48 protein-coding genes, 1 tRNA gene, 1 other RNA gene and 2 pseudogenes (1 of these 52 only partly in view) are annotated in these 50,564 nt (G+C 75.4%); 25 read left to right on the plus strand and 27 right to left on the minus strand.

Translation table 11 applies throughout. From position 1 onward, the window contains the following. Positions 1–536, plus strand: the 3' portion of a protein-coding gene (locus tag CCE01nite_RS02870; protein ID WP_034634713.1) for a Type 1 glutamine amidotransferase-like domain-containing protein. Its footprint begins 127 nt before the window's first position; 536 of the gene's 663 nt are visible here — the last part of the coding sequence; its start codon lies beyond the left edge, outside the window; the stop codon is at positions 534–536. 76 nt (positions 537–612) lie between these two features. Here the strand turns inward: CCE01nite_RS02870 and CCE01nite_RS02875 are convergent, their stop codons facing one another. The 3 genes from CCE01nite_RS02875 to ffs all read right to left on the minus strand — a co-directional run bounded on the left by CCE01nite_RS02875 (position 613) and on the right by ffs (position 6,874). Beyond that, a complete protein-coding gene (locus CCE01nite_RS02875) occupies positions 613–3,171 on the minus strand; it encodes a DNA polymerase III subunit gamma and tau (RefSeq protein WP_141371951.1) in 2,559 nt (852 codons plus the stop codon). A gap of 117 nt (positions 3,172–3,288) precedes the next feature. Then, entirely contained in the window at positions 3,289–6,558 is a 3,270-nt protein-coding gene (locus CCE01nite_RS02880) for a hypothetical protein (RefSeq protein ID WP_141371952.1), read from the minus strand. Positions 6,559–6,777: 219 nt separating this feature from the next. Then, an RNA gene (ffs, locus tag CCE01nite_RS02885) (signal recognition particle sRNA small type) lies at positions 6,778–6,874 on the minus strand. Between the two features lie 93 nt (positions 6,875–6,967). Here ffs and CCE01nite_RS02890 point away from each other — a divergent pair. Continuing rightward, positions 6,968–8,077, plus strand: a complete 1,110-nt coding sequence (locus CCE01nite_RS02890) for an FAD:protein FMN transferase (RefSeq protein WP_052104166.1) — start codon at positions 6,968–6,970, stop codon at positions 8,075–8,077. Between the two features lie 21 nt (positions 8,078–8,098). Here CCE01nite_RS02890 and CCE01nite_RS02895 read toward each other — a convergent pair whose 3' ends face one another. From CCE01nite_RS02895 to CCE01nite_RS02905, 3 genes are all read right to left on the minus strand, one after another. Continuing rightward, a complete protein-coding gene (locus tag CCE01nite_RS02895) occupies positions 8,099–9,619 on the minus strand; it encodes a DUF4232 domain-containing protein (protein WP_034630272.1) in 1,521 nt (506 codons plus the stop codon). Between the two features lie 97 nt (positions 9,620–9,716). Next, positions 9,717–10,433, minus strand: coding sequence for a class I SAM-dependent methyltransferase (locus tag CCE01nite_RS02900; RefSeq protein ID WP_084142706.1), 717 nt, complete (start codon positions 10,431–10,433; stop codon positions 9,717–9,719). Continuing rightward, the gene (locus CCE01nite_RS02905) at positions 10,430–11,491 is read right to left on the minus strand and encodes an NAD(P)/FAD-dependent oxidoreductase (RefSeq protein ID WP_052104167.1); all 1,062 of its coding nucleotides are present in this window, start codon (positions 11,489–11,491) and stop codon (positions 10,430–10,432) included. The genes CCE01nite_RS02900 and CCE01nite_RS02905 overlap by 4 nt, the downstream gene beginning before the upstream one ends. A gap of 65 nt (positions 11,492–11,556) precedes the next feature. Between CCE01nite_RS02905 and CCE01nite_RS02910 the strand changes: the two genes are divergently transcribed. The 3 genes from CCE01nite_RS02910 to CCE01nite_RS02920 all read left to right on the plus strand — a co-directional run bounded on the left by CCE01nite_RS02910 (position 11,557) and on the right by CCE01nite_RS02920 (position 12,767). Next, a complete protein-coding gene (locus CCE01nite_RS02910) occupies positions 11,557–12,174 on the plus strand; it encodes a helix-turn-helix domain-containing protein (RefSeq protein WP_034630274.1) in 618 nt (205 codons plus the stop codon). Positions 12,175–12,218: 44 nt separating this feature from the next. Further along, a tRNA-Ser gene (locus CCE01nite_RS02915) sits at positions 12,219–12,303 on the plus strand. Between the two features lie 242 nt (positions 12,304–12,545). Then, positions 12,546–12,767, plus strand: a complete 222-nt coding sequence (locus CCE01nite_RS02920) for a hypothetical protein (protein WP_034630278.1) — start codon at positions 12,546–12,548, stop codon at positions 12,765–12,767. A 184-nt stretch (positions 12,768–12,951) separates the two neighbouring features. On the opposite strand, the gene CCE01nite_RS02925 is transcribed toward CCE01nite_RS02920, so the two are convergent. Beyond that, positions 12,952–13,587 carry a hypothetical protein gene (locus CCE01nite_RS02925; RefSeq protein ID WP_141371953.1) on the minus strand — a complete coding sequence of 212 codons (636 nt, stop codon included), beginning with the start codon at positions 13,585–13,587 and terminating at the stop codon, positions 12,952–12,954. Between the two features lie 65 nt (positions 13,588–13,652). Beyond that, the gene (locus CCE01nite_RS02930) at positions 13,653–14,381 is read right to left on the minus strand and encodes a DUF5626 family protein (protein WP_141371954.1); all 729 of its coding nucleotides are present in this window, start codon (positions 14,379–14,381) and stop codon (positions 13,653–13,655) included. 132 nt (positions 14,382–14,513) lie between these two features. Between CCE01nite_RS02930 and CCE01nite_RS02935 the strand changes: the two genes are divergently transcribed. After that, positions 14,514–15,074, plus strand: a complete 561-nt coding sequence (locus tag CCE01nite_RS02935; RefSeq protein ID WP_034630287.1) for a hypothetical protein — start codon at positions 14,514–14,516, stop codon at positions 15,072–15,074. A 387-nt stretch (positions 15,075–15,461) separates the two neighbouring features. Here the strand turns inward: CCE01nite_RS02935 and CCE01nite_RS02940 are convergent. After that, a pseudogene (locus tag CCE01nite_RS02940) lies at positions 15,462–15,884 on the minus strand (tyrosine-type recombinase/integrase); the annotation flags it as partial. Positions 15,885–16,183: 299 nt separating this feature from the next. Between CCE01nite_RS02940 and CCE01nite_RS02945 the strand changes: the two are divergent. Next, a complete protein-coding gene (locus tag CCE01nite_RS02945; protein ID WP_034630290.1) occupies positions 16,184–16,582 on the plus strand; it encodes a hypothetical protein in 399 nt (132 codons plus the stop codon). Between the two features lie 566 nt (positions 16,583–17,148). Here CCE01nite_RS02945 and CCE01nite_RS21155 read toward each other — a convergent pair. Next, entirely contained in the window at positions 17,149–17,637 is a 489-nt protein-coding gene (locus CCE01nite_RS21155) for an NUDIX domain-containing protein (protein WP_052104169.1), read from the minus strand. A gap of 72 nt (positions 17,638–17,709) precedes the next feature. On the opposite strand from CCE01nite_RS21155, the gene CCE01nite_RS21160 reads away from it, so the two are divergent. Next, positions 17,710–18,177, plus strand: coding sequence for a hypothetical protein (locus tag CCE01nite_RS21160; protein ID WP_034630294.1), 468 nt, complete (start codon positions 17,710–17,712; stop codon positions 18,175–18,177). A 483-nt stretch (positions 18,178–18,660) separates the two neighbouring features. Continuing rightward, complete coding sequence (locus CCE01nite_RS02955; protein WP_141371955.1) at positions 18,661–19,113, plus strand: hypothetical protein; 453 nt, start codon at positions 18,661–18,663, stop codon at positions 19,111–19,113. A 60-nt stretch (positions 19,114–19,173) separates the two neighbouring features. Here the strand turns inward: CCE01nite_RS02955 and CCE01nite_RS02960 are convergent, their stop codons facing one another. Continuing rightward, the gene (locus CCE01nite_RS02960) at positions 19,174–19,542 is read right to left on the minus strand and encodes a DUF2750 domain-containing protein (RefSeq protein ID WP_034630304.1); all 369 of its coding nucleotides are present in this window, start codon (positions 19,540–19,542) and stop codon (positions 19,174–19,176) included. 336 nt (positions 19,543–19,878) lie between these two features. Between CCE01nite_RS02960 and CCE01nite_RS02965 the strand changes: the two genes are divergently transcribed. Beyond that, positions 19,879–21,096, plus strand: coding sequence for a low temperature requirement protein A (locus CCE01nite_RS02965; protein WP_052104170.1), 1,218 nt, complete (start codon positions 19,879–19,881; stop codon positions 21,094–21,096). 55 nt (positions 21,097–21,151) lie between these two features. After that, on the plus strand, positions 21,152–21,760 hold the full coding sequence (locus tag CCE01nite_RS02970) for a GNAT family N-acetyltransferase (protein WP_084142709.1): 609 nt from the start codon (positions 21,152–21,154) through the stop codon (positions 21,758–21,760). Here CCE01nite_RS02970 and CCE01nite_RS02975 read toward each other — a convergent pair. Then, on the minus strand, positions 21,668–23,119 hold the full coding sequence (locus CCE01nite_RS02975; protein WP_211254553.1) for an alpha/beta hydrolase family protein: 1,452 nt from the start codon (positions 23,117–23,119) through the stop codon (positions 21,668–21,670). The two genes, CCE01nite_RS02970 and CCE01nite_RS02975, sit on opposite strands and share 93 nt — an antisense overlap. Positions 23,120–23,557: 438 nt before the next feature. On the opposite strand from CCE01nite_RS02975, the pseudogene CCE01nite_RS22575 reads away from it, so the two are divergent. Further along, positions 23,558–23,662 (plus strand): annotated as a pseudogene (locus CCE01nite_RS22575) (IS5-like element ISMra2 family transposase); the annotation flags it as partial. A gap of 16 nt (positions 23,663–23,678) precedes the next feature. On the opposite strand, the gene CCE01nite_RS02980 reads toward CCE01nite_RS22575, so the two are convergent. Then, positions 23,679–24,743, minus strand: coding sequence for a hypothetical protein (locus CCE01nite_RS02980; protein ID WP_141371956.1), 1,065 nt, complete (start codon positions 24,741–24,743; stop codon positions 23,679–23,681). A 470-nt stretch (positions 24,744–25,213) separates the two neighbouring features. Between CCE01nite_RS02980 and CCE01nite_RS02990 the strand changes: the two genes are divergently transcribed. From CCE01nite_RS02990 to CCE01nite_RS03005, 4 genes are all read left to right on the plus strand, one after another. After that, the gene (locus CCE01nite_RS02990; RefSeq protein WP_034630316.1) at positions 25,214–25,567 is read left to right on the plus strand and encodes an ArsR/SmtB family transcription factor; all 354 of its coding nucleotides are present in this window, start codon (positions 25,214–25,216) and stop codon (positions 25,565–25,567) included. Further along, the gene (locus CCE01nite_RS02995; RefSeq protein WP_211254554.1) at positions 25,564–25,857 is read left to right on the plus strand and encodes a hypothetical protein; all 294 of its coding nucleotides are present in this window, start codon (positions 25,564–25,566) and stop codon (positions 25,855–25,857) included. Before CCE01nite_RS02990 ends, CCE01nite_RS02995 begins: the two co-directional genes overlap by 4 nt. Beyond that, positions 25,857–26,864 (plus strand): NAD(P)-dependent alcohol dehydrogenase, encoded by a 1,008-nt coding sequence (locus CCE01nite_RS03000; RefSeq protein WP_211254555.1) that lies wholly within the window; start codon positions 25,857–25,859, stop codon positions 26,862–26,864. Before CCE01nite_RS02995 ends, CCE01nite_RS03000 begins: the two co-directional genes overlap by 1 nt. 97 nt (positions 26,865–26,961) lie before the next feature. Then, entirely contained in the window at positions 26,962–27,423 is a 462-nt protein-coding gene (locus CCE01nite_RS03005) for a ScoMcrA-related endonuclease (RefSeq protein ID WP_034630321.1), read from the plus strand. A 90-nt stretch (positions 27,424–27,513) separates the two neighbouring features. Here the strand turns inward: CCE01nite_RS03005 and CCE01nite_RS03010 are convergent, their stop codons facing one another. From CCE01nite_RS03010 to CCE01nite_RS03035, 6 genes are all read right to left on the minus strand, one after another. Further along, complete coding sequence (locus CCE01nite_RS03010) at positions 27,514–28,338, minus strand: ABC transporter permease (protein WP_034630324.1); 825 nt, start codon at positions 28,336–28,338, stop codon at positions 27,514–27,516. Continuing rightward, complete coding sequence (locus CCE01nite_RS03015) at positions 28,335–29,369, minus strand: ATP-binding cassette domain-containing protein (protein WP_141371958.1); 1,035 nt, start codon at positions 29,367–29,369, stop codon at positions 28,335–28,337. Before CCE01nite_RS03015 ends, CCE01nite_RS03010 begins: the two co-directional genes overlap by 4 nt. 173 nt (positions 29,370–29,542) lie before the next feature. Beyond that, positions 29,543–30,250 carry a PadR family transcriptional regulator gene (locus CCE01nite_RS03020; RefSeq protein ID WP_034634497.1) on the minus strand — a complete coding sequence of 236 codons (708 nt, stop codon included), beginning with the start codon at positions 30,248–30,250 and terminating at the stop codon, positions 29,543–29,545. A 75-nt stretch (positions 30,251–30,325) separates the two neighbouring features. Beyond that, on the minus strand, positions 30,326–31,114 hold the full coding sequence (locus tag CCE01nite_RS03025) for a DUF4386 domain-containing protein (RefSeq protein ID WP_084142936.1): 789 nt from the start codon (positions 31,112–31,114) through the stop codon (positions 30,326–30,328). 236 nt (positions 31,115–31,350) lie between these two features. Next, the gene (locus CCE01nite_RS03030) at positions 31,351–31,602 is read right to left on the minus strand and encodes a helix-turn-helix transcriptional regulator (protein WP_034634499.1); all 252 of its coding nucleotides are present in this window, start codon (positions 31,600–31,602) and stop codon (positions 31,351–31,353) included. Beyond that, on the minus strand, positions 31,602–32,078 hold the full coding sequence (locus CCE01nite_RS03035) for a hypothetical protein (protein ID WP_246056297.1): 477 nt from the start codon (positions 32,076–32,078) through the stop codon (positions 31,602–31,604). The genes CCE01nite_RS03030 and CCE01nite_RS03035 overlap by 1 nt, the downstream gene beginning before the upstream one ends. Positions 32,079–32,131: 53 nt before the next feature. On the opposite strand from CCE01nite_RS03035, the gene CCE01nite_RS03040 reads away from it, so the two are divergent. Beyond that, positions 32,132–32,890 (plus strand): class I SAM-dependent methyltransferase, encoded by a 759-nt coding sequence (locus CCE01nite_RS03040; RefSeq protein WP_034634501.1) that lies wholly within the window; start codon positions 32,132–32,134, stop codon positions 32,888–32,890. Positions 32,891–32,991: 101 nt separating this feature from the next. On the opposite strand, the gene CCE01nite_RS03045 is transcribed toward CCE01nite_RS03040, so the two are convergent. Both CCE01nite_RS03045 and CCE01nite_RS03050 read right to left on the minus strand, forming a co-directional pair. Beyond that, the gene (locus CCE01nite_RS03045) at positions 32,992–33,462 is read right to left on the minus strand and encodes a luciferase domain-containing protein (RefSeq protein WP_246056298.1); all 471 of its coding nucleotides are present in this window, start codon (positions 33,460–33,462) and stop codon (positions 32,992–32,994) included. Positions 33,463–33,689: 227 nt separating this feature from the next. Then, the gene (locus tag CCE01nite_RS03050) at positions 33,690–37,130 is read right to left on the minus strand and encodes a 1,3-beta-D-glucan phosphorylase, GH149 family (RefSeq protein WP_034634502.1); all 3,441 of its coding nucleotides are present in this window, start codon (positions 37,128–37,130) and stop codon (positions 33,690–33,692) included. 309 nt (positions 37,131–37,439) lie between these two features. On the opposite strand from CCE01nite_RS03050, the gene CCE01nite_RS03055 reads away from it, so the two are divergent. Continuing rightward, the gene (locus CCE01nite_RS03055) at positions 37,440–38,741 is read left to right on the plus strand and encodes a glycoside hydrolase family 16 protein (RefSeq protein WP_211254601.1); all 1,302 of its coding nucleotides are present in this window, start codon (positions 37,440–37,442) and stop codon (positions 38,739–38,741) included. Positions 38,742–38,900: 159 nt separating this feature from the next. Beyond that, positions 38,901–39,452: a GNAT family N-acetyltransferase gene (locus CCE01nite_RS03060; RefSeq protein ID WP_246056299.1), complete on the plus strand. Its 552-nt coding sequence runs from the start codon at positions 38,901–38,903 to the stop codon at positions 39,450–39,452. Positions 39,453–39,479: 27 nt separating this feature from the next. Here the strand turns inward: CCE01nite_RS03060 and CCE01nite_RS03065 are convergent, their stop codons facing one another. Both CCE01nite_RS03065 and CCE01nite_RS03070 read right to left on the minus strand, forming a co-directional pair. Beyond that, positions 39,480–39,854, minus strand: a complete 375-nt coding sequence (locus CCE01nite_RS03065) for a VOC family protein (RefSeq protein ID WP_034634504.1) — start codon at positions 39,852–39,854, stop codon at positions 39,480–39,482. Between the two features lie 58 nt (positions 39,855–39,912). Next, positions 39,913–41,034, minus strand: coding sequence for a hypothetical protein (locus tag CCE01nite_RS03070; protein WP_141371959.1), 1,122 nt, complete (start codon positions 41,032–41,034; stop codon positions 39,913–39,915). 426 nt (positions 41,035–41,460) lie between these two features. Between CCE01nite_RS03070 and CCE01nite_RS03075 the strand changes: the two genes are divergently transcribed. Together CCE01nite_RS03075 and CCE01nite_RS03080 are read left to right on the plus strand one after the other, a co-directional pair. After that, positions 41,461–42,261, plus strand: coding sequence for an SGNH/GDSL hydrolase family protein (locus tag CCE01nite_RS03075; RefSeq protein WP_084142862.1), 801 nt, complete (start codon positions 41,461–41,463; stop codon positions 42,259–42,261). Between the two features lie 124 nt (positions 42,262–42,385). Then, positions 42,386–43,543 carry an HAF repeat-containing protein gene (locus CCE01nite_RS03080; RefSeq protein ID WP_034633159.1) on the plus strand — a complete coding sequence of 386 codons (1,158 nt, stop codon included), beginning with the start codon at positions 42,386–42,388 and terminating at the stop codon, positions 43,541–43,543. Between the two features lie 124 nt (positions 43,544–43,667). Here CCE01nite_RS03080 and CCE01nite_RS03085 read toward each other — a convergent pair whose 3' ends face one another. Together CCE01nite_RS03085 and CCE01nite_RS03090 are read right to left on the minus strand one after the other, a co-directional pair. Continuing rightward, positions 43,668–45,023, minus strand: coding sequence for an FtsX-like permease family protein (locus tag CCE01nite_RS03085; protein ID WP_052104339.1), 1,356 nt, complete (start codon positions 45,021–45,023; stop codon positions 43,668–43,670). Beyond that, complete coding sequence (locus tag CCE01nite_RS03090; protein WP_084142860.1) at positions 45,020–45,808, minus strand: ABC transporter ATP-binding protein; 789 nt, start codon at positions 45,806–45,808, stop codon at positions 45,020–45,022. The genes CCE01nite_RS03085 and CCE01nite_RS03090 overlap by 4 nt, the downstream gene beginning before the upstream one ends. A gap of 208 nt (positions 45,809–46,016) precedes the next feature. On the opposite strand from CCE01nite_RS03090, the gene CCE01nite_RS03095 reads away from it, so the two are divergent. Further along, positions 46,017–46,526, plus strand: a complete 510-nt coding sequence (locus CCE01nite_RS03095) for an ASCH domain-containing protein (protein ID WP_034633153.1) — start codon at positions 46,017–46,019, stop codon at positions 46,524–46,526. A 16-nt stretch (positions 46,527–46,542) separates the two neighbouring features. Here the strand turns inward: CCE01nite_RS03095 and CCE01nite_RS03100 are convergent, their stop codons facing one another. Together CCE01nite_RS03100 and CCE01nite_RS03105 are read right to left on the minus strand one after the other, a co-directional pair. Next, positions 46,543–47,598 carry a tripartite tricarboxylate transporter substrate binding protein gene (locus tag CCE01nite_RS03100; protein WP_034633150.1) on the minus strand — a complete coding sequence of 352 codons (1,056 nt, stop codon included), beginning with the start codon at positions 47,596–47,598 and terminating at the stop codon, positions 46,543–46,545. 92 nt (positions 47,599–47,690) lie between these two features. Continuing rightward, on the minus strand, positions 47,691–48,209 hold the full coding sequence (locus CCE01nite_RS03105) for a GNAT family N-acetyltransferase (protein ID WP_052104338.1): 519 nt from the start codon (positions 48,207–48,209) through the stop codon (positions 47,691–47,693). A 139-nt stretch (positions 48,210–48,348) separates the two neighbouring features. Between CCE01nite_RS03105 and CCE01nite_RS03110 the strand changes: the two genes are divergently transcribed. The 3 genes from CCE01nite_RS03110 to CCE01nite_RS03120 all read left to right on the plus strand — a co-directional run. Next, a complete protein-coding gene (locus CCE01nite_RS03110; protein ID WP_034633149.1) occupies positions 48,349–49,173 on the plus strand; it encodes a DUF4397 domain-containing protein in 825 nt (274 codons plus the stop codon). Between the two features lie 212 nt (positions 49,174–49,385). Next, on the plus strand, positions 49,386–50,072 hold the full coding sequence (locus CCE01nite_RS03115) for a class F sortase (RefSeq protein WP_052104337.1): 687 nt from the start codon (positions 49,386–49,388) through the stop codon (positions 50,070–50,072). Further along, positions 50,069–50,564, plus strand: a 496-nt coding sequence (locus tag CCE01nite_RS03120; RefSeq protein WP_246056300.1) for an RNA polymerase sigma factor, incomplete at its 3' end; no start/stop codon positions are given. The genes CCE01nite_RS03115 and CCE01nite_RS03120, both read left to right, overlap by 4 nt.

Genomic DNA, 50,564 nt, shown 5'->3' on the forward strand with positions numbered 1-50,564 from the left:
CGCTGTGCGGGCCCGGCTCCGTCCGCGGGTTAATCGCCGCCGAGCGCGACTTCCGGCACCTGTCCGGGCTCGGGTGGGCGTCGCTCGGGGTCCTCGAGCTCACGGCGCTGCCGACGATCGGTGCCGAGCGGTGGGTGCCGTGGGTCCGTGCGGCCGACGTGCTCCTCGTCGACGGCGGCGACGCGACGTACCTGTGCCACTGGGTGCGGGAGTCGGGCCTGGCCGAGCTGCTCCCGTCGCTGCAGGACACGGTCTGGGTCGGCGTGAGCGCCGGAAGCATGGTGCTGACGCCGCGGATCGGGGACTACTTCGTCGAGTGGGCCTCCGCACCGGACGACCGCACCCTCGGCGTCGTGGACTTCTCGATCTTCCCGCACCTCGACGCGTTCCCGGGGAACACCCTGGCTCACGCCGAGCGGTGGGCCGCCGACGTCGGGGTCCCGTCCTACGCGATCGACGAGCAGACGGCCATCCAGGTGGTCGACGGCTCGGTCGAGGTGATCTCGGAGGGCCGGTGGACGACGTTCGGGGTGTGACCGCGGCGCTGCCGGTTCGCGCGGTGACCTGTTGCCGGGCAGCGTCCCGACGCCGGGCCCACCGTCTGCGCCCGCGTCAGCCCATCGGGTCGTCGGTCTGCTCGTCGATGATCGTGCCGCCGAGAAGCTGCGCGACGAGCGGCGCGCCCGTGAGCCCCGACGTCGCGAGGTCGGGGTCGTCGGGCGACGGGAAGTCCTCGACGGGGGCGTTGCGCGTCGCGCCGCGGCTCGCGGCGTAGGCGCGCTCGGCGGCGACGCGGGCCGTGACGGGGGGCTCCGCGGGCCCGCCGGGGGCCGCACCGCCGGGGCCGCGGGCACCTGCGCCGGGGCGCGCGCTCGGGGTCGAGCCGCTCGGGCGTGCCGGGGGCGCGTCGTCGTACGGGTCGTCCGCCGGCGGGATCGGGATGCCCGCGTAGGGGTCGCCGTCGGCGAGGTCGTGCGGCGGCTCGGGAACCCCCGGGTCGTCGTCGTACGGCGCGGGTCCACCGACTGCGGGGCGCCGGCCGGCCGGCGACGCCGGCGGGGCGGCCGGTACCGGGGCCGGGGTTGCCGGGCGCGCGGGGGTGTCCCACGACGCGGCGGCCTCCGCTGCGGACATCGTCGGACCCCGGCCGGGTCCGCCCGCACCCGCCGAGGCCGTCGCGCCACCGGGCCCGGAGCCGCCCGGAGCACCGGCGGCCCCCGCGCCCGCGCCGCCGGCCGCGCCGGGCTCGTGCAGCACGGGTTCGACCCGCACGTCGAAGCCGAGGGTCTCGCGCACGGCGCGCTGCACCATCTCGGCGTGCTGGCCGCCGCGGAACGCGGTCGCGATGCCCGGGGCGGTGAACGCGAGGCGCAGCATCGACGCGTCGAGGTCGGCGACCTGCGCGTTCTGGCTCACGAGCACCCAGGTGGCCTTCTTGAGGCGGTTGAGGGTGTCGAGCACCTCGGGCCACCGGCGGCGCAGCATCTCGGTGTCCTGCCCGGCACCGGCCGCGGCGGGCGGCGGGGCGGCGACTGCCGGGCCCTCGACGGCTGCGCCGGCACCCCGGTCGAGGGTCGGCGCCGCAGGGGCGGGGGTCGGGCGGTCCGCAGCCGGACGCTCCGGAGCCGCGGTGGTCGCCCGCTCCGGCGCGGCGGCGGTCGGACGCTCCGGCGCGGCGGACGGTGTCGGGGCGGGTCGGGCGTCGGGGACCTCGCGGGAGGTCGACTGCTCGGGCTCGACGGCGTCGTCGGGCTCCGGGGCCGGCGGCGCGGCCGGCTCGGGCTGACGCGCCGACCGCTGCGGGTCGGCCGTGGTCGGGGGCACCGGCGCGGGCGGAACGGCGGGCACCGCGTCCGCCGGGGCGGCAGGAGCCGGGGAGGCGACGACAGCGGGGGCGAGCGGCGGCGGGGTGAGCGACGGCGGGGAGAGCGTCGGGGCGACGGGAGCCGAGGTGCTCGCACCGGCGAGGGCCGGCACCGCGGGAGCGGCGGCCGCGGACCCCGCGCCCCCGGCCGGCAGCCCCCGCTCGAGGCGGTCGAGCCGCGCGCCGAGGCCGGACAGCGAGTCGTCGACGGCCGGGAGCAGCAGGCGCGCCATGAGCAGCTCGAGGTGCAGGCGGGGCGACGTCGCCCCCGTCATCTCGCTGAGCGCCGCGTTCGCGAGGTCCGCGGAGCGGGAGAGCTCCGCGGCGCCGAGGTGCGCCGCCTGGGCGCGCATGCGGGCGAGCTGGTCGGACGGGAGGTCACGCAGCGCGGCACCGGCGGCCTCGCCCGACGCCGCGATGACGATGAGGTCGCGCAGGCGCTCGAGCAGGTCCTCGACGAAGCGGCGCGGCTCGTGGCCGGTCGAGATGACGCGCTCGACGACCCGGAACGCGCTCGCGCCGTCGCGTGCGGCGACGGCGTCGACGAGGTCGTCGAGCAGCGACGCGTGCGTGTACCCGAGGAGCGCGACGGCGCCCTCGTAGTCGATCCCGCCGGGCCCGGACCCGGCGACGAGCTGGTCGAGCACCGAGAGCGTGTCGCGCGCCGACCCCGCACCCGCGCGCACGACGAGCGGGAGCACGCCCGCGCCGACCGTGACGCCCTCGGTCGCGCACAGCTGCTCGAGGTACGTCACGAGCACGTCCGGCGGGATGAGCCGGAACGGGTAGTGGTGGGTGCGCGAGCGGATCGTGCCGATGACCTTGTCCGGCTCGGTCGTCGCGAAGATGAACTTGATGTGCGGCGGGGGCTCCTCGACGATCTTGAGCAGCGCGTTGAAGCCCTGCGGGGAGACCATGTGGGCCTCGTCGAGGATGAAGATCTTGTAGCGGTCGCGCGCGGGGGCGAACGTCGCCCGCTCGCGGAGGTCGCGCGCGTCGTCGACGCCGCCGTGGCTCGCCGCGTCGATCTCGACGACGTCGAGGCTCCCCGGGCCGCCGCGGGCCAGCTCGACGCACGACTCGCACACGCCGCACGGGGTGTCGGTCGGGCCCTCGGCGCAGTTCAGGCAGCGCGCGAGGATGCGCGCGGACGTCGTCTTGCCGCACCCGCGCGGCCCCGAGAACAGGTACGCGTGGTTGACCTGGCCGGTGCGCAGCGCCTGCCGGAGCGGCGCCGTGACGTGGTCCTGCCCGACGACCTCCGCGAACGTCTCGGGCCGGTAGCGGCGGTACAGCGCAGTCGTCACAGACGAACCTTAGACGCCGACGCCGACACCCGGGAGCCGCCTCCGGGCTCCCCGACCCGCCCGGCGGCGGCGGCCGGGTGACGGCCCTGGTCGGGGGCCGACGACGGCGCCGCCGGCTCAGGGCGCGGGGACGGCGAAGGTCCCGGGGGGCGTCGCGGTCGCCGGGGCGGTCGTCGCCTCGGCCGCCGGCGCAGTCGTCGCACCGGTCGGCTCGGCCGACACCGCGGTGCCCGTCGCGCCGGTCGCGTCGGCCGGCGGTGCGGTCGTCGTCGCACCCGTCGCCTCGGCCGGCGCCGGAGACACCGTCCCGTTCGTCGCCGCGGGCGCAACGGTCGTCGCCGCGGCCGACCCGGTCGCCTCGCCCTCCCCTGTCGCCTCGCCCGCCCCCGCCGAGGCCGTCGTCGTCGTCGCACCGCCGGCCGCCGGCACGCAGCGCGTGCACCCGTCGACGGCACCGCCCGACGGCAGCACGCCCACGAGGTGCCGGCGCGCCCGGACGTACTCGCACGCTCCGGGGTAGTCGGAGTGCCCGTGCACCGGCGGGTAGGCGGCGCGCTCCTCGTCGAGCAGGTAGTCGAGCGGGTCGCGGCACTCGATGTCGTGACCGCGCAGCGCGGAGGCGAGGCTCGACCCGATGGGGTCGGTGTCGCGCCACAGGTTGAGCCAGCGCCCGCCGAGCGCGGCGTCGAGCACGCGGAGCTGCTCGGGGCCGCCGACCCTGTGCCGCGCGGCCCGCGCCCCGGTGCCGTCGTCGTCCGGCGCGGCGACAGGCACGAGCTCCGCGCCGCTGAAGTACTGCGGGAAGAGCGGCTGGTAGAGGCGTCCGAGCGGGCTGCCGTGCGTGAGCAGCGCGACGCGGGCGAGCGTGCCCTGCCCCGCGGGGAAGCCCTCCGCGGCGTCGAGCGTCCGCAGCTGCGCGACGACGGCCGCCGCGAGCACCGAGCCCTGCGAGTGCCCCGAGAGCAGGACGCGCGGGCGGGTGGCCGGCTCGCGTGCGAGGAACCGGGTGCGCGCGACGATCTGCGGGACGGCGCGCTCGGTGTAGCTCGGCGGCGCGAACGGGTGCCCGCCGCGCGGCCAGAACGAGAGGACGTCCCACGCGACGCCCACGCGCCGGCGCACCACGGGCGAGCGCCAGCCCGCGACGACGAGCCCGATCACGCCCACGGCCAGCGCGGTGAGCGCCCACGAGCCGGCCGCGCTCAGCCCGCTGCCGACGGCGACGGGCCACGTGACGTCCGTCGTCGCGGCGTCGGACGCGACCTCGGGGCCGGGGGCGGGGCGTCCGCGCATGAGGCTCGCGAGCGGCTCGATGCTCGACGTGAGCGCGGCGACGGCGATGAGGACGCCGAGGATGCTCGCGCAGCCGAGACCGTCGAGGATCCACCGGGCCTGCACGAGCCGCTGGAGCCGCCGGGCGCGCACGATGCGCCGGATCCGGAAGTCGTCGCGCCACGTCCGGTAGGCGGCCGGGCGGTCCGCGGGCGGGAGCGCGTGGTGGTGCACGAACGTCTCGACCACGCCGACGACGTCCCGCGCCGGGACCCGGGAAACCAGCACGAACGCGACCACGCCCGTGAGGACCGCGAGCACGACGACGACCGCGAACCCGCCCGACGCCCACGTGAGGAGCGCCGGGACGGCGAGCGCGCCCTCGTCCGGGTCCGTCGGGGTCAGCAGCGCGCGGATCCGCAGCGTGAGCCCGGCCGCGTAGACGTACGCGAGCAGGACGCCGCTCGCCGCGACGACCCACGGCGCGAGCCCGAGGAAGGCCGGGAGCTGGGACTCGGGGCGGGAGGTCAGCGGCGCGGCGCGGCGCTCGGCACGGCGCTGCGCCCGGGACCTGCGCCCCACGACGCCGTCGCGCAGCCGTGCGGCGAGCGTGCGCCGCGGACGGCCGGGCTGCGGCTCGGCGTCGTCAGCGGAGCGGGTGCCGGTGCGGGCGCGGTCGCGGCTCAGCGCCCGCAGCGCACGCGCGGTCCGGACCGGGTGCCGCACGGTCGACCGGGCGGTCAGGAGCCGCCGGACCCGGCGCGGCACGAGCCGGCCCAGCACCCACCCCACCGCCCGGTCGACGGCGTGGTCGATCCGCGACCAGCTCACCTGCACGCCGCCGAGCACGAGCAGCCCCGCGACCTGGACCCACACGACGACCGCGAGCACACCGCCGAGCCCGGGGATCGGCCCTGTCACGTCCTCCGCGAGCCCGTCGACGGTCCGCGCGAACGACGCCGCCGCGAGCCCGACGCCCGCGAGCGCGAGCAGCTGCAGCACGGTCGCGACCGCCCCCTGGCGCCGGAGCGGGCGCTCGGTCCACGCGACCCACCGCGTCGGGAGCGCGACGAGCAGACCGCCTGCGACGATCACGAGCGCGAGGCACACCGTCGCGGCCCACCACAGGGCGGAGTCCGCGCCGCCGCGCAGCACCGCGGCGCCGACCTGCTCGCGCACGGCCCACACGAGCAGCACCCCGACCGACGCCCACCCGACGCTCAGGTGCACGCACCGCAGGCGCTGCACCATCGGCTCGGCGTGCCACATGAGCGGCGAGAACAGGCTCGGCTGCTGCTCGGCGAGGGGCTGCGTCGGCTCGGGCGGCGCGCCCGTGCCGGTGCGGGGGACCGCGCCCGCGCCTGTCGTCGCCCCCGTACCGGACGCCGCGCCGGGAGTCGCACGCGTGCCCGACGCCGCGCCCGTGCGGGACGCCGCGCCCACACCCGCACCCGCAGTCCCGGTGGCGGACGCCGCCCCCGCCGTCGCACCCGTGTCCGACGCCGCGACCGGCGCCGTCAGGTCGGACGGCGAGGCCGCCTCGTAGCGCAGGCTCACGCGGTGCGAGAGCCACGCGATCGCTGCGAGGACGACGACGGGCACGGCCGACGCGGCGGCGACCCGCGCGCCGCGCGACCACCCCTCGGCGAACGCGAGACGGTCGCTGACGACGGCGCACGCGACCCGCCCGCACTGCCAGCCCACGAGGTCCATCGCGAGGAGCGCGGCCGCGAGCGTCACGACGACGGTCACGGTGAGACCGAGCAGCCGCACGCACCCGCGCGACGCGGCGGCCCTGATCCGGGCGGCCCGCGGCCGCGAGCTGGTCTCCGTGAACGACCGGCTCGTCCACATCGCGAGGTTGACCAGCGCGAACGGCAGCATGACGACCCAGGCGGCCTGCGCGGCCAGCCCGGACGTGAGCCGCCCCCAGCTCACCGCCTCCAGCACCCCGTCCCCGGGCAGCTCGCGGGCGGCCGGCTCGGCGGCGCGCACGAAGCGCACGAGCTCGTCACCCGCGACGTCCTCGACCTGCGTGGTCCCGAGCATGTCCTCGGGTGTCGTCCCGGACACCCCGTGGATGCGGAGCTCGACGTAGGACGGGCGAACCGGCATGTCCTCAACCCCTCGGTCGAGCGGCCGGTCCCGCCACGGCGCCTCGTTGCGCACGCGCGGCCGGTCGCGCACAGAGGCAGAGCCGCTTGCGGGCCGCCTGATACGCGCGGGCAGCTACGGGGTTCGCGTCGACGCGCCGGTCCGGGCTCGTGCGCGTCCGCGGCGGGTCACCGCTCTGCGGCGGGGAACCCACGACCGGGCGCCGGGCGCCGCCGGGCATGCAAGGACCCCCCGCACACCCGCCAGAGCTCACCTGCCCTTGCTGCCTTCCGGCCCTGGGGGGGTTCAGCGAGATGACGCCGCACGAGGGGTCGACGACAAGCCTAACGCAGTCGTCGGACCACCGATCCCCAGGTTCCTCCCAGGTTCGCGCCAGGCTCGTCCCAGGATGTCCGGGAAACGTCGAGGGATGACGACGACGACGAGCCGGACCGCCTCCCGCGCCCCTGCGAACGTGGGCCGCTCGCGCCTGACGCTCGTCGCCGCACCGGGCCGCTCGGCGCCGCGGGACGACGAACGTGCCCGACCGCGGGAGCGGAACGCCCTCGCCGGGGTGGCGGCCGGCCCGCTCGGTGCGACCACCGGCAGGCTCGCCGGACCTGCCGAGCGTCCCGGCGTCGACGCCCCCCGCGCCCACCGCGACGACGCCGGACGTCGGGACTGGGTGCGGCGGGTGCTGGGCGTCACCGTCGCCGTGCACGCGCGCGGCCCCGCGGCGCACACCCCCGACGCGGACGGCGCGGTGCGCTCGATGTTCGCGCAGCTGTCCGCCGTCGAGCGCCTGGTCGGGACCGACCGCCCCGGCTCCCAGCTCAGTCGCCTCGCGAGCGGGGACCTCCCGCTGGCCGAGGCGCACCCGGTGCTGCGCGAGCTCCACGAGCTGTGCGTCGCGGCGCACGTGCGCACCGACGGCTCGGTCGACGCGTGGGCCGGTCAGGACGGTCCCGAGGGGGTCTTCGCACCCGGCGGGCTCGTGACGACCTGGGCGCTCGAACGCGCCGCCCGGCACCTCGCGGACGTGGCCGGTGCGGCGTTCGCGGTCGAGGCCGGGGGCGACCTCCTGCTGCGGGGCGCGCAGCCGGCGGGTGCGTCGCCGCGCGCTGCGGACCGTCCCGCGACCGGGTCGGCGGGCATCGACCCCGACGACTGCGGCGACCTCACGACCGGCGACGACGCGGCGACCCCGGCGTCCGGCGACGTCGAGCCGTGGCGCGTCGAGATCGAGCACCCGCGCGACCGGCGGCTCGTGCTCGCGACCCTGCCGGTCCGCGAGGGCGGCGTCGCGACGGCGGTGGCGTCGGGCGACGCGTCCGTCGTCGACCTGCGCTCCGGGATCCCCGAGCCGACCGTGCTGGCCGCGACCGTCGTCGGCCCCTCGCTCGTCTGGTCGGACGTCTGGGCTCGCACCGCCGTCGCCCGCGGCACGTCGGCCGTGGAGTGGGTCGCGACGCTGCGGGGCACGCGCGGGCTGCTGGCGCTCGCGGACGGCACGGTGCACCGCTGGCACACGCCGGGCTGAGCCCGGGGTGCGACGGGGGCGTCAGCCCCAGCTGTGCTCCACCTGCCACGGCCAGACCTCGACGACGGCGCCGTCGAGGATGTCCAGCTCCGTCTCCCGGTTCGTCGGGTCGCCGTCCGGCTGGGGGCCCGAGCTCGCGACGGGGACCTCGACGGCCGCCGACCCCGGGACCACGGTGACCAGCACGGCCGTCGCGGGGTCGCTCGTCGCGCCGGTCGACATGACCCCCCACTCGACCCCCGCGCTGACCTCGGCGCCGGGCGGCACGACGATGCGCACCGCCTCGGCGGTCCCGTGGCTCGGTGGCGCCTGCGCGACGCCCGCCGTCAGGGTGCCCGAGCCGCCGCGGAAGGCCAGTGCGGGCGTCCCCTGCACGGCGCACGGCCGCCCCGAGACGTTGGCCGCGACGAGCAGCAGGTATCGCGAGCCCATCGCCGCGTCGGTCCAGGCGATCCGCGGTTCGAGGTCACCGCCGGCGCACGCCGGGGCGGCGGGGTCGTCCGGGTACGACGGCGGGACGGGTGCGGCGGTCGAGCCCGCGGCCGCGTCGTCGCGCACCGCCGGCTCCGACGGCTCGACCGGGACCGCCTCCCAGGGACGCTCGGGCTCGACGCCCCGGACGTACCCGGACGACGTGCGCCCCGGCGCGCGCAGCTCGTAGGACACCGTCCGGCCGGCGGAGAGCGCCTGGTCGGACGCGCGCAGCCACCGGTCGACGCGGTCGGTCGCCGCGTCGTCCGCGACCTCGACGTCCAGCGACACCCCGAGCTGGTCGCCCTGGTCGGACAGCGCGACCCGCGTGACCGACGGCACGAGCTCGACCGCCGCGGCAAGCTCGACGATCGGGTCCGCGAGCGCCTCCTGCGGGAAGACGGCCCGCACGTCGGTCCGGCCGTCGTCGGTCACGACCCACGTCAGGTGCCGACCGTGGCGGGCCGCGGCGGAGGCCAGCCCGGTGGCCTGCACCGCACGGACCACGACGGCGTCGGCGTGCTCCGCCGAGACGCGGACGCGGAGCACGCCGTCGCCCCGCGCGAGCGACCGTGCGGCGCTCACCGCCTCCCCCGGGTCCGTCGTCCCCGTGAGCCGCACCTCGGTCGCGTGCACGGCGGCGTCGTCGTGCAGCCACACGTCCCACCCGAGGTTGCCCGCCGGAGTGCGCGCCGAGACACCCTCCATCACGGCGTCGACGCGCTCGGCCACCTCGACCGCCTCGGCGGTGGTCAGGCCGCTGCGCGGCTCGACGGTGAGCGTCGCGAGCCACGCGCCCGGTTCACGCGCCGGCTCCGCGTCGACCCCGTCGGTCACCAGGGCGTCGTACCGGGGACCGCCTCCCGGCCGGGTCAGCCGCACGTCCGCGTCGGCGACGCCGGGCAGCCCTCGCAGCCCGGCCAGGGCCTGCGCGACGGGGTCCACGACGGTCGACGGCGGGCGGTTGCCCTCGACGACGACCGCCGTCAGGAGCAGGGCGACGACCGCCAGGCCGCCGAGGCGCCAGCCCAGGGAGAGTCGGCGGCGGGCGGGCGGGGCGAGCGAGGGCATGGCCGGACGCTAGCCAGCCCCGTGCGGGCGCCGCGGCGGCTCGGCAGGACCCGCGCGCGGCCTGCACGGAACCCTCACGCGAGGCCCCGTCGGCTCGTCAGCGACGGCGCGCGCGGGTGACCGCGTCGTGGATGCGGACCGTCCTGCCCTCGGCGTCCGTGGCCTCGCGCGGGCGGGCCTCGGCGACCTCGACGGCCCACTCCGCCGGGTCGAGCGCCGCGGCGACGTCCTCCGCCGCCCAGAACATGTGGGGCACGTTCGGCCGGCCGATCGTCGTCTGGAGGTCGGACACGTCGTGCCCGACGTAGAGCAGCGTGCCGCCCGGTGCGACGGCCGCCGCGAGCGCCGCGAGCACGCCCTCGCGCGTGCCGGCGGGCAGGTGCACGAAGTGCGCGGTCACGAGGTCGAACGCCCCGGCGGGCGGCGCCCACGCCGTGAGGTCCGCCTCCTGCCAGACGAGCCGGCCCGCGACCTCCGGCCCGCGCTCGGCGGCGTGCTCGGCGGCACGGGCGAGGGCCGTGGGCGAGAGGTCGACGCCCAGGACCTGCCACCCACGCTCGGCGAGCCAGAGCGCGTCGGCCCCCTCGCCGCAGCCGACGTCGAGCGCCCGGCCCGGCGCCAGGTCCGCGGCGTCGGTCACGAGGTGCGCGTTGGGGCGTCCGCTCCACACGCGCGTCGTGGAGCGGTAGCGGTCCTCCCAGAAGGCGGCGTCGAACACGGGGACGTCCTCGCCGCCGCCGTGCGCGTGCGCGTTCTGCTCCGGCTGCGCGTGCTGGTGCGCGTGGGCGGGGTCGTGGTCGGCTGCGGTGCTCATCGGGTCGTCTCCAGGGCGTGGGGGTGCTCGGCGGTCCTGCGAGTGTGGAGCTCGCGCTCGGCCTGCGCCGAGAACGGGGTGCGGCGGGCCTCGACGGCGGCCTTTGTGTCGGCGGCGACGAGCGTGGCGTTGACCGCGGCCCCGGTGCGCATCCCGTCCGCCGCGGCGACGACGACCTGCGCGCTCACGTCGGCGGTGTTGCCCGCGACCCAGAGGCCCGGGACGTCGGTCGAGCCCATCGGCCCGGTCGGCACGCGCGAGCCGACGACGGTCCCCTGCATCTCGACGTCCTCGACCTCGAGCCCGAGGCCGGCGAGGAGCTCGGCGTTGGCATGCATGCGGCTCCCGACGACGACCGCGTCGACCGGCAGCACGTGCCCGTCCGCGAGCCGGACGCCGGTGAGCCGGTCGTCGGTCACCTCGAGCCGCTCGACGGCGACGTCGACCACCCGCACGCCCCGCGCCGCGAGCTCCTCCCACGCGCTCTCGGGTAGCTCCGTGGCGGGCTCGAGGAAGAGCGTGACGTCCTGCGTCCACTGCCGCCAGAGCAGCGCCTGGTGGACCGAGACCGGGCCGCGCCCGAGGATGCCGACGGCCCGGCCGCTGACCTCCCACCCGTGGCAGTACGGGCAGTGCAGGACGTCGCGCCCCCAGCGCTCGGCGACGCCGGGGACGTCGGGCAGCCGGTCGGTGAGCCCGGTCGCGAGGACGAGCTGGCGCGAGCGGAGCGTCCGGGCGTCGTCCAGGGTCACGGTGAAGGTGCCGTCGTCGTCCCGGGCCGCCACGACGACGCGCCCGGGCTGGACGCGGCCGCCGTAGCGCTCGACCTCCTGGCGCCCGACCGTCAGGAGCTCGGCGGGATTCATGCCGTCGCGGGAGAGGAAGCCGTGCAGGTGCGCGGCGGGTGCGTTGCGGGGGTGGCCGGCGTCGACCACGACGACCGAGCGGTGCGCGCGGCCGAGGGTCACGGCGGCGCTGAGGCCGGCCGCTCCCCCGCCGACGACGACCACGTCGACCAGGGCGTCCGACCCGTTGCTGGGACTCGTTCTCGTGTTCATGGCTCGACTGTCGCGCGGACGGTGCGAATTGACAACTGTCCTTGCTGGAACGGCAAGATGCCGGGATGACGGACGACCTCGACCAGGTGCTCACCGGCGTCGGCCCGCGGCTGCGGGCGCTGCGCCTGCGCCGCGGTGTGACCCTGACGCAGCTCGCGACGACCACCGGGATCTCGCTCAGCACCCTCTCCCGCCTCGAGTCCGGCCAGCGCCGGCCCACCCTGGAGCTGCTGCTCCCGCTCGCGAAGGCCCACAACGTCGCGCTCGACGACCTCGTCGGCGCACCCCCGACCGGCGACCCGCGCGTGCACGGGAGAGCCACGACCCACGGCTACCTCACGACGGTGCCCCTGAGCCGCCAGGCCAGCGGACCCCGGGCGTTCCAGCACCGCATCGCGCCGCAGGACCCGCTCCCCGAGCCCGAGCCGAAGGTGCACGAGGGCTACGAGTGGATGTACGTGCTCAGCGGGCGCCTGCGGGTCGTCCTCGGCGAGCACGACCTCGTGCTCGAGGCCGGCGAGGTCGCCGAGTTCGACACGCGCACCCCGCACTGGTTCGGCCCGGCCGTCGTCGGGGAGGCCGTCGAGTTCCTGTCGCTGTTCGGCCGGCAGGGCGAGCGCATGCACGTCCGGGCCCGGCCGCGCCGGCGGGCCTCCGGGGGCGCCGACGGCTCGGCGACGTGAGCGGTTCGGCGCGGGGCGCGACCTCCGGTATCCTCGTGCGGCCGGGAGGATTCGCCTAGTGGCCTATGGCGCACGCTTGGAAAGCGTGTTGGGTGAAAGCCCTCGGGGGTTCGAATCCCCCATCCTCCGCCGGTCGAAGGGCCTGGGACCTGCAGACATGCAGGCCCCAGGCCCTTCGTCGTACCGCGCCACCGGCTCCGATCCGGGCCGTGGTAGCAGTTTTGGTAGCAGTTCCATGGAGGCGGCAGCGGCGGTCACACGCCACGGGATACCGCTGCAGGCTCGGCCGTGTCGAGGCGCAGCGCGAGGCCTGCCAGCTGCTTCCGCACCTGTTTGAGGACGAGTTCTCCAACCATCGCTGGTTCGGCGTCATGTCCGCCGCCATGCAGGCGCAGCGGTTCGAGGCGGACGAGGACGGTGAGGAGGCCGACGGCGCGTCCCCGACCGACACCCTCGACGTCGACGTGCGCGACTTCATGGGCATCAACGAGGCCGACCGGGCGGGGGAGTCGGACTACGTCGGTACGACTTCCCGGCCTACGCCGCGGCGATCGCAGACGCATGGCCCGGCGAGCTGCGCCGCCGGGTCGTGAGCGCGGTGCAAGCGGACGCCGCCGCGGCCGTGGTTGCCGAACCGGCTGTCGACGCCGCCTGACCTGCGCCGAGGCGGCCTCGCGGGCTGCGCCAACAAGGTGATCCGGTACCTACAGACGGCCTCCGCCGGCCTGACTCCGCGGTGCGGAGCCAGGCCGGCGGAGGCCGAGCTGCCGAGGTCCGTCAGCTGGTGCCGACGGAGGCGGCGCCGGCCCGGGTGACCCACAGGGACAGGTACATCGTCTCCGAAGAGTTGCCGCCCGTCCCGGTCCAGGTGGACACCCGCTTCACCACCGCGCTCTGCGTGGAGGTCGACTGCAGTCGGGAGTACGCCACCGTGGGCGTCGTCATGGAGCCGTAGGTGCACGAGACGTGGGCGTCCCACGTGGCGAGGATCTGGGCGTTGCCGCTCGAGTACTTCTCGTACGACGCCTTGTACCCGATGTACCGGATGCCGTCGGTGGCTTCCACGTTGCACCCGCGGTAGCTGACCCACCCGGCGCCGGAAGTCACCGAGCAGTCCCCGAGGTAGGTCGTCACGGCGTCCGGCGTCACCGAGTTCGAGGTCAGTCGGCGGTCCGGACGTTCGCGGGAGGTGACGAGGATCGAACCGTCGGAGAACGTGGCGACCGTCGAGCTGTCCTCGAGCGTGGTGTGCTGGCGGCTGCTGACCGGCACGGCGTTCTGGTCGAACGCGTCGATCGTCCCGCCGGCCAGCAGCTCGGCGATGAGCGCGTCCTGGGTCTCCGCCGGGACGCCGTACTGAGTCCAGAACGCCCGGGTCGGGGCGAACTGGTCCTCCTCTGCGGAGGCGCTCACGCCCAACCCCACGGCTGAGGTGAGGACCAGGACTGCGGTCATGACTCCACGTGCCAGGTGCTTGATCACAGTCCTGCCTCCCATCGTGTCCACGCGGTGTTCTGACCGACGAGCGCGCGCAGCTCGAGGGTCTTGGAGCCGCCGCCGTTCCGCGCCTGGTAGATCGTCTTGATGGACGCGTAGGCAGAGCCGGTCGAGTTCTCGGCGGCCTTTCGGATGGCGAGCGACGTGTCAGAAGCGGTGCCACCGTCAGCGCGCACGTACGGGCTGTTGACGTCGATGATCGAGTCGTACCCGCCGGTGATGGAGTACGAGATGTAGAAGCCCATCTCGACCACACCGGTCGTGCTGTTCGCCTGGCAGTCGTAGCGGTTGGTGTACCCACTGCCGCTCACACTGGTGCGGCAGTTTCCGACCGCCAAGGGCCCGACGACGCCCGGCTTCGTGGTCGAGGTGGGCATCTGGATGGACGTCACGGCGATCGACCCGTCCGGGTACGTCTCGATGGTGCGGTTCTCCCCAGCGGTTCGGACGGTGCGGGTCGAGACGGGCGCGGACTCGCCGCTCATCACGTCCCACGTCTGCCCCGCCTCGAGCTTGTCCAGAAGCGCGTCCTGCGTCGGACCGGGCACGCGGTTCACCGTCCAGAACTGCTTCAGCTGCGCGCGGAGGTCGTCCGTGACCTCGCCACTCGCCGCCTGGGCCGGCTGCCCGGCCCCTGCCAGTAATGCCAGCGCCGCCGGCACCGTCCACCAGCGCGATAGACGCCGGTCTCCCCTGCTTCGAAGCATCATTGCCCCTTCTTCAAGCCACCCGATGTGGCCGAGTGGCGCACACAGTTCCGCGAGGCAACTGCCCTTGTCAAGATCAACATTGCCGGCAGTCGTGAATTGCCATGACTCGAGCTGTAGGCCAGAATCAGCGCCATGATGTGGACGGTGCTGACGCCCGAACGTGCCTCGCGCCGTGCCCGCTCGTACCCGATGTTCGCCCTGGCGGTCGGGCTGGCGTTCGCGGCCGCCGTGGCGGCTGTGCCGACGCAGTACCACCTGACCGCGACGCTGCTTGTCGCTCCGGTTGTGCTGTGCGGACTCGCCACTGCGGCGTGGCGGCTGGACGCCTGGCGTGCGTCGGGTACCGCGAGGGAGCCGTACGGAATGCTCGCCGTCGTCGGGTCGTTGTCCGCCCTGCTGCTCGCCGCCCTGGGCTGGGCTGGGCCCCTGAAGGTCTTGGCGATGGCCGTCGTACTCCTCGGAGTCCGAGGCCGTGATGTGACGCTTCTCCTGCCGGGGCTCGTGTTCCTGGCTGCGCCCGTCGATCTGGTCGGCCTGGCGCGGGTCTCCGCCGTTGCGCACGAAGCGCTCGTACCTGTACAGCTGGTGGGGTTCGTCGTCATCGCTGCGCTCGCCCTCTGGGCGCGCCGAAGCGAGTCGACGCTTCTGCGCGTAAGCGCGGGTCCCGCCGCCACCGCCCCGTCGGCGGCGTAGCGCGGTTACCGCCTGACCTGCCGCACGGGCGCCATGTGGCTGCACCAAACCGCCACGCTGGAGGCAGGACACCCGTGGACTCGTGTCAGACCCACCCTGTGGCGTCCTTGTCGGAGAGCTGCCCGTCACCAAGGTCGACGGAGTAGGAGTCTCGCACCGCGGTGGCGGCGTTGACCGAAAAGTTGTGCGGCGGCAGCTCGCCGAGCCGGATCCGAAGGATCTGGCCGTCGTTCTGCGGAAGCCCTCCATGTGGAACCGCGACACGACGTGTTGGCGCCGATCCTGACGTCTCTTGGTCACACGACGCACCTCAACCAGGCGCGTACCCAGCAGTGGCATCCTTGCTGCGCGTCATTCGCGTGCACACGGGACGTGGCACATGCTCCGTCACATCCCACCCGCATCTCGGCCTGTGCCGCTCGCTCCGTCGTCCCACAGCAGTCGGCTCATGCGACGGTTGGCCTCCTCCACGAGCTCAGGGACCACGTGCTGATACCGCGTCGGCATCGCCGAACTGGTCCAGCGGAACATGCTCATCACAACGCGCTGGTCGACGCCCTGGACGAGGAGGAACGTCGCGGCGGTGTGGCGGGCGTCGTGGAGGGGCGCGGGCCGGACCCCGGCTTCGTCGAGGAACGCGGTCCAGTGCAGGGAGTGGTCGCGAGGGGCGACGGGGCGCCCACTGATCGTGGTGAAGACCATCCCACTGTTCGCCCACACCGAGCCGGCATGGATCTGCGCTTCGCGCTGACGCTGCCGGTGGGTGCGGAGTGCATCGATGAGTGGTGCCGGCAGGGGCAACGTTCGACGAGCCCTTCGTGTTGAGCTCGCTGAGGATCAGGCCTCCGCCGACGCGCACGGGACACCGGGATGGGCGGTGCTGCCACCTCCTTGCTCGCTGAAAGGGAGCATCGCGAGCGAGAGTCCCTTCAGCCGGGTGATGTGCACGACGCGCGGTGCTCGACTCGAGGGCGCAGCCGTCCTACGCGCAGTCATCCTCTGGCTCACGTGGTCATCAAGTCCGCGCGACGTCGCACCGATGTCGCAACGATGAGTAGGCATGCGTTCGAGGCGCAGGGCGTCGAGGGTTCACTCTCGGGCGGCTCCTCATGAGCAAGAAAGCCAGGGCCGACGACTGGTCGGTTTGGGATGTCTCGCGGGTACCGGCACTCGTCTTGGACGAATGTGTAGCCACGCGTTGCGGCGACGACATCCAGATCTCGGTGGTCGTCCATGATGAGGACATGCTGGTCTCGGACGCGCCTGACGTCGTCGGAGAGACGCTGCTCGACGGAACACGCATCGATCTGCGCGCGAACGTCTCGTCGCCGCTGCCGAACGGACTGACGATCGAGGCTTGGGCCTTGAGCTCCAGCGGCGGCTACCTGGCCTCGGGTTCGGTTGCGGTGCACCCTGGTCGCCCGGTCCCCCGAGTCGTGAGACTTCGTCTCGCGTCGGCGCCGTCCGGCAGCGTCGCCAACGTGTTCGTTCGCCTCGTCCAGGACTGACCAGAGCAGGCCACTTCGCGCCGACCGCTCAAGGGTCGCCCTCGACGACTGCCGACGCCCTACGCCACCCCGTGCATGCACGAACACGCCTGCGTCCGGTCACGGCTACGGCCAGGTTCAGGAGATCGCCTGGGGTGCTTGCCACCGGCTGACGAAACCACGGGCGGACGTCAGGTCGGCGCGCCTTGGAGTCGCGGACCCTGAACTGTGGCCGCGAACGCACGCACGTTGGGCGCCCGAACCGCTAGGAGCGAGGGGCGCTGTGTCAGCCGCGGGCACCGCCGTGGTAGCAGTTTTGGTAGCAGTTTTGGTAGCAGTTTTGTCTCGTGCGAGCCAGTCCGGCACCCACCGGCGGATGCGCCGCGGCTGCGTGACCTGCAAGTACGCGTCCACCCGTGTGCACCTGCACCCCCTTCCAGCCACTTGGAAAGCGTGTTGGGTGAAAGCCCTCGGGGGTTCGAATCCCCCATCCTCCGCCGTGAAGGGCCCGTGACCTGCAGACATCCAGGTCACGGGCCCTTCGTCGTACCGCGGCACAGGCTCGTTTGGGTACACCGGCCTGCGCCTCATCCCTCGGAGTGCATGCCCGGGGTGCCGATGTCGATCGGCGCTAGAGGGCAGCCGTGCTCCTGGAGCGCACGGAGGAGGGCGCCGAGGTCGGGCGGGTAGACCGTGTCCTGAGTGGCGCGTAGCTCGCGTGCCGTCCACCAGCGGAAACCGAGGATGCTCTCGCTCTCGCCGTCGGTGAGCCGGGCGGGGGACGGATCGAAGCAGGCGACGGCGTGGTGCAGCCAGTCCTCGTGGACCTCGACCGTCCGACCCGCGTGGCCGTACGTCAGGTCCCGCGTCCAGACGTGCACTCCGACAGGCAGTCCGTCGAGGCCTGTCTCCTCCCATGCTTCGCGAGCCGCGGCCTCGTGCAGCGTCTCGCCGAGCTCGATCCCTCCCCCGACGGGGTACCAGTACCTCGCGCCGGTGGCGGGGTCTCGCCCGTGCACCAGCAGGAGTCGCCCGTCGGGGTCGACGAGCAACAGCTTGACGGTCTGACGCGGCACACGAGCCACTGTGCGGCATGCGGCTGACACCGCACCCGTGGCTACGACCGGACCTCCCGGGATGATGGAGGCATGCACTCGGACGGGAGCCCACTGCCCGACCTCAGCAAGACCGCCGTGCTGCACAGCGTCGGTGTGATCAGGACGGATCAGCTCCCCGGGCTGGCAGCGCGCTGGTTGGCCGCCGATCTCGTGGACACCGAGGCGGTGCGGATGCTCGCGGGTCACGGCCGGCACGACCCCTGGGCGCTCGAGCAGCTGCTGCGCGACGCCCTCGAAGAGGCTCACGCCGAGCCGCCACGAGAAGCGTTGGCCGTACAGAACGTCGTCGCTGGCTTTGTCGCCGCGCAGTGGCAGCACGACCGGGACACTCGCGGCGCCGTCCTGACGCTCGCACGGCTCGGGGCGTCTGAGCCCGACCTCGACCTCGGCCCGTTCGCCGGTCTGGCCGACGAGTGGGCCGCCGGCTGGGGCCGGCCCCTGCCCGAGCTCGAGGCTGCAGCGGAGACCGAGCTCGAGCGCTACCTTCTGGGCGACTGAGCCCGGAGCCGCAGCGGCGACCAGGGCTTCTGCGTCGCCAGAGTTGGCCCATCCCGACAACCGGTGCCCCTGGGGGCGCCCGAGGCGCGAGCCGAACCGATGTCAGTCAAGGGCGGCAGGCGGGAGCCCCGCACGCGAGTCCCGCGACCGGGGGCCCAGGTAGGCGACGCCGGACCCCGGACCCCGTCGTGGACGTCCGGAGCCAGCGCGCCTGTGCTCGAACGTCCGTCCAAGCACATGAGCGGCTGGCGGCTCCGTCGCAGCGTGAACGTGACCGACGACGACGACGACTGGCTGCGCTGCTTCGGCGTGCTGCCGAGACGCACAGCACCTCCGACGAGGAGTGGGAACCGCCGTGGCACCGTCGCGACCGTCGCGGTCGCCCACACGCACGCACGGGCACGCGCGGCGTCGTCGGGGACGATGTCACGCGTGTCGAAGAACTCGAAGAAGCCACGGACGTCTCCGACCGACGAGCAATCCGTGGCGCCGCGGCTGGACTTCACGTTCCGGCTGAGCGGACGAGGGTGGGCCGAGGCGGCCATCTCCGACGGTACGAACACGACGAGCATGGCGCCGTCGTTCCTCAGCGACGCCCTCGGGGACCTGCTGCGGGCCGTGAACCGCGTCCTCGCCGGCGCACGCGAGGCGGAGTGCACCTGGCAGGAAGAACCCGGGGTCGACCGGTGGCACCTCGTGCGGGAGGAGGACCGTGTCGTCCTGCGAGTCTTCGCGGTCGACGACGACGTCGAAGGAGAGACCGAGCTCGTCTTCCAGACGCGCCAGACCCTTCCCGCGCTCGGTGACGCCTTCCTGCGCGGGGCCCAGGCCGTGCTCGACCACTACGGCACCGAGCGGTACCGCAACACGTGGGTCGAGCACCCGTTCCCCACCGAGGAGCTGGAGCTTCTCCGGAGGAGACTCCAGCACCGCTGACCGCCGTACATGCAGCCGAACGTTCCGCGTACGAGAACGATCGTCTGAGTGCTGCGACCGTCAGTTTCCTCTGGTGACCGCTTCGCGTGCGGCGAGGTTCCGTTCGACGTCGGCGGGAGGAAGGTCGTATCCCTGCGCGTGCGGTCCTGACCAGTTCAGGCCGACGTGGATACCGTCCCCCGCCAGGCCCGGCAGCCACCGTGTCCGCCACTCACCGAGCGGGCTCTCCACAGGCTCGAAGCCTGCGAACGTCGATGCGGCGGCGAGGACCCGCGCGGCTCGCCCGCGCGTCGACCAGAACGGCATCGCCGGCGTGCCGTCGACCGGCGTGACCGTCGGGAGCCCGCCCGAGTCGGCGACGCCCCACACGGATCCGAGAGCCAGTGCGTCGCGATAGAACGCCGCTGCATGCGCTGCACTTGTGCGCACACCACCATGGTGACGCACCGGCGACCTGGGCTCCCCATCGTGAGACCTGCACCTCGACGCGCGCGCGAGTGCACCTGTCGGTGCGGAACGGATGAGCACACTGCCGCCGGGTTAGCCGCCCCCAGCCGGGCTGTACCCCGTGGCCGCTCGTGCGGATGGCCGTTGCAGGCCGAGCGCCCAGCTCGGCCCCCTCCGAGACCGGCCAGCGGGCGACCGCGGTCTGGGCGGCGCCATCTTCGGTGTCCCGCGACATGCACCCCCTGCGCCGACGGCTGACGCACGCGCGGTCGAGACCTCCCTTCACCAGCGGACCGTCGCCCCCTAGGGTCGGCGACCATGAGCCAGCAGCTTCTCCTCGGGCACCGCCGCATGCGCCTCGCGGTGCCGCTCGTGGGCCGGGACCCGGACCAGCACGACCGCGGCGCGACACCCCTCGAGCTGTTCTTCGACCTCGTCTTCGTGGTCGCCGTCGCCCTCGCCGCCGAGGGCCTGCACCACAGCATCGCGGAGGCGCACACGGCCGAGGGGCTGGTCCGGTTCGTGATGATCTTCTGCGCCATCTACTGGGCGTGGGTCAACTTCACCTGGTTCTCCTCGGCGTACGACACCGACGACGTCCTCTTCCGCGCCCTGACGTTCCTCTCCATGACCGGCGCGCTCGTCTTCGCCGCAGGCGTGCCGCGCGTCATGGCCGACGGCGACTTCTCGGTGATCGTCGCGGGCTACACGCTCATGCGCGTCGCGCAGATCCTGACCTGGCTGCGCGTGGTGCGAGGCGACGAGGTCCGGCGGGCGACGGCCGTGCGGTACGCGGGCGGCCTTGCCGTCGTGCAGACCGCCTGGGTGCTCACGCTGCTCGTGCTGGCGACGCCGGTGTGGCTCGCGGTGTGCGTGCCGCTGGCCGTGGTCGAGGTGCTCCTGCCGCTGTGGGCCGAGAGATCCGAGGCGATCCCCTGGCACGCCGACCACATCGCCGAGCGCTACGGGCTCTTCATGATCATCGTGCTGGGCGAGTCCGTGCTCGCCACGTCGCGCGCCGTCCAGACGGCGCTCGACGAGGGCGCCGCGGGCGCCTTCGCCCCCGTGTTCGTCGGCGGCCTGCTGGTCCTCTTCTCGGTGTGGTGGGCGTACTTCGAGCGACCCGGCGACCACCTGGGCTCCTCGCGGTGGTGGCCGTACGCCTGGTCCTACCTCCACCTGGTCATGTTCGCCGCCGTCGCGGCCGTGGGCGCGGGGCTCGCGCTGGTCATCGAGGAGGCCGCGCACCACGGCGAGGTGAGCGCGACCACCGCCGCGGCCGCCGTGACCGTGCCCTACGGCCTGTTCCTGCTGAGCCTGTGGGGCATGTACGTGCGGCGCGACGAGCACGCGGTGCGCCGGTTCGGGGTGCCCGTCGTGGTCGCCGTCGTCGCGGCGCTCACGCTCGCGACGCGCGTCGGGATGGCGCCCGGCACCGTGGTGCTGGCCGTCGGGCTCACGGCGGCGGCGCTCGTCGTCGTCGAGGCGTGGGTGCGCCTGCGCGGCGGCGACGGCGACGGCGCGGTGCCGGTCTAGCGGTTCGCGCGGGCAGCCGGGAGGGGAGAACCGCGTCGCGGGTTACCGTCGGCGGGTGCTCCTGACCTACCACCGCGAGTCCGTGGCCCGCCTCGATCCGCTCACGCTCTACGGGATCCTCCGGCTGCGCCTCGACGTGTTCGTCGTCGAGCAGGCCGCCGCGTACCCCGACCTCGACGGCCGGGACGTCGAGGACGGCGCCGAGCTGCACTGGGCCGCCGACGGGCCGGAGGTCGTCGCGACCCTGCGCGTGCTGCGCGACCCCGACGGTGCGCTGCGCGTCGGGCGCGTGGCGACCGCCGCTCGCGTCCGTTCGCACGGCGTCGCCTCCGGGCTCATGCGTCGGGCCCTCGAGCGGTGCGTGGAGCTCGACGCTCGGGCGCCCGTGGTGCTCGACGCGCAGGCACACCTGGCCGACTGGTACGCCCGGTTCGGCTTCGTCGTGGACGGCGCCGGGTTCGAGGAGGACGGCATCCCGCACGTCCCGATGCGCCGCGCGCCGCTGACCGGGCTCAGTGCCACGCCGGCACGTCCCCGTCCGGGGGTCGGACCGACCGGGGTCGACCCGGGCTCAGCGCCCGAGACTCTCGACGCGCCCGAAGGCGGCCAGCTCGTCGGCGAGCACGTCTGCGCCCTCTCCCCGGAGCACCGCGTCGAGGAATGAGCGCGTCGCGTCCGTCGTGAGCCGGTGGGCCCGCTCCCGCCCGATGTCGCCCATCATCGACGGCACCGGCGGCAGGTACAGCGGCGCGTCGGTGAAGGTCAGGTGGGCCGCACCCGGGACGGTCAGCCGGTACCCCGGCACGGCCTCGCGCAGCACCTCCTCGAGCGCGGCGGCGTAGGCGTCGTCCCCGTCCGGGTCGCCCAACCCCCGCCCCGCGACGAGGGCGAGGGCCGGCTGCCGCGGGCGAACGCCGTCGCCCCGCGGGAAGCCGTCCACGTCCACGACGGCGTCGAACCGGTCGTCGGCCGCGGCGGCGAGGAGCGCGGCGGCACCACCCATCGAGTGCCCCACCGCGGCCGCCCGCTGCACGTCGAGGCGGCCCGCCAGCATCGGCGCCCCGGCTCGCTCACCCCGGTCCAGCTCGCCCAGGACGGTCAGCGCGAAGCGCAGGTCGGCCGCCCGCACCTCCGCCCAGCCCTGCGCCCGGCGCGCGTCCTCCGCGGCGTCCCCGCTGGCCGTGGTGCTGCTGCGCACCACCGAGCCGTCGTCCCGCACCACGACCGCCGAGTCGTAGGGATGGTCGAGCGCGACCACGACGTAGCCGTGGCTGGCGAGGTCCTGCGCCCAGGCGGTGTTCTGGGTGCGCAGGCCTCCGAGGCCCGGCGAGAACAGCACCACGGGCCACCGCGCCGTGCCCGCCTGCGGCACCGCCCCGGAGACCGCCGCGCTCCGGCCCCGGGCCGCGTCGTCGAGGATGAACGGTGGGAGTCCGTACAGCGCCGCCACGCCCGAGGCCACCAGGCCGGCCTCCCGCGCGTCGCGCCCGAGGTAGAGCACGCCCGGACCGTCGGAGGCGGCCGCGGGGTACCAGAGCTGGGCCACCACGGCCCGGTGGTCGCCCGGATCCGGGGTGGCGGGCTCCTCGCGTTCCGCGTCCACCCACTCCACGACCAGGGTGCCGACGGCGGCGGGTCCCGACGGCGCAGGCAGGGCCAGCACGGGGAACGCCCACGCGGCCACGGCGCCGGTCAGGGCGAGGCCGGCGCCGGCCACGCCCGCGATCACGACGAGCACCCGCCCCCGCCGCTGCGCAGGCGGGACGGCGGAGCGAGGCAGGTCCGGGTCGCGCAAACGCCTCCGGGTGACCTCGGCGGCGAGCGCAGCAGCGACCAGGACGGGCCCGAGCTGCCAGCGCCAGCCCTGCGCGACGACGGTGGTCACGCCGCACAGCAGCACGAGGGCCGTCGCGACGACGACGCACCGGCGACGTGCACCGCGGGGCGCCCATCCGCTCACGGCCAGCAGCAGCACGGTGACTGCGGTGGCGACGGGCAGCAGCGTGCCGGCGGTCAGGTCCAACGGGTGCTCCTCGGTGGCGGTCGCCCGAGTCGGGCGTGCGCCGAGCCTGACCGACGCCGTCGAGCGACGCGTCACGCCCGGGACGGAGCGGCGCGGTGACCGGGTCGGACGTGGGGATGACGGAGGATCGGAAGGCGTCGTGCGTCGGCAGCGTCGCGTCGGCTTCTCCCGGGACGGCCCACCCGCGTCCCGGCACACCGGCCGGCGTCACGCGCTGCGCTCGACGCCGGCGGCAGGCAGGACGAGCTCGTCGACGATCGCGGCGGCGTGGTCGCGCGGGACCGGCTCGTTGAGGAAGACGGCCTCCGTGTCCGTGACCCGCAGAGATGCCAGCCACGGGTCTGTGGTCCTCGCAGACGAGCCAGGCTCGAGCGTGCTCTTCCACGGCCTGGGGCGTGTCGCCGAACGTTCGCTGTAGGTGGCAGAGAGGGTTGTCGGGTGTCTCGTCGTGCGGTGTCGACCGATGCCCACTGGGAGCAGATCGCTCCGTTGCTGCCCTCGGATGTCGGTCGGCCCGGACGACGGTCTCGCGATCACCGTCAGCGCCGCCCGCCGCGCGTCACGACCGTCGCCGCGCCGGCGTCCACACCACGGCCGTCGGGCCCGCCCCGGACCAGCCGGCGACGTGACCCGAGCGCGAGATGTCCCACGCGACCGACTCCGCGCCGGCGGTGAGGTGGGGCAGCAACGTCACGACACCCGTCGCGGCGTTGCGCACGCACGCCGTCAGCACGCCCGCCGCGACCGCGATCCCGGCGACGTCGCCGCGGTCGTTGAGCGCGAGCGGGTCGCACCCGCCCGGGAGCGCCGTCATGGTGCCCGCGCGCGCCGACCAGAGGAAGGCGGACCCGCCGTCCGCACCCCAGGCGGAGCCGACGACGTCACCTCGCGCGTTGATGTCCCACGCCGTCGCCTCGGTCATGCCGGGCAGCGTCCCGAGATCGGTCGTCACTCCCGTCCGCGGGTCCCACAGGAACGCGCGCGACTGCTGGCCGTTCCAGGTCGAGGCCGTCCCGGCGACCTGGCCCCGGTCGTTGATCCCGGAGCCGGACGACCACCAGTCGGCGTCGCCCGGGGCACCCAGGTCCTGCATCACGCCGGTCACCGGGTCCCACACGAACGCGTGATAGTCGCGGTCGACCGTGTAGGCCATGCCGGTGACCTGACCGCGGTCGTTGATCGCCTCCCCGTACGCCGAGTCGCCGCCCAGCGTGCCGAGCAGCGTCGTCGTCCCCGTGCGCAGGTCCCAGACGAAGGTGCGCGACCCGCCGAACGGCAGGTCACCGCCCGGCGGCAGCTCGCCGTACCCGACGACCTGGCCGCGGTCGTTGACGTCCATGCCCACCGTCGACAGGAACTCCCCGTCCGGGAAGAGGGTGGTCGTTCCCGTGCGGGAGTCCCAGACGAACGCCCGGTTCACGCCCTCCGCGTCGGAGGAGTACCCCGTCACGAGCCCCGACGAGCTGATGCCGTACGCCTGGGACGACGGCGCACCGGGACCACCGACGTCACGCACCTCGTAGACGGTGCGGGAGTCCGGTGGCGCCGCGGCCGCGGGGGTAGGCCCCACAGCCGCGGCGGCGGCCAGGACCAGGACGGCAGCGAGTGCTCGGGCAGGGACCACGGGTCCACCTCCACGCCGGTCGCACGACCGCGTCAGGACCCGTGCGCTGGCGGGCAAGATCACGACGTCCGTGCGCCTCGACGCTACGTCGCCCCACGGCGTGCGAGAAGGTACGAAGAGGCAGGCATCAGCGCGCCCCGCCGCGCAGCCCCGCCGCGCAGCCCCGCCGCGCAGCCGCGGGAACGAGACCGGCGCGGCTCGCGAGCGACCGTTCGCCCGGGTACGCAGCCGCCTCGGCGCGTTCTTCGGAGAGGCGCGCCGCGAGGTCGACGTCGTGAGCCTGCACGTCTTCGGGTACGGCCGGAGCGTCTGACCTCCGGCGTCGCTACCCGGAAGGCGCGACGCCCACGCACCACCTGCATCGCTACGGCGCTCCCCCTGTCGAGGCCGTCGGCACACCTCCTTGTGCGCGCGCCCTGCGCCGCGCTACTTTGCATGTGTAAGAACAACCTGACACATGACGGAGCCCGATGACAGCACACCAGCCCACCGGTGACGAGCTCGTCGCCGTGCTGTCCGCGCTCGCCAACCCCATCCGGCTGCGCGTCCTCGCCACGCTGACGACCAGCGGCCGCGACTACGTGAGCCACCTGGCCCGCGAGATCGGCATCAGCCGACCCCTGCTGCACATGCACCTCCAGCGCCTCGAGGCCGTCGGGCTCGTCGTCGGCAGCCTCGAGCTGTCGCCCGACGGCAAGGCCATGAAGTTCTTCGAGGTCGCCGACTTCGCGCTCGCCCTGACCCCCGCGACGCTCGCGCACGCCGCGTCGACCCTCGTCCCGTCGGACCCCGCCGCGGGTCCCGCCCCGAAGGAGCCCACGTGACCCACCTGAGCCTCGCCCTGCCGGCGCCGAACCCCTGGCCGAACGTCGTCCTGACCCTCGGCATCGTCCTGTTCGTCTTCCTCCTGACGGCGGCCTTCATCGCGTTCGTCTCCGAGAACCGGAAGATGAAGGTCGACGCCGCACGCGAGAACGACCTGCGCCAGCTTGTCGACCGGTACGAGCAGCTCGCCGAGAAGACAATGGACGCGCAGCAGCGCACCGCGGCCGACGTCGCGGAGCTCCGCAGCCGGACCGCGTCGATCGAGCAGATCCTCCGGACGGTGGAGTGATGGCCACCGAGGCCGTCCCGCGCACGATGTCGGCCGTCGCGCAGGACCGCTACGGGACGCCGGCCGAGGTGCTCGCGGTGCGCGAGGTGCCGGTGCCGACGCTCGGGCCCGGCGACGTCCTGGTCCGGGTCCGCGCCGCCGGCGTGAACCCCGCCGACGTGTTCCTGACCACCGGCCGCCCAGCGATGATGCGGCTGGTCCTCGGCCTGCGCCGCCCGCGGCCCGCGACGCGCGGCCAGGACGTCGCGGGCACGGTCGTGGCGGTCGGGGCGGACGTGCCCGGGTTCCGCCCGGGCGACGCCGTGTACGGAGAGGGGGACTTCGGCAAGACGACGGGCTCCTACGCCGAGTACGCCCGGCTGCCGCACACCGTGCTCGCCCACAAGCCGGAGCGCCTGACGTTCGAGCAGGCCGGCGCCATCCCGATGGTCGGGCTGACCGCGCGTCGCGCCCTGCAGGTCGCCCGGGTGGGGCCGGGGCAGCGGGTGCTGGTCATCGGCGCGTCGGGGGGCGTCGGGCACGCCGCCGTGCAGCTCGCGGTGGCGCTCGGCGCCGAGGTGACGGGGGTGTGCAGCACGCGCAACGTCGAGCTCGTGCGCGGGCTGGGCGCGTCGCACGTGGTCGACTACGCACGCGAGGACGTCACGGAGCGCGCCGAGCGGTACGACGTCATCCTCGACAACGTCGCGACCCTCCCGCTGCGGCGGCTGCGCCGGCTCCTCACCCCCCGCGGCACGCTCCTCCTGAACAGCGGGCACGGCGGCCGCGTCCTCGGCCCGCTCCCCCGCATGGCACGCGGCGCCGTGCTCTCGCTCGTCGGGCCGCACACGATCCGCCCGTTCACGATGTCGCCGACGACCGCCGACCTCGTCGTACTGACCGGGCTGATCGAGTCCGGCGCGCTGACCCCGGTCGTCGAACGGGCCTACCCGCTCGCCGAGGCGGCCGCCGCGATCGAGCACGTCGCGGGCGGTCACGTCGCCGGGAAGGTCGTCGTCGTGGCCTGAGCCGCACGCGCCGCGGCCTGGGCGCACACCCGGGCCGCGGACCCGCGGTGGAGGCTGCGGTGCGGCGACGGCGGAGCCCCGCTTAGGCTCTAGGACCGTGGCCACCTTCTCCTCCGTGTCGCGGCAGCACATCCTCCAAGCCCTCGCCGAGTACGACGACCGCGGCGGCGACGCGTTCCTCGACCTCTACGGCTTCGCGCCGACGCCGGGCTACGAGCTGGTCCACGAAGACCGCGGCTACGACGTCAAGGCGGTCCTCGGGGTCGCGCACCGGTTCGCGACCGGGCGGCTCGCGACGCCCGACGCGTTCAGCAGCGGCATGGCGAACGCCGTCGCGATCCTGCGCAAGCGGGGCTTCCAGGTGACCGAGCCCGCCGGCGCGGTCCGCCTCGCACCCGTCAAGCCGGCGCGGGCACCGAGGGCACCGCGCGCGGCGGCGCCCCGGGCCGCCCGGCCGATCTCGTCCCGCACGACGGACGCGCGCGACGCTCCCCCGAGGCTGTGCCCGACGTGCTCGATGACGCTCCCGTCGACGGGCGTCTGCGACTACTGCAGCTGACGCCAGCGCCGTCGACCACCACCGCGTCCCCAGGACCTCCCGGGAGCGGCCCCTCCGGCGCCGGAGACCGACGCCGGACGGGCCGCACCGTCACGTCGACCGCTGGTACGCCCGGAACGCCCGCGTCGCCGCCCACGCCATGACGACGGCCACCGCCGCGAGGTAGCCGACGTGCGCCCCGACCTCACCCCAGTCCGGGTCCGGCGCGAGCGCCCCGCGCCCGACGACCACCGCCCACTCGAACGGGTTGAACGCCGCGACGTCGCGCACCCACGGGGCGGCGAGGCGGGTGTCCATGAGCGCCGAGCTGAGGAACATCAGCGGGATCGTGAGCAGCTGCGAGATGCCGATCAGGACGGTCTGGTCGCGCCCGACGAGCGCCGCGACGTTCGACAGCGCCGAGAACGTCGCCGTGAGCAGCACCGCGCCGAGCAGCAGCACGAGCACCCCGAGGATGCCGCCCCCGAACCGCGCGCCGCACCACCAGGCGACGGCGAGCACGACGAGCGTCTGCACGACCGTGAGGACCGCCTGGTGGACGAGCGACGAGACCATGAGCGCGCCGCGGTGCGTCGGCGACGTCAGCAACCGGTCCATGACGCCGCGCTCCATGTCCTGGATGTACGACGTGCCCGCCCACGCGCTGCCGAACAGCGCCATCATCATGACGACGCCCGGCGTGAGGAACTCCAGGTAGGAGCTGCCCGCGGCGAAGCCGGGGATCTCGACGACGGACCGGAAGAGCTGGCCGAACAGCAGGAGCCAGATCATCGGCTGGACCAGGTTCATCACGAGGAAGGCCGGGACCCGCACGACCGCCCGGAGCTGGCGGGCGGTCAGGACGGCCGTGTGCGTGAGCGCGGTTCCCGCCCCCGGCGGGCGGACGGCGGCGCGCGGCCGGCCCGTGGCGCTCATCGGGCCGCCCCCTCGAGCGTCGCGGGCGCCGGCGTCGCGGGCGCCGGCGTCGTGCCCGCCGAGGCGAACGAACGCCCGGTGTGCCGCAGGTACACGTCGTCGAGGCTCGGGCGCGAGACGGTCGCCGAGCGGACCTCGACCCCCGCGGCGTCGAGGGCCGCGAGCACCGGGGGCAGCGCCGCGGCGCCGTCGTCGGACCGCGCGCGGACGGCCTGCCCGTCGGCGACGAGGTCGCGGAGCGCGGCGACCCGGCCGAGCGCCGCGAGCGCGTGGCCGACGGCGTCGCGCCGGTCCACCTCGACGTGGACCGCGTCCCCGCGCAGCCCGCTCTTGAGCTCGTCCGCGGTGCCCTCCGTCACCACGCGCCCGTGGTCGACGATCGCGAGACGGTCCGCGAGGCGGTCGGCCTCCTCGAGGTAGTGCGTCGTGAGCAGGACGGTCATGCCCTCGTGCCCGGACATCCGCTCGATCTCCGACCACATCTCCGCGCGCGCCTCGGGGTCGAGGCCGGTCGTCGGCTCGTCGAGGAACAGCACCTGGGGGCGGTTCATGAGCCCGATCGCGACGTCGAGCTTGCGGGCCATGCCGCCCGAGTACGTCGAGACGCGCCGGCCCGCGGCGTCGGTCAGCCCGAACCGCCCGAGGAGCTCCTCGGCGCGCGCCCGGGCGTCCCGCGCCGAGAGCCCGTGCAGCCGCCCGGCGAGGACGAGGTTCTCGGCGCCGGTGTCCATCGGGTCCGACACCTGCTTCTGTGAGACGAACCCGAGGACGCGTCGTGCCGCCGCGGGCTCGCGCGCGACGTCCAGGCCGGCGACGCGCGCCGTCCCCGAGTCGGGCCGCGCGAGCGTCGCGAGGATCTTCACGGTCGTGGACTTGCCGGCGCCGTTGGGCCCGAGCAGCCCGAACACGGTCCCGGCGGCGACCTGGAAGGTCAGCCCGTCGAGCGCGACGACGGGCGGCTTGCCGCGTCCGCCGGGGTAGGTCTTGACGAGCGAGCCGGCCTCGAGGGCCGGCCGGGATGATGCGGTCATGGGACTCCTCCATCGACGTGAGGAGCCGTCCCGTGCGGGGGCAGGGCAGGGCCGCAGCGATACGATCGCTGCACGCTCTGAGCGACTGTCGACCAACAGGTTCCCGCGAGGGGACGACTCGGATGCGAGGTGGCTCGGGTGTTCCAGCACCCGGGCCACCGCTGTGCTGGGCCTCAGCCCAGGCCGCGCGCCGGCTCACCCCCGTCCTGCTGCGAGACGGGTGCGAGGTCCGCGGAGATCGCCGCGGCGAGCTCGTCGGGCGTCGCCCCGCGGCTGAGCAGCGCGTGCCAGCGCGCCCAGCGGTCGACCCCGCCGAGGGTCCCGTCCTCGATGCGGGCGAGCAGCCCGGCGGTGAACTCCCGCTCGGCGCGCAGCATCGCGTTCCGGTAGGTCGCCTCGACGAGGAACATCTCGGGGACGTCGCGCACCTGCGGCGAGGACAGCACCGCCTCGCGTGCCGCGACGTCCGCGTCGAGGGCCGCGATCCGCTCGTGCAGCCGCGCGACGGCGTCGTCGGGCGCGAGCAGGCCGATGAGCGAGAGCCCGGTCTCGAACGCGGGGTACTCCTTGGCCGGCACGGCGACGAGCTCACGCAGCCAGCCGACGGCCTCGGCGCGGCCGTCGTCCGTGATCGCGTACACGACGCGCTCGGGGCGGTTCCCCTCGCGCTCGACGCGGTCGACCCCGATGAGCCCGTGCTTCTCGAGCTGCTTGATGACCGCGTAGAGCGCCCCGAAGTTGAGGCGGATGCTGTCCTCCTTGCCGCGCTCGCGCAGCGTGGTGGTGATCTCGTACGGGTACATCGGCCGCTCCCACAGGCACGCCAGCACGGCGAGCGCGAGCGGGTTCGCCACGCGGCGACGAACGGACGGGGTGGTCACTCTGGCGAGAGTATCCGGAGTGGAGTGCTCCGTCCAGGATTCCCCACCGCGTCGCCCGTTCGTGCGCCGGGAGGCTCAGGGCGCCGGTCGCGGCTCCACCGCACCCGGCACCTGCGCGCCCCGCACCCGCACCCCGCGGACCAGCAGCCAGCCGATCAGGCTCAGCTCCGCGAGCGCGGCGGGCACGGTCGCGAGCGGCGTCACGGTCGCCGCCGCCGCAGGCGCGAGGAAGCCGACGAGCATGTCCACGAGGTACCCGACGCAGCCGACGACGAGCAGCACGCCGATCACGCGCGGCACCGCCCCCGACCGCAGCACGAGGTACCCGAGCGGCGCGAGCCACAGGCCGAAGAACATCTGCGCGACGAGGTAGCCGTTCCGGTGCAGGTCGAGCAGCAGGAGCACCACGCCGTCCGCGCCCGCGGGCCCGAACGCGCCGGCGTACGCGGGCTCGGTCGCGACGAGCAGCGCCCCGAGGTGGTGCACCAGGTTGAGGCACATGATCGCGGTGGCGACCCCGACGAGCCCGACCATCACGCGCCCGACGGCCCGGGCGGCGTGCCCGAGCAGCGCGTAGAGCAGCACGCCGACGAACAACAGGAGCGTCGCCTGGACGAGGTCGGCGACGAAGGCGACCCGCACGAGCGACGCGTGCGCACGGACCCGGTCGGCGGTCTCGGCCGCGTCCCCCGGCACGTGCACGGCGGCGCGGGCGCCGAGGTGCGCGAACGCCCCGAGGACGGCGAGCAGCAGGTAGAGCGACGCCGCGAGGCGCGCGACGCGCTGCGGGTGGCACAGCGTGGACGACGGCAGGGCGGCCGGTACGGGCGGGACGGCGTGCGGCGCGGGCTGGGAGGTGAGCATGACGACTCCTGGTTCTGGGTACGGCGGGGAGGACCACGGGCAGGACGCGTCGTGGACCGGGCAGGGAGAGGTGTTCGGGCACGAGCCGACGGCCCTCGCCGGCACGAGCGCGGGCAGGGCAGTGCCGACAGCGGGTGCAGCGACGGCAGCGGCCGGGACACACCGGCCGACCGAGACCGAGCCGGGTGGCTCCGGGAGGTGGCGCGTGCGTGCGCCGATGGAGGGGCCGGCCGGGGTCAGCCGTCCCGTCGGTCCGGCGCGTCGGCCGAGCCGTCGTCGGGGTACTGGAAGACGTCGTCGAGCGGGACCCCGAAGACGTGCGCGATCTGGAACGCGACCTCGAGCGACGGCGAGTACCGGCCCTGCTCGATCGCGAGGACGGTCTGGCGGGTCACGCCGACCCGTCGCGCGAGCTCGGCCTGCGTCATCTCGTCGTGCGTGAAGCGCAGCGTGCGGATCCGGTTGGTGACCCGCGTCTGCTTCGCCATCACCGGAAGCCCCGGCGGTAGGCGACGAGCTTGGCGGCGCTCCCGACGACGGCCGCGAGCGTGAACGCGAGGTACATCGCGTTGGCGACCCAGACGTGCGGCTGCTCGAGCAGAGTCAGCGCGAACGGGACGACCATCGCCACGCCGAGCGTCACGCCGCCGACGAACTCGCCGCGCCGGTTGATCTCCTCGTCGCGCACGTCCTTCTGGTGCGCCTCGGACGGGCGGGCGACGCCGAGCACGACCTGCCCGACGACGCTGAGCACGACCGAGGCGGCGATCGCCCCGAGCATCGTCGAGACCCACGGGGCGTCGGCCGGCGGCGCACCGCCGGCCCGCACGAGCAGCGCGACGACGTACCCGACGTAGGTGACGACGGCCGCGCCGAGGTAGAGCCAGGCGCCCTTCTCCTCGAACGACATGCCGGGCTCCTCGGTCGGGCGGGTGATGCTCCAAAGGTATGCCAGACCTGACATCGTGTCAATAATCTTTGACACCACGGACGGGCCGGCGCCCCTACGCTCGGACGGTGAGCTTCCACGTCGCCGCGAGCGCCTACGACCGGTTCATGGGGCGCTTCTCCGGACCGCTGGCCGGGCGGTTCGCGGACTGGGCCGGCGTGCGCCCCGGCATGCGCGCGCTCGACGTGGGCTGCGGCCCTGGGGCGCTCACCGCGGAGCTCGCCGACCGGCTCGGCGCCGGCGCCGTGCACGCCGTCGAGCCGTCGCCGCCGTTCGTCGAGGCGGTGCGCGCGCGGCTGCCCGGCGTCGACGTGCGCGCGGCGTCCGCCGAGGACCTCCCGTTCGACGACGACGCGGTCGACGCCGCGCTGGCCCAGCTCGTCGTGCACTTCATGGCCGACCCGGTCCGGGGCCTGCGCGAGATGGCGCGGGTGACCCGGCCCGGCGGCGTCGTCGCGGCGTGCGTCTGGGACCACGCCGGCGGCGGCAGCCCGCTCGCGACGTTCTGGGGCGCCGTCCACGAGCTCACGCCCGCGGCACGGGACGAGTCCGGGCTCGCGGGCGCGCGCGCCGGGCACCTGGCCGAGCTGTTCGACGCCGCGGGGATCGGCGACGTCGAGTCGTCCTGCGTGAGCGTCTCGGTGCCGTTCGGGTCGTTCGACGACTGGTGGGAGCCGTTCACGCTCGGCGTCGGCCCCGCGGGGGCGCACGTCGCGAGCCTCGACGCCGACGGCCGCGCCGCCTTGCGGGCCCGCTGCGCCGACCTGCTGCCCGCGGCACCGTTCGAGATCCGCGCGTCGGCGTGGTGCGCGCGCGGCCGGGCCTGAGCGCACCCGTCCGGCTCGGAGCGGCACTCGCCGGCACCTCGGGTCACCGCCCGGCCCCGCCGTGACGACGCCCACCCGGCGACTGCGGGGGCGGGGCGCCCCTACGCCGTGCGGGTGTCGAGCCCGCGCGCGAACCGCAGGCTCTCCTCCACCACCGACACCACGGCCTCGAGCTCGTCCGCGTCCCGCGGCCCGTAGACCATGACCTCCGTGCCGAAGTCGGCGTACTGGTGCGGCTCGGCCCACCCCAGCCGGTCGAGCTCCGCGGCGCGCGCCGGGGGCAGCACCAGGTGCAGGCTCGTGTCGTCGACCCCGTGCAGGTGCACCGGCTCGAGACGCTGGCCGGGGGCGAGCGACCGCTCGGGGGCGAGCTCCTCGCGGAGGTCGGCCAGGAACACCGCGCGCGACGACGCCGGCGAGACCTGGCTGATGCCCTCCACCACGCCGTCGAGCGCGAAGACCCGGGCGACGAGCTCACCCCACAGCGCCGCGGGCGCACGCTGGTCGACCTGCCGGTGCGGCCCCTCGTCGGACGTCGTCGGGCGCGGCCCCGGCCTCGGTTCGCTCAGCACCCGAGGACCCTACCCACGTGCGCGTCGAGCTCGCCGCAGCAGTCGCCGGACCGGTCGGCGCTGCGGCCGTCGGCGCCCCGCTGAGCCCCACGCGACCCGACGCAACCGCGCCGGCAGCACCACCGGCGCCGACCCGGCCGCCGAGGAGCCCCCCGGCCGGCCCGGTCGGACGACGTCGCCGGACCGGTGCCCGACGCGGTGGGCGGACCCCCGCGCCGGGCGACCCGTCAGGCGGCGGGACCCGGCGTCTCGACCGTGATCCGCACGACCTCGCCCGTGCGCCGGAACACCTCGGCGCTGAGCCCGGCGTCGAGCGCGGCGTCGGGCAGCGTGACCGTCGACCCGTCGGCGCGCTCGACCGTCACGGTGGTCGCCGAGCCGGCCGCCGCCCGCCGGTACACGACCGGGACCTGGCAGAACGTGAACGCGAGCGACCCTGCGGGCAGCTCGACGTGCTGCGTCGCCCCCGTGACGTCGAGGTACCGGAAGGTCGCGGGGCCGCCGGTCCACTCCTCGGCGCGCAGCAGCACGGGCCGGAACACGACGCGCCCGTCCTCGACGCGCAGCCCGAGCTCGCCGAGGCGCGTGAGCACCTCCTCCTTGACCTGACCGGTCATGCCGGGCTGGCGTGCGCCCTTGCCGGCCGGGGTGTGCGAGTACGGGTCGATCGGGAACGCGCCGTACACCTCGGGGGTCTTGCAGTACCCGAGCCCGCTGCGCACGTCCTCGTAGATCTCGGCGAGCCGCCGCACGACGCCCGGGTCGGCACCCTCGGCGACCGCGCGCTCGTGGTTCTCCTGCACCGCGAGCAGCAGCTTGGAGACCATGTGCCAGTAGATCGAGCCGAGCCCCTCGTACGCGAAGAACGTGCCGGACCGGCCCGTGAACTCGGCGTGGTGGAACACGTCCTCGAACAGTCCGAGCAGCGCCGCGCGCTCCTCGTCGGACACCTCGACCGGCGCCCGGTCGAGCGCCGCCGCGACGTCGCCCGCGTTGTGGATGTCGGGGGCGAAGTGCACGTCGCCGTGCACGTCGCGCAGCACGACCGACCGGTCCCCCGCCGCGACGAGCCGCTCGACGAGGGGCACGCGGGCGGCGTCGGCTGCGGCCACGGTGTTCCGGTCGAGGAAGCTCGGCAGCTCCTTGTCGGGGTAGAGGATGTAGCTGTGCTGGTCGGCGCGGTAGAGCGCGCTCCGCCGCAGCCCGTCGAGCAGCTCGACGGCCTCCGCCGGGCTCAGCAGCCCGGCCGAGAGCACCGCGACCTGACCCTCGAGCATCGGGCCGAGCCGGCGCACCCCGGCGCCGTCCGCCCGCAGGTCGAGCAGGTTGTAGGAGTGGGACAGGGCGTCGGCGCGCCGGTTGGCCCGCAGCCCGGAGTCCACGTAGCGCTGCGCGACGTCGAGGAACGCGGTCACGTCGGCCGCCTCGAACGGGACGACGGCGCCGCCGAACCCGTCGTAGACGCGGGCCCGGTACGCGGTGCCCGCGGCGCCGAGCTCGTCCATGACCGCGAGGCGCGCCGCGTCGTCGAAGCCGGTCGCGGTGCGGTCGGCGTGGCGGGCGAGCGCGTCGTGCACGTCCGCGAGCAGCGCGCGCAGCTCGGTCGTGACGGTGACGTCGCCCTGGAGCAGGTCGCGGACCACGTCGAGGTAGCGCCGCACGTAGGCGAGCGTCACGACGGACAGCCCGCGCCCGACGAGCGCGTTGTTGGCGTCGTTCCACTCGGGGCGCTGGGTGTTCATCCAGATCCCGCCCTCGGGCACGAGGTTGACGAGCTTCGCGGCGAGCAGCAGCAGCAGCTTCTCGGCGAGCGTCACGCGGACGAGCTCGCCGTCGGGCCCGTGCACGAGCCGCCCGTCCGCACCCTCGAGCGCGACGCGGCGCTCGACGGCCGCCTGCGCCTCCTCGTCGAACGCGATCGTGTCGTACGGGTCCTCGAGGGTCTTCGCGTAGGACGCGATCCGGTACGGCACGTCGGCGTGCGTGAACACCGCGCGGTCGACGAGCGCGTCGAGCCGCCCGGGGTGGAAGCGCCGGGACGTCTCGAGCAGCTTGAGCAGGTAGACGATCTGGTGGTCGCTCCAGTACCCGATGTTCGCCCACGGGTTCTCGGGCTCGGGGACCTCCCAGTCGATGCCCTGGCGGGAGATCCGGTACGGGTTGTAGCCGTCGGCGGTGGTCGCGTCGAGGAACACCGTGACCATCGACTCGACGTACTCCGGGAACGACCAGGCGAGGGCCTCCCAGTTCTGGAAGATGTCGCGCCAGTTGCCCTGGAAGTCGACGAGCGTGCGGCCGTCGGCGTCGCGCAGCGCGATCCGGAACTTGTTCCACGGGCGGCTCGGGTCGCCGTGGCGGCGGCTGAACATGAGCGGCAGGTACTCGCGCGCGAGCCGGCCGAGGTCCGCGTCGCCGTGGGAGTCCGCGAGCGTGACGAGCGTGTCGATGCCGAAGCGCTCGGGCAGGCCCGCGAGCAGGTCCGCGCAGCGCTCGGCGGTGCGCGGGCTGCGCTCCGCGACGAACCGGCGCACGTCCTGCGCCTCCGCCGTGTAGCCGTCGACGGGCACCCCGCCGCGCATCGTGTTGAACAGGACGTTCGCGCTGTGGTGCGCGGCGGCGAGCTCGTCGCCCGTGAGCTGCGCGGCGTCGGCGGTCGCGAGCAGGGCCTCGAGCGCGGTGCGGGTCTCCTCGACGTCGGCCGCGAGCCGCTGCGCGAGGGCGGCCGGCTCGGCGAGCTCGGTGCGGAGCGCGACGACGTCGGCGGCGCTGTGCTCGACGTCGGCGACGACCTGCCAGCGCCGCGTCTCGCCCGGCGCGAGCGTGAGCCCGGTGCGCACGAGGTAGGCGCCGCGCTCGCCGCGCACGTCGATCTCGCCGTGCACAGGCTGCCCGGCGGCGAACGCCCGGAGCTGGCGCGTCGAGACGAGCCGGTCGGCGGCCTCGAGTCCGAGGGACCACGCGACGTTCGCGCGCAGCGACTCGCTCGGCTCGGACTTGTCGGTGAGCTTCGAGTTCAGGTAGAGGATCCCGAGGCCGGTCGCGCCGTCGACCTCGCTGCGCTTGTAGGCGTCGAGCAGCGAGCTGAGCTCGTTCTGCACCTGGACGGTCGCACCCGCGGGCAGCAGGTTGACGAACCCGTCGAGCAGCTCGACCTCGACCGGCTCGTCGGACGTGGACGTGAGCTCGCCCGTGCGCACGACGCCGTACCGCGCGCTCGTCTGCCACGTGACCCGCACCCGCAGGCCGGGGTCGGGGCGGGTCTCCTCGAAGACGAGGGTCGTGCCGAGGTAGTCCTTGGACAGCGTGCGCCGGGCCGCGGGGTCGCCCGGGCGGGTCTCGGCGAAGGGCTGCCAGACGGTCGTGGCCCCGTCGGCGCCGGTGACGCGCAGCAGCGTGAGCCCGCCCGTGCGGCCGGCGCCCTCCGCGACCTTGTCCTCGGTGTAGTACGGGAACAGCGCGTGCTCGGCCTCGACCCGGCCGGCGGTCAGGCCGCCGCTGCTGGAGATGAAGACCCACAGGTCGCTCGCGCCGACGAGCGTCATGAAGAACGGCGGGATCTGGTCGTACGCGGTGATCTGGTAGAACGGCCGGCCCTCGATCTCGAGGGTGCGTCCGGTGACCGGGCCGGCGTCGGTGGCGGACAGGGGTGCGGCGACCTGCAGGGACATGCGGGTTCCTTGCGTCGTGAGTGCGGCGGACACGTCGGGCGCGCGTCCCGGCGGTTCCGCGACCGTGCGGGACCGACGCTGAGAGAGCGCTCTCACGCCAGCGTGTCATGCCGGTGCCCGTGCGGGCAAGGACCGGGCCTGGGACCTGCCCGGGCGCGGGCCGCAGCGCGCACCGGCTCCGACGGCCGCACCGCCGGACCGCCGTCGTCGCCGGCGGATGAGAGAGGTCTCATGCACTTACTGACCGGACCGTGACCAGTTCGTGACATTCTGCCGACCATCCCTGACCCCCGACAGGAAGCCGTCGCCGTGACCGCACGCAGCGCAGCACCCGCCCCCACCCGCCCGTCCGCCCGCCGCCGGGCCGTCCTCGCCGGGCTGCTCCCCGGCCTCCTGGCCGCGACCCTGCTCACCGCCCCGCCCGCCGCGTCGGCCCCCGCCGCGGCACCCGCCGGACCCGTCGCCCAGTCCCCCGGCGCCCGCACCGCCGTCCCCGGCGGCTGCGGCCAGCTGTTCGACGACTTCGCCTACACGTCCTCGACCGACCCCGCGCTGCGCTCGCGCGGCTGGACCGTGCGCACCGGCGCGGGCGGCCCCGGGGTCTCCGGCAACACGTGGTCCGCCGCCAACGTCGACTTCCCCGGCAGCGGCGCGGCCCGCACGATGCGCCTGCGCGCCCAGACCGACGGCACCGGCGCCGGGACGGTCAACGCCGAGGTGTACCAGCAGCGCAAGTTCTTCGAGGGCACCTATGCGAGCCGCGTGCGGTTCACCGACGCGCCGATCAGTGGCGCCGATGGCGACCCCGTCGTCCAGACGCTCTTCACGATCACGCCGCTCGACTTCCCGAACGACCCGGCGTACGGCGAGGCGGACTTCGAGTACCTGCCCAACGGCGGCTGGGGCGCGACGCGGCCCACGCTCTTCACGACGACGTACGAGACCTACCAGAACGACCCCTGGAAGGCCGACAACGTCAGCACCACGATCCCCGGGAGCCTCGACGGCTGGCACGACCTCGTGCTGCAGGTCGACTCCGGCCACGTGCGCTACTACCTCGACGGCCGCCTCGTCGCGGACCACACCGGGCACGTGTACCCCGAGACGCCGATGTCGCTCAACGCGAACCTCTGGTTCATCGACCTGGCGTCGCACACCGGGGGCGTGAGCCGGTACGAGCAGGAGGTCGACTACGTCTACTACGCCGACCGCGAGGTGCTCGCTCCCACCGACGTGACCGCGCGCGTCGCCGGCCTGCGCACCGCCGGCACGAGCCACACCGACACGGTCCGGGCCGGCACCTGCACCCCGACGACGCCGCCGGTGTCGCCGCCGGCCACCCCGACGCCGACGCCCTCGCCGACCGCGAGCACGCCGGCGCCCCGACCGACCCCGACGCCGAGCGCGACCCCGGTCCCGACCGTCGCGCCGAACCCGCCGGCCGCGCCGCTGTGCGACCGCCTGCGCTCGTGGACCCGCCACCGGCTCTACTGGCCGGGCGCGACCATCACGCACGCCGACCACGTGTGGCGGGCGACGCGCGCGACCCGCCGCACGGTCCCCGGCACGAGCACCGCGTGGCAGGACCTCGGGCGCTGCTCGACGTCCTGACCCCACGCCGGGCGGGCTGAACGACGGGGGTGCGGTCCGGTTCCGGGCCGCACCCCCGTCGTCGTCCGGGGCGAGGAGCACCGATCGACCGCCGCAGACCGTTGCGCCGACGCCCGCGCGGTGGTCCGCTGGGGGATGGTCCACGGACGGGTCCACCTCATGACCGAGCGCCTCACGCTCCGCGAGCTCACCGCCGACGACGTCGACCTCCTCGTCGAGCTCGACGCCGACCCCGCGGTGATGCACCACGTCACGGGAGGGGTCCCGACGCCGCGCGCGGAGGTCGTCGACGAGATCCTGCCCGCGTTCCTGGCGTACTACGCGCGCGGCGACGGCTACGGGTTCTGGGCCGCGGTCGAGCGCGGGTCGGAGGAGTTCCTCGGCTGGTTCCACCTGCGCCCCGGCGAGGGGCGGCCGCACGACGAGCCCGAGCTCGGGTACCGGCTGCGGCGCGCCGCCTGGGGCCACGGGTTCGCGACCGAGGGGGCGCGTGCGCTCGTCGACACCGCTTTCTCCGACCTCGGGGCCGCCCGCGTCGTCGCCGAGGCGATGGCCGTGCACACCGCGTCCCGGCGGGTCATGGAGAAGTGCGGGATGCGCCTCGTGCGCACGTTCCACGCCGACTGGCCCTACCCGATCCCCGGCGACGAGCAGGGCGACGTCGAGTACGCGATCACGCGCGCCGAGTGGGAGGCAGCCCGGCGCGGGTGACGGCGGGTGACGGCGGGCGACGCCGGGTCAGTCCTGGATCACCGAGAGCACGTTGCCCGCCGGGTCGGTGAACCACGCGATGAGCGGCCCGCCGCCCCGGAAGACGCCCTGGGCGTCGGTCTCGATCTCGGTGCCCTCGTAGTGCTCGAACGCGACGCCCCGCCCGGTGAGCCACGCGACCGCGGCCTCGACGTCCGGGACCGGGAAGTTCAGCACCGTGAACGTCGCGGGCACGTGGTCCGGCTTCGGGTAGACGAGCACGTGCGTGCCGCCGCCGAGCCGGAGCGTGAGCATGCCGTTCTCCTCGGTGACGTCGAGCCCGAGGGTCTCCGCGTAGAACGCCCGCGCGCGCGGGACGTCGTCGACCGAGAACCCGCTGAACGCCGTCGACTCCCGCAGCATGGTCGCTCCTCCCGGGTGCCGTGGCACCGTCCGCCGGGCCCGCGCCGGGGGGCGGGGCTCAGGGGGTAGACCGGCCCCCGCGCCCGAAGTCATCGGCGGCGCGCCGGAGGTCGTCGTCCGGCGCCGGCCGCGCACCGCGCCGTGGTGCCGCGCGCCGGAGGTCGTCGTCCGGCGCGAGCCCCCCGTCGTCGTCCGGCGCGTGCCCGCCGCCCTCCGGCGCATGCCGCGCGGCCTGCCGCACGGCCCACCAGCCCAGCAGCACCGACCCGAGCACCGCGACCGCGTTGTGCGCGTACTTCGGCCCGGCCGGCACGTCGCCGAGCGGCACGACGAGGAACCCGACCGCCGCCCGCGCGACGAGCGCCCCGGCGGCGACCGCGGCGACGTGGTGGAGCGCCCAGCCGTCCGCCCGCGACCACCGCCGCAGGCCGAGGACCGCCGCGACCAGGACGACCGCGGTCTGCGCGACCCCGGTCCACGTCTCGTCGGACAGCGTCACGAGCAGCCCGCCCACGAGCCCGGCCGCCGCGAGCACCGCCAGGGGCGGGACCCGACCGGCCCGGCGCTCGGCGACCCAGCGCCCGAGCCCGAACGCGGCGACGGCGCACAGCGCGGCGACCCCCCACGCCCCCGCGACCTGCGCCGTCGACGCGTGGTCGGTCTCGGTCTCGAGGTGGTCGACGTGGACCAGCAGCGCGGCGGCGGCGTACAGCAGCGCCGCGACGACGAGCCCGGGGGCGCGCAGCCAGGGCCGGCGGGCGGCGTCGGGCCGCAGCGCGTGCACCAGCGCGATCGGGACCGTGAAGCTCCACACGGCGTGCCCGACGAGGAAGTTGCTCGCGTTCGCGACCGACACGCCCCACGGCTCGACGAACGTCGCGCGCGCCGCCGCCTCCCAGCCCTCGATCTGCCGGTAGGAGAGGCTGAACAGCGACTGGTCGACGACCCCGGCCTGGACGACGCCGAGCGCCGCCGCGAGCGCGAGCACCCCCGGCCAGCGCAGCCCGGTCCGCACCGCGACCTCGCGCAGCAGCAGCGCGGGCGCGCCGTACAGCGGGACGAAGAACAGCAGGCCTGCGAGCAGCGCGGGCAGGTTCCCGGTGCTCGTGTCGTAGCCGACCAGGTACTCCGCCCCGACCGGCGAGAGCACCAGCAGGCCGGCCGCGAGCGCCCAGCGCACCCGGCGGCGAAGCGGTGGCGGCTCGGCGCCGACGCGCGCGGGTCCGACGATCCCCGCGCCGACGGGCTTCGTCCCCGGTCGCGGTCCCTGCTGCGGCCCGCGCTCCGGCCCGGGCCGCGGTCCTGGCTGCGGCCCACGCTCCGCGGCCGGCCGCGGCCCACGCTCCGACCCCGGCCACGATCGGCGCTCCCGCCCCGGCCGCGGTCCGCGCTCCCGCCCCGGCCGCGGTCCCCGCTGCTGCCCCGGCTGCCCCGGCTGCCGTGCGACGTCTCCCATGCCTCCGACGCTAGGAGCGCGCCCGACGCCCGGGCATCGGCCACCGGTCGGCGGGCTGCCGCCGGAGGTCGACGCGCGTCGCGCCCCGGGTCGGTGCACCGGTCCCGCCCCCGGGCAGGAGCGACCGCCGTCCGCCGGTTACCGTAGGGCGTGCCCGAGCCCCCAACCCTTCCCCGCCGCGTCGCCGTGCCGCTCGCGGCCCTCGCCGTCGTAGCCGTCGGGACCGCGGGCTGGGCGCTGCTGGGTCCCGGGCGGTCCTCGTCGCAGGCCGACGACGCGCCGTCCCGCACGGCCACCGCGACCCCGGCGCCCGCGTCCCCGGCCGCCACGTCCGCTCCCCCGTCCGCCGGCCCCACCACGCTGCCGGACCCGGACGCGCCGTCGATCGCGTTCTTCGGCGACTCCCTGACCGTGGGCGTCGGCGCGCCGCCCGAGCGCGGGTACGCGTGGCAGACGGCCGAGGCCCTCGGCTGGCCGATCGCGGTCGTCGACGGCGTCGGCGGCAGCGGCTTCCTCGCTCCCGGCGAGGGCGAGCCCATGCCCGACCGGGTCGACGACGTCGTCGCCGCCGCGCCCGAGGTCGTCGTCGTCGCGGGCGGCAGCAACGACGCGTTCCGCGGCTACGAGCCGGCGCAGGTGCAGGCGGCCGCGACCCAGCTCCTCACCGAGCTGCGCACAGGGCTCCCCGACGCGACCGTCGTCGTGCTCGGGCCGTTCGTGTCGGTGCTCCTCGGCGGCACGCAGGAGGACGCGATGACCGCGGCGGTGCGCGGCGCGGCCGAGGCGGCGGGCGTCCCGTTCCTCGACGCCGCCGAGCTGGTCGGCTCCGCGACGTCGGGCAGGCAGGGCCTGCGCCCCTACCTCAGCGCCGACGGGCTGCACCCCAACGAGACCGGGTACGGGGTGCTGGCCGGGGCGCTCGCGGAGCGGCTGCCCCCGCTCGTTCCCTGAGTCTTCACCCCCGGTGCGCCTTGTCCGCGCCGTCGCCGACCCCGTAGAACGGGACGAACCGGACATCGCACCGGGCGATGGCCGTACCCAGGGGGATGCACCTATGCGGAGAAGACTCGTCGCCGTGACCACCGTCGGGGCGCTCACGGCGTGCCTCGCGCTCGCCGGACCGCTCGCGGCCACCGCGTGGAGCGCACCACCGCCGGCCGGCTGGACGTCGGTCGACCTCGGGACGCTCGGCGGGCCGCGCACCGACGCGACCGACGTGAACGACAAGGGCCACGTCGTGGGGCAGTCCGAGACCGCCGGCGGCCTCCGGCACGCGTTCCTCTGGCGGGACGGCGTGATGACGGACCTGACTCCCGGCGCATGGCAGAGCGCGGCGACCGCGATCAACGAGCGCGGCGAGATCGCGGGCTACGTGCAGCTCGCGGAAGGCCAGCCGACGCAGGCCTTCCGCTGGTACCGCGGGACGACGACGCTGCTGCCGGGCACGGAGTACGGCTCCGAGATCAACGAGCGCGGTCAGGTCGGGGGCACCGCGCAGCCGTCCGAGGAGGACCCGTGGACGACCTCCCCGTTCGTGTGGACGTCCGGGACGCTCGTGGAGGTCGGGCCGGTGCCCTACCCCTCGACATGGACGTCGAGCGGGATCGTCGACCTCAACCGGTCGGGGACGGTGCTCGGCCGGACCGAGGACTTCGACGACCGCGAGGTCAGCTACGTGTGGCGCGACGGGACGATGACGCGCCTCGGCGAGGCGGACGGGCGGTTCTTCGCCACCGACCTGAGCGACCGCGGGCACGTCGTCGGCCGCGCCTCGGAGGCGGACCGGCTGCTGTCCGCGGTGCTGTGGCGCGACGGCACGGCCGAGGACCTCGGGACGCTGCCCGGCGACGTGTGGGCCAGTGCGAACTCCGTCAACGAGCACGACGTGGTCGTCGGCTGGAGCCAGGGTGCCGACCCCACGGACTCCGGCCGGCGCGCGTTCGTGTGGGCCGACGGGTACATGGACCCGATCGGCGTGCCGGACGGCGCCTGGAGCGAGGCGTCCGAGGTCAACGACCGCGGCCAGGTCTCCGGGCGGATCGGCTTCGCCCGGCCGGACGGCACCCCCGTGCAGCAGGCGTTCGCCTGGGTCGACGGCACGCTGACGCCGCTCGGCACCACGCACCGCGCGGTCGCCGTGACCGACCAGAGCGGAGCCGGCCACGTGCTGTCCATCGTGTACGACGACGGGGCGCGCGCGATCCTGCACGTGCCGCCCAAGCGCCGGTCCTGACCCGGAGCAGCGGGTGCGGGGCGGTCCCTCCGGCCGCCCGCACCCGCTGTCCCCCGCACGCACCGCCCCGGCCCCCTTCCGGCCGGGCGGCGCACGTCTCGGCGCGCGTCAGTCCGCGCGCGCCTCAGTCGGCCCGCACGACGGTGTCGCGCAGCGTCGAGCGCAGCAGCGGGCGGCTGGTCTCGGTCGCGGCGAGCATGAGCAGCACGCCGCCGGCGAGGAAGCCCAGCACGAGCAGCAGCCCCGAGCCGTCGGTCGCGCTCGCGGCGCCGAACACGAGCGCCGACAGCACGAGCGCGACGCCCGCCGAGGTGCCGGCCACGAGCAGGAGCGGCAGCAGCACCTCGCGCCGCCGGGCCGAGTCGAACAGCTCGACCGGGACGCCCGCGAGGCGCTGGAGGGCGTACTCGCGGCGCCGGTCCAGCACCGAGGCCGCCTGCTGGATCCCCGCCGAGACGGCCGCGACGGTGAACGAGATCGCGAGCGTCAGGAGGCCGCCGGTCACGACGTCCTGCAGCAGGAACCTCTCGACGGGGTCGCTGCTGATCGGGCTGGTCGAGGCGATCGCGGGCAGGATCGACAGGCAGCCGGCGACGAACGCGGCGAGGCCGAGCCCACCGACGACCCGCCAGGACGCGCGCGGGTCGTCGACGAGCCGCCGGGCCGCGAGCAGCGTCGCGGGGGTGCGCGCGCGCCACGCCATGACGCGGCCCGTGAGCCCGATGATCCAGGGCCCGACGAGGTTCAGCCCGGCGAACGCCAGCCCGAGCATCCCGAGCATGAACCCGTACACCACCGCGGCCTCCAAACCGCTGACCAGCTTGGTCACGGCGACGAACCCGCCGAACGCGACGAGCAGCAGCAGCGCGCGGTACCAGCGCATCGCGGGCGGCGTCTGGCGGCGCGCGACCCCGAGCGGCGAGACGACGACCCGGCGCAGCGACACGGTGCCGCTCAGCGCCGCGAGCAGCGGGACCCCGAGCAGCACCCCGGCGAGCGCCGGCAGACCGACCCACAGCTCGCCTGCGGTGAACGGCACGCCCTGGAACGGGATGCGCGTCCACACGGGCATCAGCGCCGCGTAGCCGACCGCGCCGACGAGCGCCCCGGCGAGCCCCTGCAGCGCGGTCTCCACGACCGTCAGGGCGACGACCTCGCCGGGGGTGACGCCGAGGAGCCGCAGCGTCGAGAGCCGGGCGTCGCGCCGGGAGACCCCCAGCCGCGCCGCGGCACCGCCGAGCGAGACCAGCGGGACCAGCAGGAGCACCCCGGCGATCGCGGCCATGATCACGTACGGCCCGGCGTCGAACCGGGTGAACGGTGCGGGCGGGTCGTCGGCGCGCGCCACGAAGCCGAGCAGGCCGCCCAGCACGCTGAGCGCGAACGCCGTCGTCACGGCGAACGCCGCGACCGCGAGCCCCGTGGTCAGCGACCCGCCCGAGCGGTGCAGCCGCGGGGCGAGCGCGAGCACGGCCCTCACCGGGCACCGCCGGGCGCGGACGCACCGGACGCAGGCCCGGCGGCGGGCTGCCCCGGCGCGGCGTCGGTCACGTGGCCGTCGCGCACGTGGATGCGGCGCGAGCACCACGCGGCGACCTGCTCGTCGTGCGTGACGAGCACGAGGCTGGCCCCGGCCGCGGCGGTGGCGCCGGTCAGCGCGCGCATGACGTCCGCGCCCGTGGACTGGTCGAGCGCCCCGGTCGGTTCGTCGGCGAACACGACCTCCGGCCCGGTGACGAGCGCGCGGGCGACCGCGACCCGCTGGGCCTCGCCGCCCGAGAGCTCGCCGGGTCGGCGGCCCTCCTTGCCCGCGAGCCCGAGCGCGGCGAGCCACTCGGCGGCCCGGCGCGTGGCCTCCGGGCGGGCGACGCCCTGCAGCATGAGCGGGAGCGCGACGTTCTCGACGGCCGGCAGCTCGCCGAGGAGCTGGCCGAACTGGAACACGAACCCGAGCCGGCGGCGGCGCAGCAGCGACCGGTCGCGCTCGTTCAGCGTGCCGATGTCGGTGCCGCCGAGCCGCACCGTCCCGGCGTCCGGCGCGAGGATCCCGGCGAGGCAGTGCAGCAGCGTCGACTTGCCCGAGCCCGACGGGCCCATGACGGCGACGGTCTCGCCCGCGGCCACGTCGACGTCGACGCCCGCGAGCGCCGTCGTGGCGCCGAAGCGCTTGACGACGCCGCGCGCCGAGAGACGCGGACTGCCCGGGGGGCCGCCCGGCGTCGGGTGCGGGGCTGGGCTGCTGTGTCCGGCTGCGGTTCGGGGCATGCCTCGACTCTTGCCGCCGTCGCCGCCCCGGGCGTCGCCGCACGGGTGGGTCCGCGCCGGGCCGGTGTCCCCCCACGGGCGCGCGGCCCGTCCCCCTGCGGGGGTGCGCCGGGTCCCCCTGCGGGGGCGGGACGGGTGCGCGCCTGCGGGCGCGGGACCCGTGCGCGCCTGCGGCTCGACCTGCGTGCGCCTGCGCGACGATGGGCTCATGACGAGCACGCAGCCCCGCCCCCCGGTCGCCCCGCTCGACGAGCCCGCCGCGGCGGCCCTGTGGCAGGACTACCTCGCCGCGCACCCCGAGCACGCGTGGGACACCCCGACGGTCGAGCACTTCGGCGACAGCGCACCGCTGGCCGACGAGCTGCTCGACCTCGTGCTGCACGGGCCGAAGCGCGCGACCGCGACGCTCCTGGCCGACTTCGCCGCCGAGGGCGAGCTACCCCCGCGCATCGGCTCGCACTGGGTCGCGTGCGACGGCGCGGGTCGCCCGAGGGTCGTGCTGCGCTCGGTCGAGCTGCGCGTCGGGCCCGTGCACAGCGTCGACGACGCGTTCGCCTGGGACGAGGGCGAGGACGACCGCACCCGCGCGACGTGGCTCGAGCAGCACCTGACGTACTGGCGGCGGACGTGCGCCGCGCGGGGCGTCGAGCTCGACGAGTCCGTCGAGGTGGTGTTCGAGCGGCTGCGCGTGGTGTGGCCGCCCGAGCACGCGGACTGACCGGCCCCGGGCGCCCCTACGACGCGAGGCCGACGTCGAGGAGCGTCTGGCGCACGGCCGCGACCTCGCCGGCGACGAACGCGTCGAGCTCCGGGCCGGTGAGGAACGCGTCGGACCAGCCGTGCTCGTCGAGCGCCGCGGTCCACGCCGCGGAGCCGTGCGCCGTGGTCAGCAGCGCGACGAGCTCGTCGACGCGCGCCTGCTCGAGCGTCCCCGCCGCCGCGACCCCCCGCCAGCCCGTGACGACCACGTCGACGCCCTGCTCGGTGAGCGTGGGCACGTCGGGCAGCGCGGGCGAGCGCTCGGCGCCCGAGACCGCGAGCGCGCGCAGGCTCCCCGAGGCCAGGAGGTCGGCGTGCTCCGAGACGTCGGCGACCGCGGCGCGCACGCTGCCGTCGAACAGGGGGTCGAACGACTCCCCCGCGCCCGACTGCGGGACGTAGCGCAGCCGGCTCGCCACGTCCGCCGCGGGGACGCCCGCCGCGAGGAGCATCCGGGCCGCGAGGACGTGGTCGGCGCTGCCGGCGGGCCCGCCCGCGATCGCGACGGCCGGGCCGTTCGCGACGACGTCGTCGAGCAGGTCGGAGACGGTCGTGTACGGCGAGTCGGCGGTCACGACGACGGCGAGGGGCTCGTCCGTGAGCCGCGCGAGGGGCGTGACGTCCTCGAGCGTCGCGGCGGCGTCGGTCAGCTCGACGGCGCCGACGAGCACGTCGCCGACGACGAGCAGAGAGTCGGGGTCGGCCTGGCCGACGAGCTGGGTGAGGCCCACGGTGCCGTCCGCGCCGCGGTAGTGAACGATGTCGACACCGTTTTCCACACCCTCGGCGGTGAGCACGTCGACCAGCGCCTGGCCCGTCGCGTCCCACCCGGTCCCGCGCTCGGACGGCACCATGATCGCGAGCGCGTCACCGGCCGCGGTGGTCTCCGCGACGGGTGCGGGCTGCGCGCCGCCTCGCCCGGCGGGCTCCCGCGTCGAGGCGTCCGGGCTGCACGCGGTCAGCGCGGACGCGAGCGCCAGCACGGCCGAGCCGAGGACGAGCCGGGTGCGCGCACGGGTGATGCTCCGCATCGATCCTCCTTGATCAGCGCGGCCGGTCGAGCCGGCCGCCACGGTGCGAAAACCTTATCGAAGCCTCCCGCGCTGACCTGGGGGTTTGCTGGTCATACCTTCTGGCGCCCCGCCGGGGTCGTCGACGTGGCGAGGTCGAGCAGGAGCACGTCGGAGCCGCCCTCGCGCCCGACCACGACGAACCCGCGCCGCTCGTACATCCCGCGCGCGAGGTCGTTGCCGTCCTCGACGCTCAGGCTCACGGCACGGGACCCCTGCGCGCGCACGGCGTCGAGGCACGCGTCGAGCAGCGCCGACCCGGCGCCCAGCCCGCGCCCCGGCGCGAGCACGCCGAGCGAGAGCTCGGGGACGTCCTCGGCGACGAAGCCCCACCCCGCCCGGTCCGCGGTGAGGAGCCGCACCCACGCCGCGCCGAGCGGCTCGCCCGCGTCGCCCACCGCGACGACCCCGACGTCGCCGGGCCGCCCCCAGCCCTCGACGTAGCGGGCGAGGTGGTCGTCGGTCCGCACGTCGGCGACCGTGACCCGCTGCTCGCCCGTCCAGTTCACCGCCTCGACCACGAGGTCCGTGAGCAGGTCGACGTCGGTCGGGAGAGCAGGTCGCAGCAGCATCCGGTCATGGTGCCCGACCGCGCCGGCGGATGCCCGAAAAATACGTTCGCAACCGCTGCATCCAGACGGGACCCCCGCGCCGTAGAGGTGGTGTCAGCACGTCAGCGCCCCCGCAAGGGCCCACACCCTGGAGCACCTCATGCGTACCCGACTGATCACCGCCGGCGCCGCCGGCCTCGCCCTCGCTGCCACGGCCGTCCTCCCCGCCTCGGCCGCGACCCCCGGCAACGCATCCCTGTCCGTGCTGCACGGTGTCCCCGGGCTCACGGTCGACGTCTGGGTCAACGGCGAGCGCACGCTGGACGACTTCACGCCGGGCACCCTTGCCGGACCCCTGGACCTCCCGCCGGGCACGTACAGCGTCGCGATCACCGCGGCGGACGCGGCCGACGCGAGCGCCCCCGCCATCGGCCCCGTCGACCTGGCGCTCGCGGCCGACACGAACTACACCGCGGTCGCCCACCTCGACGGCGCGGGCGCACCCACGGCGACGCTCTTCACCAACGACACCTCGACGATCGCCGCGGGCCAGGGCCGCCTCACGGTCCGCCACACCGCGGCCGCCCCCGCGGTCGACGTCCTCGCGGGCGGGACCGCCGTGATCTCGAACCTGTCGAACCCGAACGAGCAGAAGCTCGACCTCCCCGCCGGGACCGTCTCGGCCGCCGTGGCCGCCACGGGCACCACGACCCCGGTCATCGGCCCGGCCGACGTCCCCGTCACCGAGGGCACCAGCACCATCGTGTACGCGTGGGGCAGCCTCGAGGCGGGCAACCTCCAGCTCGCGGTGCAGACCATCGACGGCCTGCACTCGGCGCCGGGCGGCGTGCCGTCCGGTGAGCTCGGCCTGGCGAGCGAGACGCCGGCGACCTCGTGGGCGGTCGCCGCTGCGCTGCTCGCCCTCATGGGCGGCGTGCTCGTGGCCGCCCGTCGGCGGGTCGCTGTCGCGGTGACGCGCGACTGACCCGCCCGGGTGCGGCGCCCCGCTCCCCCGCGGGGGCGCCGCACCCACCCGACCGGTGGCGGTGGGTGCTCAGCGGCGGGCACCCACCGCCGCCTCCCCGTCGCGGGGCGGACGCCCGGGTCCCGGGTGGCCGCCCTCGACCCGTCCCCGCCGCTCCCCCGCTCGACCCGCACGCGGCTCCCGCCCCTCCCCAGCACAGCGAGGACACCCCGATGACCACCGACCGGACCACCCGACGCCCTGCGCACCGCGGCGCCGTGCGGCACGCGCCGGCCCTCGCTCTGCTCGTGTCGCTGGTCGTCACCGGGTGCGCCGCCGACCCCGAGCCGGTCGCTGCGACGCCCGCCCCGACCGCGAGCCCCACCCCGACGGCGGCCCCGCAGGAGCCCGTGCTCGACGTGCCGCTCCAGCCCGCGACCCTCGGCGCGCAGCCCGCCGCCGACGCCCGCCGCCCCGTCGACCTCGTGATCCCCGACCGCGCGATCCAGGTCCCCGTCGACCCGGTCGGCGTGGCCGAGGACGGCCAGATGGAGATCCCCCCGCTCGCCGAGCGCGCCGGCTGGTACCGCTTCGGCTCGAGCCCCGGCGACCCGTCCGGCACCGCCGTCGTGGCGGCCCACGTCGACTCGGTCGCCTCCGCGGGCCTCGGCCCCTTCGCGAAGCTCGGCGACGTGCAGCCGGGCGACGTCGTGGACGTGACGCTCGACGACGGGACCGCCGTCCGGTACGCCGTCGTCGACGTCGTCCGCGTCCCCAAGGTCGAGGCCGTGTGGGACCAGGTCTTCGTGCGCGACGGCCCGCCGCGCCTCGTCCTGGTCACGTGCGGCGGGGTGTTCCAGCGCGAGGTGGGCTCCTACACCGACAACGTCATCGTCACGGCGGAGCCGGTCGGTGCATGATGTCCGTGCTAGCGGGCGCGCCATCGGCACGGCGCGCGACCACTGCGCCGCTGAGGAGGAGGTCCCCGCTGTCCACGCCCTCGCCGGTCACGCACCTGCGCACACCCCCTGAGTGGGACGACGACGCGGTCGCCCGCGCGTTCGCGGCCGGGGACGAGCTCGCCCTCGCCGAGGCGTACCGGCGCTGGTCCGCGTTCGTGCACACGCTCGCGCTGCGCTCGCTGCGCGACGCGACCGACGCCGAGGACGTGACCCAGCAGGTCTTCGTGAGCGCGTGGCGCGGACGCAGCGGGTACGACGCGAGCCGTTCGCCGCTGCGGGCCTGGCTCACCGGGATCACCCGCAACGCGATCGCCGACGTGCACGCCCGCCGGGCCCGCGACCAGCGCGACGCCCTCGCCGTCGCCGCGACGACGCCCCCCGCGCCCGAGCCCGAGACCGCGCAGCTCGCGGAGCGCCTGACGATGGCCGAGGAGCTGGACCGGCTCGGCG

The organism is Cellulomonas cellasea, from assembly GCF_006538745.1.
Lineage (GTDB): Bacteria > Actinomycetota > Actinomycetes > Actinomycetales > Cellulomonadaceae > Cellulomonas_A > Cellulomonas_A cellasea.

Bases quoted from the DNA above. Each gene is read 5' to 3' on its own strand.
- CCE01nite_RS02880 (WP_141371952.1), bottom strand. From the start codon at position 6,558: ATGCCGGTTCGCCCGTCCTACGTCGAGCTCCGCATCCACGGGGTGTCC.
- CCE01nite_RS02890 (WP_052104166.1), top strand. From the start codon at position 6,968: ATGACGACGACGACGAGCCGGACCGCCTCCCGCGCCCCTGCGAACGTG.
- CCE01nite_RS02895 (WP_034630272.1), bottom strand. From the start codon at position 9,619: ATGCCCTCGCTCGCCCCGCCCGCCCGCCGCCGACTCTCCCTGGGCTGG.
- CCE01nite_RS02900 (WP_084142706.1), bottom strand. From the start codon at position 10,433: ATGAGCACCGCAGCCGACCACGACCCCGCCCACGCGCACCAGCACGCG.
- CCE01nite_RS02905 (WP_052104167.1), bottom strand. From the start codon at position 11,491: ATGAACACGAGAACGAGTCCCAGCAACGGGTCGGACGCCCTGGTCGAC.
- CCE01nite_RS02910 (WP_034630274.1), top strand. From the start codon at position 11,557: ATGACGGACGACCTCGACCAGGTGCTCACCGGCGTCGGCCCGCGGCTG.
- CCE01nite_RS02920 (WP_034630278.1), top strand. From the start codon at position 12,546: ATGTCCGCCGCCATGCAGGCGCAGCGGTTCGAGGCGGACGAGGACGGT.
- CCE01nite_RS02930 (WP_141371954.1), bottom strand. From the start codon at position 14,381: ATGATGCTTCGAAGCAGGGGAGACCGGCGTCTATCGCGCTGGTGGACG.
- CCE01nite_RS02935 (WP_034630287.1), top strand. From the start codon at position 14,514: ATGATGTGGACGGTGCTGACGCCCGAACGTGCCTCGCGCCGTGCCCGC.
- CCE01nite_RS02945 (WP_034630290.1), top strand. From the start codon at position 16,184: ATGAGCAAGAAAGCCAGGGCCGACGACTGGTCGGTTTGGGATGTCTCG.
- CCE01nite_RS21160 (WP_034630294.1), top strand. From the start codon at position 17,710: ATGCACTCGGACGGGAGCCCACTGCCCGACCTCAGCAAGACCGCCGTG.
- CCE01nite_RS02965 (WP_052104170.1), top strand. From the start codon at position 19,879: ATGAGCCAGCAGCTTCTCCTCGGGCACCGCCGCATGCGCCTCGCGGTG.
- CCE01nite_RS02990 (WP_034630316.1), top strand. From the start codon at position 25,214: ATGACAGCACACCAGCCCACCGGTGACGAGCTCGTCGCCGTGCTGTCC.
- CCE01nite_RS03000 (WP_211254555.1), top strand. From the start codon at position 25,857: ATGGCCACCGAGGCCGTCCCGCGCACGATGTCGGCCGTCGCGCAGGAC.
- CCE01nite_RS03010 (WP_034630324.1), bottom strand. From the start codon at position 28,338: ATGAGCGCCACGGGCCGGCCGCGCGCCGCCGTCCGCCCGCCGGGGGCG.
- CCE01nite_RS03015 (WP_141371958.1), bottom strand. From the start codon at position 29,369: ATGACCGCATCATCCCGGCCGGCCCTCGAGGCCGGCTCGCTCGTCAAG.
- CCE01nite_RS03025 (WP_084142936.1), bottom strand. From the start codon at position 31,114: ATGCTCACCTCCCAGCCCGCGCCGCACGCCGTCCCGCCCGTACCGGCC.
- CCE01nite_RS03030 (WP_034634499.1), bottom strand. From the start codon at position 31,602: ATGGCGAAGCAGACGCGGGTCACCAACCGGATCCGCACGCTGCGCTTC.
- CCE01nite_RS03035 (WP_246056297.1), bottom strand. From the start codon at position 32,078: ATGTCAGGTCTGGCATACCTTTGGAGCATCACCCGCCCGACCGAGGAG.
- CCE01nite_RS03050 (WP_034634502.1), bottom strand. From the start codon at position 37,130: ATGTCCCTGCAGGTCGCCGCACCCCTGTCCGCCACCGACGCCGGCCCG.
- CCE01nite_RS03060 (WP_246056299.1), top strand. From the start codon at position 38,901: ATGACCGAGCGCCTCACGCTCCGCGAGCTCACCGCCGACGACGTCGAC.
- CCE01nite_RS03065 (WP_034634504.1), bottom strand. From the start codon at position 39,854: ATGCTGCGGGAGTCGACGGCGTTCAGCGGGTTCTCGGTCGACGACGTC.
- CCE01nite_RS03090 (WP_084142860.1), bottom strand. From the start codon at position 45,808: ATGCCCCGAACCGCAGCCGGACACAGCAGCCCAGCCCCGCACCCGACG.
- CCE01nite_RS03095 (WP_034633153.1), top strand. From the start codon at position 46,017: ATGACGAGCACGCAGCCCCGCCCCCCGGTCGCCCCGCTCGACGAGCCC.
- CCE01nite_RS03100 (WP_034633150.1), bottom strand. From the start codon at position 47,598: ATGCGGAGCATCACCCGTGCGCGCACCCGGCTCGTCCTCGGCTCGGCC.
- CCE01nite_RS03105 (WP_052104338.1), bottom strand. From the start codon at position 48,209: ATGCTGCTGCGACCTGCTCTCCCGACCGACGTCGACCTGCTCACGGAC.
- CCE01nite_RS03110 (WP_034633149.1), top strand. From the start codon at position 48,349: ATGCGTACCCGACTGATCACCGCCGGCGCCGCCGGCCTCGCCCTCGCT.
- CCE01nite_RS03115 (WP_052104337.1), top strand. From the start codon at position 49,386: ATGACCACCGACCGGACCACCCGACGCCCTGCGCACCGCGGCGCCGTG.